Raw genomic sequence first — 55,248 nt, 5'->3', positions numbered from 1 at the left:
ACCACAGTTCGGCGTTCTGGTCGGCGTAGCTCTTGTGCATGATCTTGGAATCGGCCGTCGCCAGCACGCGCGTGATGTCCTCGGCCGCGAGCTCTTCGCTGTCCGTGTGGAAATACGTCGTCAGCGACACCGTGCCGAACGGCACCAGTTCGCGCCGCGCGTGGAAGATGCGGCCGAAGAAGGCGTCCGACATCGACATCAGCGACAGCATGTCGAGCTTGCGCGGCGTGCGGTCGCTGATCCAGATTTTCGAATAGGTGCTGGCGAGCTCGGACTTGGGCGGGCCGATCCGCATCTCGCCCTCGACGAAGCGGAATTCATACTGGTTGGCCCAGGACGCCGCGATCTTCGGGAACGGCATCGTCTCTTCGAACGGCTTTGCATCAGGATATTGCGCCACCCTGTGCTCCCAGGACGGCCGGCGTTCGGCGAATACGGCGGAGGCGAGCGTTGCGACCTCGCCGCCGCCTTGCGACAGTTCGACGCTCCAGTGCTGGCTGGAGCGGTTGGCCTTCACCAGCCGCACGTCCAGATCGAACGACCCCTTCGCGATCGGTGCGCAGTAATTGACGGTGAGCGCCAGCGGTTCGCCGGCGCGTTGCGGATGCTCGATCAGCGCGCGCAGGATCGTCGCGGCCGTGATGCCGCCGAACGGGCCGACAAAGGCCCAGTAATCATCGCTGGTGTGTCCCTGCCAGCTTGAATCGCCGGCGGTGACGCGCGTGGCGTCGTCGAAAGGGTGCGGGAGCTTGGCGTGCATCGTTGGTCCTCGGTGCCGACCCGTCGTCATTGCGAGCGTGGCGAAGCAATCCAGCCCATTTCCGCGGAGGCGGTCTGGATTGCTTCGTCGCTGCGCTTCTCGCAATGACGAGCGGTGCGCTGACGGTCATCATATGACAGTCGGCGCCGTCTTGTTCAATGACGTCGCAGATAATGGAAGTCCGTGCCGCGGAAATTCAGCCCGCGACGTCGCGCAGGGTCGGCAGCAGCGGCGTGGTCGGGTTCACCGGAACGTTCCAGATCTCCTCGGCGTATTCGCGGATGGTGCGGTCGGACGAGAACCATGCCATGCGCGCAACGTTGAGGATCGAGGCACGCGTCCAGGCCGGTGCCACCTGCCAGCGCGCATCGACGCTGCGCTGCGCCTCGTAATAGGAATCGAAATCGGCGCTGACCATGTAATGGTCGAGATAGCGCAGCGCGTGCGCGATGGATTCGAAGCGGCCGGGATCGCCGGGCGAGAACTCGCCGGTGCCGATCGCATTGATGGCGCGCTGGAGCTTCGGTGAATTGCGGATCACGTCCGAGGCGTCCAGCCCCTGCTTCCGCCGGATCATCACGTCGCCGGCCTCCATGCCGAAGATCGCGATGTTCTCCGCGCCAACATGGTCGCGGATCTCGATGTTGGCGCCGTCGAGCGTGCCGATGGTGAGGGCGCCGTTCAGCGACAGCTTCATGTTGCCGGTGCCGGAAGCTTCCATGCCGGCGGTCGAGATCTGCTCGGAGAGGTCGGCCGCGGGAATGATCACTTCGGCGAGGCTGACATTGTAGTCGGGCAGGAACACGACCTTGAGCTTGCCGCCGATGGCGGGATCGTTGTTGACGACTTCCGCAACGTCGTTGATCAGCTTGATGATCAGCTTGGCGTAGCGGTAGCTCGCCGCGGCCTTGCCCGCAAAGATCTTCACCCGCGGCACCCAGTTGCCGTTGGGATCGTCCTTGATCGCCTGGTACAGCGCGACCGTCTCGATGACGTTGAGAAGCTGGCGCTTGTATTCGTGGATGCGCTTGATCTGCACGTCGAACAGCGCGCCCGGATCGACCTTGATGCCGAGCCGCTCGCCGATCAGGCGCGCCAGTGCCGTCTTGTTGTGAAGCTTGACTGCGCGGAACTTCTTCTGGAATTCGACGTCGCTGGCGCGGGCTTCGATCAGGCTGAGCTGCGTCGGATCGTCGAGCACCGCATCGCCGCAGGTCTCGCGCAACAGATCGGTCAGCTTCGGATTCGCCAGCATCAGCCAGCGGCGGAAGGTGATGCCGTTGGTCTTGTTGGTGATGCGGCCGGGGTAGAGATGGTTGAGATCGTGAAACACGGTCTCGCGCATCAGGTCCGAATGCATCGCGGAGACGCCGTTGATGCGGTGCGAGCCGACGAAGGCGAGCTGGCCCATGCGCACGCGCCGCCCGCTCCTCTCGTCGATCAGAGAGACCGAGGCGCGGAAGTCGATGTCGCCGGGGGCGCGCGCCTCTGCGAGCGCGAGATGCTGCACGTTGATGCGGTAGATGATCTCGAGATGGCGCGGCAACAGCCGTTCGAACAGCTCGACCGGCCAGGTCTCCAGCGCCTCGGGCAGCAGGGTGTGGTTGGTGTAGGACAGCGTGGCGACCGTGATCTTCCAGGCCTCGTCCCAGCGGAAATTGTGATCGTCGATCAGAATTCGCATCAGCTCGGTGACGGCCAGGCTCGGATGGGTGTCGTTGAGCTGCACCGCGACCTTGCTCGACAGGCTGCGGAGCTGGCCGTCCGATGCTAGATGCCGCTTGATCAGGTCCTGCAGCGAAGCCGAGACGAAGAAATATTCCTGGCGCAGGCGCAGCTCGCGGCCCGCCGGGCTCTCGTCGTTCGGATAGAGGAATTTGCAGATCGCCTCCGCGCGAGACTGCTCGGCGCTGGCGCTGACATAGTCGCCGGTGTTGAAGGCGTCGAGCTTCAACGGATCGGGCGAGCGCGCCGACCACAGCCGCAGCGCGTTGACGTGCTGGCCGCGCCAGCCGACGATCGGCGTGTCATAGGCCATCGCCTGCACGGTCTCGGACGGATGCCAGATCGCGCGATCGCGGCCCTTGTCTTCGACATGCTCGACACCGCCGCCGAAGCGAATGTCATAGATCACTTCGGGCCGCTGCAATTCCCAGGGGTTGCCGAAGCCGAGCCATTCGTCCGGATATTCCTGCTGCCAGCCCTGATTGATGATCTGGCGGAACAGGCCGTAATCATAACGGATGCCGTAGCCGATCGCGGGGATCGACAGCGTCGCCATGCTTTCCATGAAGCAGGCGGCGAGACGGCCCAGGCCACCATTGCCGAGCGCCGCGTCTGGCTCGCATTTGCGCAGCTCAGGCAAGGAGACGCCGAGATCGCCGAGCGCGACCTCGAAGATCTTCAGCAGCCCCATATTGTTCAGCGCGTCGCTGAAGAGGCGGCCGATCAGGAATTCGAGCGAGAGATAGTAGACGCGCTTGCGTCCTGCATCGTAGCTGTGTTTCTCGGCCGTGAGCCAGCGATGCACGATGCGGTCGCGCAGCGCCAGCGCCGCGGCCTGGTACCAGTCGTGCTTGGTCGCCATGCCGGCATCCTTGCCGATGGCAAGGCGCAGCTTCGCCAGGATCGCGCCCTTGATTTCAGCCAGCGCGAGCTCGTCGATGGGCTGGCCGGGGGCGGAGAAATTGGGCTGGAACGATGAATCTTGCAAAGCCGTCACTTCCTGGTCGCGAGAACACTACTGACCCTACGCATCTTGCCCGTGCACCGGAACCGTCGCTGGTGCGACCGTGCACTGCGCTGGCGTAAAATTATGCAAGGAACGGGCCGATTTGGGAACCCGGACGCATACGGGGAAACGCGGATTTGGTGCTAGAATGGCGGCCAATTCAGCCATCAGTGTGGAGGAGACGTCCCATGAAAGCTCTGATGAGACCTGTGATGCGACGGCTGATCGAAATCGCCGCCGCCACCTTCCTCGTCGTCTGCATCGCGGCTTCCAGCGCCGCCTTCGCCGCCGGCAAGATGGGCCGCAGCGCCGACGGCCTCAGCTGCGGCTTTACCGTCCCGCAAAACGCATCCCCCGCCACCCGCTGCGCCGCCATCAAGCGCCAATGCGGCGGCAAGTTTTACGCGAGCGCGTGCGGGGATAGGTTGATGTCGGCGATGTGAGGCTGGTCGCGCGCTATAAAACGGTGTCGTCCCGGCGAAGGCCGGGACCCATAACCACCGCAGTCAGAGAAGATCAGACAGGTCGCGCCAATCCGGATTTTCTTGTTCGATCAGGCGAATCTTCCAGTCACGTTGCCATTCTTTCAGCGCTTTCTCACGTGCGATTGCTTCGGATGGAGTTGCGTATGTCTCGACATAGACGAGCCGCGTCACGCCGTACTTGCTGACGAACTTCGAACCGCGTCCCGAACGATGTAGGGACAATCGATTGCCGAGGTCGTTGCAGATGCCGATGTATAGCGTGCCGTACCGTCGGCTCGCGAGAATGTAGACGTAGTACGCGGCAGGTGCATTCATTGCGCGGCACCCATTTCCGACATGTCTGATAGCGGTGGCTATGGGTCCCGGCCTTCGCCGGGACGATTATGCGGAGATCAGAACAAATTAAGAACACTTTAGCAAGTCTTTGATATATCATTGTGATTCGGCGCGTTGCCGACACAATATCTAGCGTCAGCCAGACTTCGCGAGGACTACATGTCCACCATTGCCTTCGATCAATTTGCCCTCACCAGGATCGCCGATTTCGCGCGGTCGCTGTCGCGGCTGCATCAGGCGGCGCGGCGCTACGCGGTCGACGACGACCAGTTCGACCGCGAGTTCAACGCGGTGTGCCAGTCGATCTGGGGCTACACCATCGACGACGTCAGCGACGATCTGTTCTCGGCCGAGGACCATCTGTTCCTCGACACGCTGGACGAAGCGCATGCGCGCATCTTCGCCGCCGAGCAGGGGTACGACCTCGTCGACGATCAGGGCATGCTCACCGACTGGTGGGGTTTTTGCTGGATGATCCTGGCCGAAAAACGCGGCCTGCTCACGGCAGACAACCGCGCCGCCGCGCGCGCGGCGATCGAGGAGAAATATCTGGCGGCGCCGAATGTGATCGGCGTGATCATCGGAAGGTGATGGTCTCAACCCTCATCCTGAGGAGCTTGCGCAGCAAGCGTCTCGAAGGATGAAGGCCGAGCCGCAGCAGCCGGGCCTTCATGGTTCGAGACGCGCGTTCCGCGCTCCTCACCATGAGGATTTCAATCCAGCCCCGCCCGCTTCGCCGGCTTCTGAGTCTTCGGCACCGTCACGTCGGGCAGCGTCTCGCGCACGATCTCCGCGGCCGGGCTATCCGCCGCCACCGTCTCGGCGCGCACCGGCGCTACCTTCATCTCGCCGAGCCGCGCGCGGACCTGCGCGGTGAGGCCGGGATAGGAGGCGACCGGGGTGAAGTCCGCGGTCTGGTCGTTGCCGACGCGGATGCCGGTATAGGCGACGAGGCCGTCGCTGGTGGCGATCACGTCGCCGGGCTTCAGCGACGAGTCCAGCGCCAGATCGACCGGAGCGAGGCCGACCGGCTCGCGGCCGTTGCAGGTGCAGTCGGCGCGCAGCGCCTTGCGATAGGCGAACGCGTTCTCGCTATCGGCGTAGCGCTCGCCGGCCTGCGACGCCGCGCCGTCGATCGAGGAGCCGAAATAGATCTTGGTCGCGCTTGCAGGACAGAAGGCCTGACACATCTGCGCGGGCGAGGTGAGGCCGCGCATCAGGGGAAAATATTTGCCGTCGCAGCTGCGCACGCAGAACGCCGGTCCCGAGCCGCCGGCCGCGGCCGCACGTGTCGGCGGCACGTATTGCGGGCTTGCGGCATTCTGCTGGCCGGTGAAGGGGTCGGCGTAGGAGCTCGCCTGTTGCGGCACCTCACGCTGCGGCCGCTGCTGCTGCTGCTGCTGCATTCCGCCGAAGAAGAAGTCGAACAGGCCTTCGGCCGAAACCGGGGCCGGAGCCGCAAGCAGCGGTGCTGCCAATGTGGCGGCTGCGAGTATCGCGCGACGCCACCGGCGCGCATGGGACATGACTGTACGCAAACGCTTACTCCACCCGACGCTACCCAACCGGCCGGGACCCTCAGGTCTCAGCACATGATTCACCATAAGGCGGGATGGTAAATGAGCGGTTGAGGGCCCTTTACCTCGCCCCGCTTGCGGGGAGAGGTCGGATTGCATCGAAGATGAAATTCGGGTGAGGGGGTACAGGCCTCACGGCTATCTCATCTGTGGAGAGAGGTCCCTTACCCCAACCCTCTCAGCGCGAGCGAAGCTCGTCGCGACCCCGTAAGAAGGGGCGAGGGGGAAGAAAGCGCTCAAGCCTTCAAGAACTCCGACGCCTTGTACAGCGAGCGGAATGGCAGGCCGGCCGCGCCAAAGGTGTCGTCGGCGCCTTCCTCGCGGTCGACCATGGTCAGCACCTGCACCACTTCCGCGCCGGTCTCGCGCACCGCTTCCACCGCCTTCATCGCCGAGCCGCCGGTGGTGGTGACATCCTCGACGATCACGACGCGCTTGCCCTCCAGCGTCTCGCCCCTGGGCAGCCCCTCGATCGCGAGCTTCGCGCCGTGCTCCTTCGGCTTCTTGCGCACGAAGAAGGCCGCGATGGGATGGCCCTTGATCCAGGAGATCTGCGCCAGCGCGCCGGCAAGCGGCACCGCGCCCATCTCGAGCCCGCCGATGAAATCGAGCTGGTCGTCCTTCAGCGCCTCATAGGTCAGCTCGGCGAGCAGCGTCGCACCCTCCGGGTCGAGCATGGTCGGCTTGAGGTTGAAGTAGAAGTCGCTCTTGCGGCCCGACGCGAGCGTCACCTCGCCGCGGCCGAAGGAGCGCCGGCGGATGATCTCGAACAGGCGGGCGCGGGAGGCTGATTTAGACACGGCGGGCCCTCGGGAGCGTTTTTGGAGGTGGCGGAATTTATCCGCGACGGCCCCGACATTCCAGAGGGGGCTTCCCCCGTCAACAGGGATCGGCCATCCCGGCCCGCCGGTTGTGGGGGTGCAACCTTCTGGAGTAGGTGGATGCCAGATATCCCCGGGAAGGAAATGCGACAAATGACCATCGAGCTGCACACCTGGAACACGCCGAACGGCCGCAAGATCTCGGTCGCGCTGGAGGAAATGGGGCTGCCCTACAAGGTGATCCCGGTGAATATCAGCAAGGGCGAGCAGATGGCCCCGGATTTCCTGAAGCTCTCGCCCAACAACAAGATTCCCGCGATCCTCGACCCGGATGGCCCGGACGGCAAGCCGGTCAGCATCTTCGAGTCGGGGGCGATCCTGCTTTATCTCGGCGAAAAGACCGGCAAATTCCTGCCGAAATCGCTTTCAGGCCGCATCCCCGTCTATGAATGGCTGATGTGGCAGATGGGCGGCTTCGGGCCGATGCCGGGCCAGGTGCATCATTTCATCGCGCTGGAGAACGAGCAGGACCGCGCCTACGGCCTCAAGCGCTACATGGCGGAGACCCGACGGCTCTACGGCGTGCTCGACCGCCGGCTGGAGGCCCGCGATTTCGTGGCCGGCGAGCTCTCGGTTGCCGATTTTGCCATCCTGGGCTGGGCCTGGCGTCACCCTCGCCACAAGGTTGACCTGGCCGACTTCCCCAACGTCAAGCGCTGGTACGAGGCCTTGATGGCACGCCCGGCGGTAAAGCGGGGCATGGAGGCGAAGCTGGATTAGTCTCTCAGCTCTCTCACCTAGTGCCCCGGACGCAGTGCAGCGCGCAAGCGGTGCACTGCAGAGCCGGGGCCCATGCCTCTGCGATCTCGTTCTTAGCTTTTTGGGTCCCGGCTCTGCGCAGCAGCGCAAGCGCGCCGCGGGGCGTCCGGACACGGACGGGGTGTGGTTCGCGGCGGTCGGCTACACCTTCCGCGCCTCGACCGCCATCCGCACCGCAAGCCCGGCCAGTACCGTGCCCATCAGCCAGCGCTGGACCAGCATCCAGCTTGGCCGGCTTGCGAGAAACAGCGCGATCGATCCTGCCGCGAGCGCGATCATGGCATTGACGCTGACGCTGATCGCGATCTGGATCGCGCCGAGCACCACCGACTGCGTCAGCACGCTGCCGGCGGTGGGATCGATGAACTGCGGCAGCAGCGCGAGATACAGCATCGCGATCTTCGGGTTGAGCAGATTGGTGACGAACCCCATTGCGAACAATTTGCGAGGGCTGTCGATCGCAAGCTGCTTCACCTGGAACGGCGAGCGACCACCCGGCTTCACCGCCTGCCAGGCCAGCCACAACAGATAACCGGCGCCGGCAAAGCGCAGCGCGTCATAGGCGAAGGGAACGGCGAGCAGCAGCGCCGTGATCCCGAACGCTGCACACAGCATGTAGAACACGAAGCCGAGCGCCACGCCGCCGAGCGAGACGATGCCCGCCGCCGGCCCTTGCGTGATCGAACGCGAGATCAGGTAGATCATGTTCGGCCCGGGCGTGAGCACGAGGCCGAGGCAGACGAGGGCGAAGCCGAGCAGGGCGGAGGTGTGGGGCATGGCTGAACCGGTGCGGGAGACGGCACGGTTCTAATATGCGAGGCCGCGCCGGGCCATCGCGCAATTGCTCGGAGGACAATTCAACCCGACTGGCCGGTGGTGAACGCGAACCAGACCGCTATCGCGACCAGCGCCAGGGCGAACAAGCCCCGCACCACGTTGCGGTTATTCGCGACGTCGATGGTCGATTGCAGCGAGCCCGCCAGCGTGACGATCGCCGCATGGATCAGCGTGGCGATCGCCACGTAGATGACGCTGAGCATCAGCGTCTGCCGGACCACGGAGCCGGCATCGGCGCGCACGAACTCCGGCAACACCGCCACGTAGAACATCGCGGCTTTCGGGTTGAGCAGGTTGGTGATCAGGCCGCGCCGGAACGCCGGCCACGGCCGCGCGTCGGCGCCGACCGTCCTGCCGGGCGAGGCGTCCTCCTTGCCCGACCACGCGTCCCAGGCAAGCCACAGCAGATAGGCGACGCCGCCCCATCGCAGCAGGCCATAAAGCCACGGCGAATGGTCGATCGCCGCCGCGAGGCCGAAGGCCGCGATCACGCCATAGGTCATCAGCCCGAGCGCGATGCCGGCCACCGCGGCAAAGCCCGTGCGCATGCCGCGCGAGAGCGACAGCGCGGCCAGATAGGTCATGTTGGGACCGGGCGTGATCTCGATGACGAGCGCCGTCAGCGCGAAGGCGAGCAGCGGGCTGAGATCACTCACGCAGTTCGCCTCTGGACTCGATCACGGTGACGGATCAGTGCGCCTCGTCCCAATTGTTCGCCGCGCGTGCATCGACATGCAGGGGCACCGAGAGCAGCACGGCCGGGAATGGCGCGTCCTGCATCACGTGCTGCACGACGGGGAGCGTCGCCTCGACCTCAGCGTCCGGCACCTCGAAGATCAATTCGTCATGCACCTGCAGCAGCATCTGCGCAGACAGTTTCTTCCGGACCAGGGCATCCTCCATCCGCGTCATGGCGCGGCGGATGATGTCGGCCGCGGTGCCCTGGAGCCGGGCGTTGATCGCGGCGCGCTCGTTGAAGGCGCGCACCGAGGCGTTCGAAGCCTTGATGTCGGGATAGTACATCTTCCGTCCGAACAGCGTGGTGACGTAGCCGTGGCTCCGGCAGAAGTCGCGCGTCTCGTCCATGTAGGCGCGGATGCCGGGGAAGCGCTCGAAGTACTTCTTGATGTAGGCGGAGGCTTCCTCGCGCCCGATGCCGAGCTGGTTGGCGAGGCCGAATGCCGAAATGCCGTAGATGATGCCGAAATTGATCGCCTTGGCGCGGCGCCGGATTTCGCTCGGCATGCCCTTGATGGGCACGCCGAACATTTCCGATGCCGTCATGGCGTGAATGTCGAGACCGTCGCGGAACGCCTGCTGCAGCACGGGAATGTCGGCGATCTCGGCGAGCAGCCGCAGCTCGATCTGCGAATAGTCGGCGGAGACCAGCTTGTGCCCTGGCGTCGCGATGAAGGCGCGCCGGATCTTGCGCCCGTCCTCGGTGCGCACCGGAATGTTCTGCAAGTTCGGCTCGTTTGACGATAGCCGGCCCGTCGTGGTCGCGGCCAGCGCGTAGGTCGTGTGGACGCGGTGGGTCTGGGCATTCACGTAGGTCGGCAGCGCGTCGGTGTAGGTCGATTTGAGCTTCGAGACCTGGCGCCACTCCAGAATCTTCTTCGGGAGATCGTGGCCCTGCTCGGCGAGTTCGTCGAGCACCTGAGCGGTGGTCGACCACGCGCCGGTCTTGGTCTTGGTGCCGCCGGACAGTCCCATCTTGCCGAACAGGATGTCGCCGATCTGCTTCGGGCTGCCGACATTGACGGGCTCGCCCGCGATCTGCTGGATCTCGGCCTCGACGCGGGCCGCAGTCTGGGCGAAGTCGCCGGACAGGCGCGACAGCACCTGGCGGTCGATCGAGATGCCGCGCCGCTCCATGCGCGCGAGCACCGATACCAGGGGCCGTTCCAGCGTCTCGTAGACCGTCGTCATGTGCTCGGCGACGAGGCGCGGCTTCAGCACGCGCCAGACGCGCAGGGTCACGTCGGCACCTTCCGCCGACAGCGCCGCGGCCTTGTCGATCGGCACCTGGTCGAACGTGATCTTGCCCTTGCCGCTGCCGAGCAGCTCGTTCTCTTTGAGCATCGCGTGACCGAACCAGCGCTCGGACAGCTGCTCGATCGCGTGCGAGCCGCGGCCGGCATCGAGCACGTAGGAGATCAGCTGCGCATCGTCGGTGTTGCGCAGCATGATGCCGTGCTGCGCCAGCATCACCGCGGTGAATTTGACGTCGAAGCCGATCTTGAGAATCCCTGGTGATTCCAGTACCGGCCGCAGCGCCTCGATCGCATCAGTATGCTTGACCTGGTCGGGCGCGAGGCCCGCGTCGAACAGGCCGGCGCCGCCGCCGGACTGCTTGTGCGCCAGCGGCACGTAGCAGGCCTCGTTCGGCGCCAGCGCTAGCGCGATGCCGCAAAGATCGGCCTGCATCGGATCGATCGAGTTTGCGCGGATCTCGACCGCGACATGGCCGGCATCGTGGATGCGCGCGATGAACGCGTTCAATTCCGCGAGCGTCTTGACGGCCTGGTACTTGCTGCGGTCGACCGGAAGCTTGCGCAAAGCCTCTTCGCGCGCGGCGGCGAGCGAAATCGGCGCGCCTTTCGGACTCGCGGCCTTGTCCTCCTTGCTCGCCGATGTGTTGCGCTGGCCCGCTGGCGCTTGCGCCGGCGCGCCGGCTCCCGGGGCTGGCACGACGTCCGAAGGCGGCAGCGGCGAGAAAACGCTGGCGCCGCTGGAATAACCGGGATCGGCATCGACGTTGGCCGGATCGATCTGCGAGAACTCGGCGACGCGGCGCGTCAGCGTGGAAAATTCCATCGCCTTCAGGAACGCGATCAGCTTGCGCGCATCGGGTTCGTGGACGGCGAGATCGTCCAGCGGGACTTCGAGGTCGACCTTGTCGTCGAGCAATACGAGCTGCCGCGAGATGCGCGCCTTCTCGGCGTTCTCGATCAGCGCCTCGCGCCGCTTCGGCTGCTTGATTTCGGTGGCGCGGAACAGCAGTTGCTCGAGATCGCCATATTCGACGATCAGCTGCGCCGCGGTCTTGATGCCGATGCCGGGCACGCCAGGAACGTTGTCGGTGGAATCGCCGGCCAGGGCCTGCACTTCCACCACCTTCTCCGGCGGCACGCCAAACTTCTCGATCACCTCGGGGATACCGATGCGGCGGTCCTTCATGGTGTCGTACATGGTGACGCAATCGGTGACGAGCTGCATCAGGTCCTTGTCGGAGGACACGATTGTCGCGCTCGCGCCGCGCTCGCAGGCCTGCCGCACATAGGTCGCAATCAGATCGTCGGCCTCGAAGCCGACCTGTTCCAGGCAAGGCAGGTCGAAGGCGCGTACCGCTTCGCGGATCAGCGCGAATTGCGGGATCAGATCGTCCGGGGCCGGCTGCCGGTGGGCCTTGTATTCGGGATAGATCTTGTTGCGGAAGGTGATCTCCGACTTGTCGAAGATGATCGCCAGATGCGTCGGCCGGTTGTCCTCGGGCATCTCGCGCAACAGCTTCCACAGCATGTTGCAGAAGCCGAGCACGGCATTGACCTGCAAGCCGTCGGACTTGCGGTTCATCGGCGGCAGCGCGTGATAGGCGCGGAAAATGTAGCCGGAACCGTCGACCAGGAAGACATGGTCGCCCTTGCCGGTCGCTCTCGCGGCGACGGGCTTGGCAGCAGCTGTCGCCGCCGCGGGCTTGGTTTCGGCTTTGGCAGTGGTCTTCGGGGATGTCTTGGGCGATGTCTTGGGCATGGCCGCAATGTATGAATTTTTGCGGACTTTGACAGCCTTGGATGTAGGAAATCTGGCCGGAGCCCACACTCAAATGTCGTCCCGGCGAAGGCCGGGACCCATAACCACAGGGAGAAGTTTGGCGAAGACTGGCAGCTAAGCGATCGTGCCGCAGTACGAAGACCGCGATCTATCGATAAATCACGCGGTATGGGTCCCGGCCTTCGCCGGGACGACGATGTGGAGGCAGGATTACTCCGCCGCCTGCAACACCGCGCTCGCCTTCTTCGGCGCGATCCAGAATGCGTCCGGCCGCTCGAACAGGAAATTGCCGCCAAGGCGCAGAGCGATCTGCCAGATCGCGAGCGAGCCGATCACGCCGACGATGGTCACGATCAGCGACACCGCACCGATGTCGGGAATGATGCCCGTGCGCAACAGCAGCGTCCGTGTCGCGGCCATCGGCAGGAAGAAGGCGAGATAGATCACGATCGAATGCTCGCCGCAGAAGCGGAAGACATTCAGCCATTGTGCACGCGCGAGCAGCGTGCCCATCGTGATGATGGCGCAGGCGCCGGCGAGGCCGAGCACGAGCGATACGAATTTCCACTCGCTGGCCCCGAGCATAACCAGACCGCCATTGACCAGCGCCCATGTCGCGAGCGCTGTCAGCGCCCATCCGGGATGATTGCGCGCGCGGTCCGACAGCGCGAACACGTAGGGCGCGAACAGATAGCCCGAATAGAAATAGACGAAGCGCGCGCAGAACTCGTCGATCGCGGTCCAGCCCGTTGCGACACGCGCCGTCTCCAGTGCGGCCGCGATGAGCCAGATCGCGGGCGGCGGGATGCGCCGTGTCAGTTTTGTGACGACGAAGAAGATGGGCAGGAGGTAGATGAACCACAGCGTGCCGAACGGCTCGACGAAGGATTCCAGATAGAGCAAGCCGGCGTCGCGCCAGCTCGTTTCCGCCGCGAATGCGGGAGCCTTGAAGCCGAACTGGATTGTCACCCAGACGACATAGAAATAGGCGAAATGCACCACCTTGCGGTCGAGATAGGTTCGCCAGTCCCGGCCGATCACCAGTGGCAGGAACAGGCCCGAAATCAGGAAGAAATCCGGCATCCGGAACGGCTTTGCGAAAGCCACCAATACATGCATGAAGCCGGTCTCGCCGGCGGCAAGCTCGACCCCCAGCACCGAATGCATCATCACGACCATGACGATGCAGATGCCCTTGGCGTAATCGACCCAATCGACACGCGCAGCAGCCGGGGCCTTGAGTCCCCCGCTCGCGGCGATTGTGTCTGATGGTGCCATTGTGTCTCTTTTCGAGGCGTGTTCCGCCAGGATCTGTGTGAACGCGGAGCAGTTTGGCGCCTTGCGGCTTACGATTTCTTTACCGGTACAATTGCCGTGCCGTTTTTTGTACGCGGGCTGTTCCCTCACCTCAGGAAAATGCTAAACCGCCCTAGAATTGGGGTTTTGTTAACCAAGCAAACAGGATTTTTCATGCGTATCGCGATGATCGGCACGGGCTATGTGGGACTGGTGTCCGGGGCCTGCTTTGCGGATTTCGGTCACGACGTCATTTGCGTCGACAAAGACGAGAAGAAGATCGCGGCGCTTCATCGTGGCGAGATCCCGATCTACGAACCCGGGCTCGACGAACTGGTCGCGACCAACGTCAAGGCCAAGCGGCTGGAGTTCACCACCGATTTGTCCAAGCCGGTCGCGGATGCCGATGCCGTCTTCATCGCGGTCGGCACGCCGTCGCGCCGCGGTGACGGCCACGCCGATCTGTCCTACGTCTATGCCGCCGCGAAAGAGATCGCGCAGTCGCTGTCCGGCTTCACCGTCGTGGTGACCAAGTCGACCGTACCGGTCGGCACTGGCGACGAGGTCGAGCGCATCATCCGCGAGACCAATCCCAAGGCCGACGTGGTCGTCGCCTCGAACCCCGAATTCCTGCGCGAGGGCGCGGCGATCCGCGACTTCAAATTCCCCGACCGCATCGTCGTCGGCACCTCCGACGAGCGCGGCCGCAAGGTGATGAGCGACATCTATCGGCCGCTGTCGCTGAACCAGGCGCCGCTGATGTTCACGGAACGCCGCACCGCCGAGATGATCAAGTACGCGGCGAATGCGTTCCTCGCGACCAAGATCACCTTCATCAACGAGATCGCGGACCTCTCCGAAAAGGTCGGCGCCAACGTGCAGGAGGTCGCGCGCGGCATTGGCCTGGACAACCGCATCGGCACCAAATTCCTACATGCCGGCCCCGGCTTCGGCGGCTCGTGCTTCCCGAAGGACACCAAGGCGCTGATCAAGATCGCGCAGGACTACGACGTGTCCTTGCGCATCGTCGAATCCGTGCTGGCGGTCAACGAGAACCGCAAGCGGGCGATGGCGCGAAAAGTGAGCCAGGCGCTCGGCGGCTCGCTGCGCGGCAAGACCATCGCGGTGCTCGGCCTCACCTTCAAGCCCGACACCGACGACATGCGCGATGCGCCGTCGATCCCGCTGGTGACCGGCCTGATCGACATGGGCGCGAAGGTGAAGGCCTTCGATCCCGTCGGCATGGAGCAGGCGAAGAGCGAGCTGCCCAGCATCACCTATTGCGAGGACGCCTATTCCTGCGCGGAGGGCGCCGATGCGATCGTCATCGTCACCGAGTGGGTGCAGTTCCGGGCGCTCGACCTCGACCGGCTGAAGGCGACCATGACCCAGCCCGTCATCGTCGACTTGCGCAACATCTACCGCCCCGAGGAGATGGCTGCGGCCGGCTTCGTCTATGAGAGCGTCGGGCGGCCTTCGGTGCAAGGCTGATAGCGGCAAATGATTGTCATACCCCGCGAAGGCGGGGTATCCAGTAATCCGCAATCTTCGTAATAGCCGAGATTCGAGTTTACTGGATCACCCGCACCAGTGCGCAAATGCGCACAAGGCGGGTGATGACGAAAGCGAGCTTTTGCCCCGCAGTTTCGACACGCCCCTCCCGATCGATGCCGTGCTCGACGACCTCTCGCGCACGCTGGAGGCGCATAATGCGGCCGTGCTGGTGGCGCCCCCGGGTGCCGGCAAGACCACGCGCGTGCCACTGGCGCTGCTCGATGCCCCCTGGGTCAAGGGCAAGAAGATCATCGTGCTGGAGCCGCGGCGCATCGCGGCGCGCGCCAGCGCCGACCGCATGGCCAAATCACTGGGCGAACGCGCCGGCGAGACCGTCGGCTATCGCGTCCGCTTCGGCTCGAAGATCTCGCGCGCGACCCGCATCGAGGTGGTGACGGAGGGTATCTTCACCCGCCAGATTCTCGACGATCCCGAGCTATCGGGCATCGCCGCAATCCTGTTCGACGAATTCCACGAGCGCTCGCTCGATGCCGACATGGGCCTCGCGCTGGCGCGCGATGCGCAAACCGGCCTGCGCGAGGATTTGCGCATCCTCGTGATGTCGGCAACGCTCGATGGCGCCCGCGTGGCCAAATTGCTCGGCGAAGCGCCCGTTGTCGAAAGCGAAGGCCGCGCCTTTCCAGTCGAGACGCGCTATCTCGGCCGCAAGGCCGATGCGCCGATCGAGCGGCAGATGGCGGATGCGATCGCCTCGGCGCTGCGCGCCGATGCCGGCTCGGTGCTGGCGTTCCTGCCGGGCGCCGCCGAGATCCGCCGCACCCAGAACCTCCTCGGCGAACGCGTGCAGGATTCCAGCATCGAAATCGTGCCGCTGTTCGGCGCGCTCGACGCCGCCGTGCAGGATCGTGCCATCTCGCCGGCGCCCAAGGGCACGCGCAAGGTGGTGCTGGCGACCTCGATCGCGGAAACCTCGCTGACCATCGAGGGCGTGCGCATCGTGGTCGATTCCGGCCTTGCCCGCGTGCCGCGCTACGAGCCCGACATCGGCCTGACCCGGCTCGAGACCGTGCGCGTCTCGCGCGCTGCGGCGGATCAGCGCCGCGGCCGCGCCGGCCGCACCGAGCCCGGTGTCTGCTACCGGCTCTGGGACGAACCTCAGACAGCCTCGCTCGCGCCCTATACCCAGCCCGAGATCCTCAGCGCCGATCTGTCCTCGCTGGTGCTCGATCTCGCGCAATGGGGCGTCGCCGATCCCGCCGCGCTGTCGTTTCTCGATCCGCCGCCGCAGCCGGCCTGGAAGGAAGCAAAAAGCCTGCTCTCCGAGCTCAACGCGCTCGATGGCGATGGCCGCATCACCGCGGAGGGCAAGAGCTTGCGCGCGCTGGCGCTGCCGCCGCGGCTGGCGCGCATGATTGTGGATTCGCATCGTGCCGGCGAGGGCGAAGCCGCCGCCGAGATCGCCGCCATCATCACCGAGCGCGGGCTCGGCGGCGACAGCGTCGATCTCGAGCACCGGCGGGATCAGTTCCGCCGCGACCGTTCCCCGCGCGCCGCAAGCGCGCGCGATCTCGCGCGGCGCTGGGCCTCGCAGGTGGCGGCGTCGGAGAAGGCGGCGACCGGAGAAGGTGACCTCTCGACCGGCCTGATGCTCGCCTACGCCTTCCCGGATCGCGTCGCGCGCAACCGCGGCAATGGCAGCTTCGTGCTCGCCAACGGTCGAGGCGCTGCCGTGGATCAGACCTCGTCGCTCGCGCGCGCGCCCTATATCGCGATCGGCGAGATGACCGGTACGGCGGCGAGCGGGCGCATTCTGCTCGCGGCGCAAATCTCGCAGGACGAGATCGAGCGGCATTTCGCCGAGCATATCCAATCCGCCGACGAGGTATCGTTCGATCGCGGCGCGATGGCGTTGCGGGCGCGGCGCAAGCGCGCGATGCACGCGATCATTCTCTCTGAGGCGACACTTGCCGTGTCACCCTCGGAGGACACCGCGCGCATCTTCGCAGACGGGCTGATCGCCGCCGGCCTCGACCGGATGCCCTGGTCGAAGGCAGCAAGACAATGGCGCGATCGCGTGATGTTCTTGCGCAAGGCCGAGGGCGATAGCTGGCCCGACCTGTCGGACGAGGGGTTGATCGCGCGGCGGGACGACTGGCTGGTGCCGGCGCTCTACGACAAGATCGCGCTGAAGGATATCTCCGCGGGCGATCTCTCCGACGCGCTAATGACATTGTTGCCGTGGGAGATGCGCGCGCGGCTCGACCGCGAGGCGCCGACGCATTTCGAGGCCCCGACCGGCAGCGTGCTCGCGATCGATTATGAAGCCGAGCAGGGGCCGACCATCGCGGTGCGGCTCCAGGAATTGTTCGGCCTCAACACCCATCCCTCGATCGCCGCCGGCAAGGTGCCGCTGGTGCTGGAGCTGCTGTCGCCGGCGCAGCGCCCGGTGCAGGTGACGCGCGATCTCCCCGGTTTCTGGCGCGGCAGCTACAGCGCCGTGCGCTCCGATTTGCGCGGCCGCTACCCGCGCCATCCCTGGCCGGAAGATCCGGCGAATGCGCTGCCCACCCGGCGGGTCAAGCCGCGCGGGACGTGAGCGTTACGAACACCCATTAACCGTCCGCTCATCCTTTTCGTCAAAATAGCACAGCTCTGGCCGCAGCGTCGCTCGCGGACAGGCCTCCCGCGTGGTGAAATCGAGCCTTCCGGCTCGGAAGTGGTGTGATGCGTAACATAATGATCTTCGCGGCGATCATGATCGGCCTCGGCACCTTCATGGCGCAGATGGCGGACAGGATGAGCTCCGCCTCGGCAACGTCGGTGCCGCGCACGGTAGCAGTCGCGTCCGTCGCGCCGGCCGGCGGCCGCAGCCTCAACATCCCCCGCGACGGCCGCGGCCACTTCCAGACTGAAGGCCGGATCGAAGGCCAGCGCATCGGCTTCATGGTCGACACCGGCGCCTCCGTGGTTGCGCTGAACGAAACCTCCGCCGCCCGCTTCGGCCTGCGTCCCTCGCGCAGCGATTACAACGCCAACGTCTCCACCGCCAACGGCACCATCAAGGCCGCGCGGACCCGCATCGCCATGCTCGATGTCGGCGGGCTTATCGTGCGCGACGTCGATGCTATGGTGCTGCCCGACGAGGCGCTGTCCGAGAACCTGCTCGGCCTCTCCTTCCTCTCCCGCCTCAAGCGTTTCGAATACGCCAACGGCCAGATGGTGCTGGAGCAGTAAGGGTCTCCCAAAAGGCCCCGGCGACCGCACAATTCAAGAAAAGCTATTATTTCGACCGCTCTTGCGGTCAGATTCCCCGTTACCAAACTGCCGCAATTATCATCCATAAGCTGCCATTCCCGCCTTCCGCTGCGGCCCGGCATTCGCTAAGGCTGCATCAAATTCTGGCTCTTTTTCACGAGACATTCCCAATGTTCCCCAAGCCGAAATCCGTGTTGCTGCCCAACACCTATGCCTTCGAATCCGAGCCGATGGTGAAGGCCACGGGCTTTCGCGAATACGATGCGCGCTGGCTGTTCCAGAAGGAAATCAACCTGATGGGAATCCAGGCGCTCGGCATGGGGCTGGGCGCGCTGATCGCGGAGCTCGGCGTCAGCCAGGAGATCGTCACCGGTCATGATTTCCGCGGTTATTCGGCCTCGATCAAATATGCGCTGATCTCCGGCCTGATGGCAGCGGGATGCAAGGTGCACGACATCGGGCTCGCGGTGACGCCGATGGCCTATTTCGCGCAGTTCGACCTCGACGTGCCCTGCTGCGCCATGGTCACGGCCTCGCACAACGACAATGGCTGGACCGGCGTGAAGATGGGCGCCAACCGCCCGCTGACCTTCGGCCCCGACGAGATGACGCGGCTGAAGGAGATCGTGCTGGGCGCCGAGTTCAAGAACAAGGCCGGCGGCTCCTATCAATTCCACGAGAATTATCCGTCGCGCTACATCGCCGATCTCACCAACCGTCCGAAGTTGAAGCGCAAGCTGAAGGTCGTCGCGGCCTGCGGCAACGGCACCGCCGGCGCGTTCGCGCCGCAGGTGCTGGAGGCGATCGGCTGCGAGGTGATCCCGCTCGACACCGAGCTCGACCACACCTTCCCGAAATACAATCCGAACCCCGAAGACATGGAGATGCTGCACGCGATCCGCGACGCAGTGCTGCAGCACAAGGCCGATGTGGGTCTCGGCTTCGACGGCGACGGCGATCGCTGCGGCGTCGTCGACAACACCGGCGAGGAGATCTTCGCCGACAAGGTCGGCGTGATGCTGGCGCGCGACATGTCCGCGATCCACAAGGACGCGCAGTTCATCGTCGACGTGAAGTCGACTGGCCTGTTCATCACCGATCCGGTGTTGCAGAAGCAGGGTGCAAAAACCACCTACTGGAAGACCGGCCATTCCTACATGAAGCGCCGCACCCATGAGACGGGTGCGCTCGCCGGCTTCGAGAAGTCCGGTCACTTCTTCTTCAACAAGCCGTATGGACGCGGCTATGACGACGGTCTCGTCTCGGCGCTCGCGATCTGCGACATGCTCGATCGCGCCCCCGGCAAGTCGATGGCCGATCTCAAGAACGCGCTGCCGAAGACCTGGTCGTCGCCGACCATGTCGCCGCATTGCGCCGACGAGGTCAAATACGGCGTGATCGACAAGGTGGTGAAGCACTTCGAGGCCTTGCAGGCCAAGGGCGCCAAGATCGGCGGCCAGTCGATCCGCGATCTCGTCACCGTCAACGGGGTGCGCGTCACGGTCGAGGACGGCAGCTGGGGCCTGGTGCGTGCCTCCTCCAACAAGCCCGAGCTCGTCGTGGTGGTCGAGAGCCCGGTCTCCGAGCAGCGCATGCACGACATGTTCGAGATGGTGAACAGCGTGCTGCGCACCCATCCCGAAGTCGGCGAGTACAATCAGACGATCTGAGGCGCGAGGCTAGCGTCGCTTGCTGTCATGCCCCGGCTTGACCGGGGCATCCAGTGCGCCGCGGCTTATCCGTACCCGATCGTCGTCTCTGGAATACTGGATCGCCCGGTCAAGCCGGGCGATGACAGTTTGCGCGCGGTGAGCCTTAAGCCGCCACCACCGCCGGGATCGGCAGCGCGGTGACCGACTTGATCTTCTCCATCGCGAAGCGCGAGGTCACGTTCTTCAGCGGCACGGCGCTGATCAGTTTCTTGTAGAACACGTCATAGGCCTGCATGTCCGCGACGACGACGCGCAGCATGTAGTCGACGTCGCCGGCCATGCGATAGAACTCCATCACCTCCGGCATGGCGCTGACGGCTTCGGCGAACTTCTTGAGCCAGGCGTCGGAATGGTCGGAGCTCTCGACCGACACGAACACGGAGATGCCGAGCCCGATCTTGTTCTGGTCGACCAGCGCCACGCGCTTGGTGATCACGCCGTCGGCCTCCAGGCGCTGGATGCGCTTCCAGCAGGGGGTCGAGGACAGGCCGACGCGGTCGCCGATCTCAGCGACGGAGAGGGAGGCATCGTCCTGGAGCACCATCAGAATCTTGCGGTCGATGGCGTCGAGGCGGCGGCTGGTCTCGGGGAGCGGGACGGCGAGATCGGTCATCTGAAGAACTTTGTTCCATTTCAAGGGTCGATTTCCCTGATATAGAGAAAATCTTTCTATAGCAAGTCTATAATCTCGGCGCCCGCTCAAGCGTCGCCGCCGGCGACATGCTCAAAAACTCTTCGACTTCAATACGTTGCGGGGCAGCCAGGCCACCGCCGTGGCGGGTGCATTTCAGCGCCGCGGCGGCCGCGGCGAATTGCAGCGCCTGCCGCACGTCGCCGCCTTCGGCGAGGCGAAGCGTGAAGGCGCCATGGAAGACGTCGCCGGCGCCGAGCGTATCGACCGCCTGAACCGGGACCGCCGGCGTCTCCTCCAACTCCCCCGCCTCGTTCAGCCAGATCGTGCCGCGCGGGCCGCGGGTGGCGGCAAGGAAGGCGGGCGTGAGCGCGGCCAGGCGCTTCAGGGCCTCGCCGTCGTCGGCGGTGCCGGCGGTCTCCTGCACCTGTTCGCTGGCGAACAGCAGGTGCGAGGCGGCCGTGAGCAGGCCGTCCTGCAACGACATCGCGCGATCGACGCCGACGATGACGGCAATGCCGCGCCGGCGTGCCTCGGTGCAGAGCGAGGTCGCGAACGCGGCGCAGCGGCTTTCGACGAGAACCGCCCGGCAATCGGCGAGCAGTGCGTCGGCGTCCGGCAGTTGCACTTTCGACAACGCGGGATCGCGATAGATGGTGAGGGTTCGCTCGCCCGAGGGCTCGATCATGATCGCCGAGACCGGCGTCGTGAGCCCCGGCATTCGCACGATGTGTGTGGTCTCGATAGCTTCAGCTTCCATCCGTTCCAGGATGAAGCGGCTCGACGTCTCCCCGGCATCGCCCATGGGGCCCGCGAAGAAGACGCGGCCGCCAAGCCGCGCGATGGCGATCGCGGCATTGAGCGCGTTGCCGCCGCAGATCTCCGCGAGATGGCTGGCATTCGCCTTGCTGCCGCGCGCGGGCACGGTTTCGACACGAAAGATCAGGTCGCGCACGGGAATGCCGATGCAGAGGATGCGCGGCGCGATCACAGAGTGCGCCATCGGCGGTCAGCTCTTGTCGTGCACCCAGCGGCCGAGCAGGTGATGCGCAATCGCAAACGGATGCGGGCCGGCGAGCCCGTCAGGATGGGTCCGCGTCAGCATCAAGGCCGCCTCCTCCCGCGTGAACCAGCGCGCATCCTCCAGCTCGGAATGGTCGACGACGATGTCCTCGCTCACGGCCTGCGCGCTGCAGCCGATCATCAGCGATGACGGATAGGGCCAGGGCTGGGTCATGTAATACTGCACGTCGGTGCAGCGAATTCCGGATTCTTCGAAGATTTCGCGGCGCACCGCGTCCTCGATGGTTTCGGCGGCCTCGACGAAGCCGGCGAGGCACGAATACATCCCCGGCGGAAACTGCTTCTGGCGGCCGAGCAGGCATTTGTCGCCGGAGGCGACGTGCATGATCACGACCGGGTCGGTGCGCGGGAAATGCTCGGCCTTGCAACTCGGGCACTCCCGCTTCCAGCCGCCTTCCTTCATCGCGCTACGCGTGCCGCAATTGGCGCAATAGCCGTGGCGCTGATGCCAGCTCACCATCGACTTCGCCATCGCGATCGCCGACAGCTCCTGCGGCGGCACCGCGCCCTGCATCGCCATGCCGCGCAGCTCGTTGAGGGCGTAGTCTTCGCGCCCGATCAGCTTCTCGGACGCGGCCTGCGACAGGCCCATCCCGAACATCGCGGCGCCGTCGCGTAGACCCAGAAAGATCGTGCCGGGATTGGCGCCGCATTTCAGCGCCTCGTCGATTCCGAGCAGCGCGCGCACTTTTTCGCCCTCGCGCTTCACCAGCAGCGAGTCGCGGTAGACGACATAGGCGCGCGACGAAGGCTTCTGCTCCATCGCGAACAGCTTTTCGTCGTCGCGGCGCAGATGCGCGGCGCGGTCGAGAATGTTGGTGACGAAGGCCGGTTGTCCCAGCGGAAACGAGTCGAATGCTGACATTTCTTGTTCTTTCAACCCAGCCAGATCTTGCGGCGAAGCGCGCTGATGAAATTCTGCACCTCCGTGGCGTCGTGCGCTAAGGGCTGCATCACGCCCCAGACCGGCCGCGGCCAGGCGGCGTCACTGGTGCGGCGCGCGATGATGTGGACGTGAAGCTGCGGCACGAGGTTGCCGAGTGCCGCGATGTTGAGCTTGTCGCATCCGGTGATCTCCTTCAGCGCGCGAGAGACGCGGGAGATCTCCGTCATCAATTGCGCCTGCTGCACCTCGTCGAGATCGATGATCTCGACCGTATCCGCGCGCCGCGGCACCAGCAGCAGCCAGGGATAATGCGCGTCCTTGATGACCAGCACCTTGGACAACGGCAAATCGCCGATGTCGATGGTGTCCTCTTTCAGGCGGGAGTGCAGCGACCAGGCGGGATCAGACATGATGGTTTCCGGATGGCCCGATGGGGGTTGGGCGTGGTTCGCCGGACCATACGATACGGAGTTGGCGAGGGGAAGGATAGGAGCCCGCAGGGGCCGCATGCACCGTTGTCGTCCCGGCCTAGTACGCAATTGCGCACGGGGGGCCGGGACCCATACCGCGAGGTCTATCGTTTGCGGTTGGTGCTAATCCCGAACGACCAATCTTCGCAAAACATCCCCCTGTGGTTATGGGTCCGGCCTTCGCCGGGACGACAGCGAATGTGTGGCGACGTCTCACCCCTCCGCCAGCACCCGCGCATTGCCGCGGACCGAGGCTTCGCTCACACGAATGCCGAGGCCGGGGCCGTCGGGCACCACGACGTGGCCGCCGCGATTTGCGACGCGCTCTTCCAGCACGTCCTCGGTCAGCACATGATGCGGCATGTAGAATTCGCAGCCGAGCGAGATCCCCGGCGTCGCCGCGATCAGCTGCGTTCCGGCGGCGAGCCCGATGCCGCCCTCCCACAGCGTGCCGCCATAGCCGGGCAGGCCGGCAATGTCGGCGATCGCCATGATCGCCTGCGCTTCGAACAGGCCGCCGGCCTTCATCAGCTTGATCGAGACGGCATCTGCCGCCTCGCGGCGCACCACCTCCATCATGTCGCGGCGGTCGAAGCAGCTTTCGTCCGCGAGCACCGGCGTTTCCAGCGCCGCCGTGAGCTGCGCCATCACGTCGAGAAATTTGCGCGGCACCGGCTGCTCGATGAAGGTCGGCGCGAACTGCTCGACATCGCGCAGGATCTTGATGGCGCCGAACGGCGCCAGCGCCTGGTTGTAGTCGACGCGAAGGTCGACCTTGTCGCCGAACTCCTTGCGGATCGCCGCGAGATGATCGAGGTCCTCGCGATGCGGCTTCACGCCGGTCTTGACCTTGTAGATGACATTGCCGTCCGGAACCATCTTCCGCATCCGTTCGAGATCGGCGGCGAAATCCGGATCGGCGATCGAGAACGACAGCGGGATCGTGTCGCGTACGCGGCCGCCGAGCAGGTCGGCGACCGAAAGTCCCGACGACTTGCCGACGATGTCGAGCAGCGCCATTTCGACCGCGACCTTGGCCTCGGCATGTCCGACCAGCGCGCGATCGAGCTCGGCCATCAGCGCGCGGATGCGGCGCACCGACTTGCCGAGCACGACTGGCCTCAAATAGATGTCGAGCGCGGAGAAGGCCGCTTCCGGCGTTCCCGTGAACACTTCCCACGGTGCGGCCTCGCCCCAGCCGATCACGCCGTCGCTCGAAGTGAGCTCGATCAGCACGCGCTTCACCGTGCCCTTGACGTTGCCGACGCCCTGGAGGCGCGCCATCTTGATCGGGCTCTCGATCAGGAACAGCCTGATGCGTTCGACGGTCGCTTCGGTCATGTCAGGCCTCCATTGACGTGCCAGACCTGGCCGGTGACGTAGGATGCTTTCGGCGAGGCCAGGAAGGCGATGATCTCGGCGACTTCCTCCGGCCGCCCGCGGCGGCCCATCGGGATCAGCGCCTCGGTCGCGGCGATCTGCTCGGGTGACAGCCGGCTTTCGCTGGGCTTGTCCTTGACGATCAGGCCCGGCGCGACGGCGTTGACGGTGATGTCCTCCTTGGCGAGCTCGACTGCAGTGAGCCGTACCAGCGCTTCGAGCGCGGAGCGGCTCGCGGCCGTCGCCGCGAAGGGCGCGAACTCCGGCCGGATCGCGTGCGCGACGAACGACGACACCGCCACGATCCGCGAATCTCGCCCTGCACGCAGCAACGGGAGCGCGGCGTCCACCAACCGCGTGAACGCCAGCGCCGATTCGTCCATCGCCTTGCGGAACTGATCCGCCGGCGTGCCGATCGCGCTGCCGCGGCGGGCATGGCCGCCGACCAGGATCAATCCATCGAGCCGGCCGAAGGCGCGTTGCGTAGCGGCGACGGCGTCGGTGACCGCGGCCTCCTCGGCGAGATCGCCGAGGCATTTTGCGACGATCGCGCCTTGCGATTCGGCTTCCGCCGCCGTGGCGTCGAGACCGGCTGCGTTGGAGCGCGTGTGCAGCAGCAGCGCAGTGCCGGGCGCTGCGAGCAGCTTTGCGGTGGCGCGGCCGATGCCGCTGGCGGCACCGGTGACGAGATAGACGCGGTCGATATCAGGCATCAGGATTCTGCGTTGGCCGGCGGCAATGCGCCGGTGCGGTGAAAATGGCTCAGGAAGGCGCGCGTCGCCGCTGCTTGCGGATTGTCGATGACCTGCCGTGCCGGGCCTTCCTCGACCACGACGCCGTCCCGCATGAAGATCAGACGGTCGGCGACTTCGCGGGCAAAGGCGATCTCGTGGGTCACGATCACCATGGTCATGCCCTCCGACGCCAGCTGCTGCATGACGTTCAAGACTTCGCCGACAAGCTCGGGATCGAGCGCGGACGTGACCTCGTCGAACAGCATCACGTCCGGCTCCATCGCGAGCGCCCGCGCAATCGCGACGCGCTGCTTCTGTCCGCCGGAGAGCGTTGCCGGATATTGGTCGGCCTTCTCTGCAAGGCCGACCTTGGCGAGTTGGGCCCGCGCCAGTTTCTCGGCGTCAGCCCTGGCCATGCGCCGCACCGTGACCGGTCCCTCCATCACGTTCTGGAGCGTCGTCATGTGCGGGAACAGATTGAAATGCTGAAATACCATGCCGGTGGTGGTGCGGAATTTGGCCAGCGTCTTCACGTCCGGGAGCTTCGTGCCTTCTCCGAACGAAAAGCGCGTGTCGCCGACGCGGACGCTGCCACCGTCGGGCGTCACCAGGAGGTTGATGCAGCGGAGCAGCGTCGACTTGCCTGAGCCGGACGGGCCGATCAGCGCCACGACGCCGCCCTTGGCGACGTCGAGATTGATGTTCTTCAAGACCTCGTTGCTGCCAAAGCTCTTGCGCAGGGCGCGGATCTCGATTTTCGACGTGTCGCTCATTCGCCGACCGCCAGTCGCTTCTCGCCGCGCCGGACCATGATGGTCAGGGGGATCAGGATCGCCGCATAGGCGATCGCGACGGCGGTGTAGGTTTCCAGCGGACGGTAGCTGTCATGGGCGGCGACCTGGCTCTGATAGACCAGATCAGGCACCGCCAGCACCGAGACCAACGAGGTGTTCTTGAACTGGATGATCGACTGATTCATTAGCGCCGGGATCATGCGCTTGATCGCCTGCGGCAGCACGATGCGCCGCATGCTTTGGCCAGGGGTCATGCCGAGCGCGGCGCCGGCTTCGGACTGGCCGCGGTCGATCGAGATGATGCCGCCGCGGATGATCTCCGAATAAAACGAGCCGCCATAGAGCGAGAGCGCCAGCGCCGAGGCCGTGATCGGCGTCATCTCGACACCGGCCAGGATCGGCAGCGCGTAATAGAACCAGATCAGCTGCACCAGGATCGGCGTGCAGCGGAACGCCTCGATGAAGGTGAGCGCGAGAAGGCGCACCGCGCGAAAGCGCGACAGGGTACCGAACGCGCCGAACAGGCCGAAGACGAGGCCAAGCACCACGATGACCACGGTGAAGCCGACGGTGACGCCGAGCCCGTTGAGAAAGAGCCAGCGATAGCTCCAGAGGATGCCGAAGTCCCACTGATACATGCGTGTTTAACTCGTCGTGGGTGCCGTTTGCACCGTCATTCCGGGGCGATGCGAAGCATCGAACCCGGAATCTCGAGATTCCGGGTTCGCCCTTTGGGCGCCCCGGAATGACAGTGGAAGGCTACAGCGAAACGCCCGGCGGAATGTCCGCCTCCGTCACGCCCACCAGCTCCATGTTGGTGATGATCGCGTTGCGGATGAAGCCGAGGCCCTTGTTGAAGTCGATCCAGGTGTTGACGTAGTCGCGCCAGGTCTTGTCGGTCTCGCGGCGGAAGCCGGCATTCGACGTGGTGGCGAAGATCGGCGTCGGGAGCACGAACTGGCCGAGCGAGGGGTTTTTCTTCAGCACGGTCAGCGACAGCATGGTGATCAGGCACTGCGCGTCGACGCGGCCGGTCTGCAGAGCGGCGGTGGCGTCGTCGGCGGTCTTCAGCCGCGAGATCTGCGCCTTCGGCGTCAGGCGGCTGACGACCTGGTCGTGCGACGAGCCCTGGTCGACCGCGATCTTGACGTCGGCCGAGTTCAGCTCGGCCCAGCTCTTCGGCTTGAAGTCCTTCTTGCAGAGGATGCCGAAGGCGTTGTTGAAGACCGGCACCGAGAAGTCGACCACCAGCGCGCGCTTCGGGGTCGGGTTGAGGCCGAAGAAGATGTCGATCTTGTTGGACTGCAGGTCGAGCACCGAATTGCCCCAAGTGGTCTCGGTGATCTCGAGCTCGGCCTCCATGTCCTCGGCAAGCGCCTTGGCGATGTCGACGTAAAATCCCTTCCACTGGCCGGTCGAAAGATCCTTCATGTAATAGGGCGCGCCGCCGCCGACCGCGCCGATCCGCATCTTCTTGGTGCGGCGGATGCGGGCGAAGGTCGATTCGTTGGTATCGGCCGCCTGGGCGAGGGCCGGAGTGGCCAGCGCGCCCGCCGTCGCCGCGCCAATCGCGCCAAGTCCGACAATCGATGCAACATCACGACGTGTAACCATTGGGATCAATCGCTTTTCTGTTGGAAGGAGTTCCGGCAGCGTTCTTACCAAGGCGCCTCCGGCAGTGAAAGCACAGCCTATCGGCTGTGCAGAGCGGGAATTGCCCGGATGCTGGGCAAGCCACTACGAAGCCCAGCCCGTTCAAGCCGATACCCGCTTGCTTTCCGGTCCTTTTGGCCCCAAATAGGGACCGGGAGATTGGCGGTGGACGAGCCACTCGCCAACCGGGTCAGGTCCGGAAGGAAGCAGCCCTAACGAGGTCCGGATCGGGTCGCTCGTCAGTCTCCTACCTGTTTTTCCGGGCGAATTGCGCCGGCGGCTCGGGTCGCCAGCGCGCTCCTTTCCGCAAAGCCGGCCGAAAGACACTTCATTGCGGATCGACCGATGACCGACGCTGGCGCCCCTCCCAACCCTGACAGCGCCGGCCAGGCCAAAACGCCCTACCGGGTGCTGGCGCGGAAATACCGTCCTTCCTCATTCGACGATCTGATCGGCCAGGAGGCCGTGGTCCGCACCGTCTCCAATGCGTTCGAGACCGGCCGCATTCCGCAGGCCTGGATCCTCACCGGCGTCCGCGGGGTCGGCAAGACCACCACTGCGCGCATCCTTGCCCGCGCGCTCAACTACGAGATGCCGGATGGCTCGGTGAAGGGCCCGACGGTCCAGATGCCGACGCTCGGCGTGCATTGCCAGGCGATCATGGAAAGCCGGCACATGGACGTGCTGGAGATGGACGCGGCCTCGCACACCGGCGTCGACGACGTTCGTCAGATCAATGACAGCGTTCGCTACGCGCCGGCCAGCGCCCGCTACAAGGTCTACATCATCGACGAAGTCCACATGCTGTCGACGGCGGCATTCAACGCCTTCCTGAAGACGCTGGAGGAACCGCCGGAGCACGCCAAATTCGTGTTCGCCACGACAGAGATTCGCAAGGTTCCGGTGACCGTGCTGTCGCGCTGCCAGCGTTTCGACCTGCGCCGCGTCGAGGCCGACGTGCTGATGAAGCATCTCGCCAACATCGCGGCCAAGGAAAACGTCGAGATCGAGCCTGAAGCACTCGGCATCATCGCGCGCGCCGCCGAGGGCTCGGTACGCGATTCGCTCTCGCTGCTCGATCAGGCGATCGCGCATGCGGCAGGCACCGTGAAGGCCGACGCCGTCAGGCAGATGCTGGGGCTCGCCGACCGCACCCGCGTCATCGATCTTTTCGATTCGCTGGCGCGTGGCGACATCGCGTCCGCGTTCAGGGAGTTCCGCGACCAGTACGACGTCGGGGCCGATCCAATCGTCGTGCTCTCGGATCTCGCCGAATTCGTCAATTTCGTCACCCGTGTGAAGATCGTGCCGGCGACCGCCGACAACGTCGCCTATGGCGAGACCGAGCGCGTGCGCGCGCGGGATTTCGCCTCGAAGATCTCGATGCGCGTGCTGTCCCGGATGTGGCAGATGCTGCTCAAGGGCATCACCGAGGTGCAGGCCGCGACGCGGCCCGCGGCAGCCGCCGAGATGGTGCTGGTGCGCATCGCCTATGTCGCCGACCTGCCGACGCCGGACGAAGCGCTCAAGATGCTGGAGCAGAACGGCGGCGGTTCGCCGGTCGTGAACGGCGGCAGTGCCGCGCGCAACGCGCCGGCCGGGCCGGTAGCCTCCGCGGCGCCCGTTCGCATGCCGACATCGTCGCCGTCCTCCTTCGGCGGCGGTGGTGCCCGCCCGCAGATGGCAACGCCCGCGCCGGATCCGCAAGCTGCCGCGCCCGTGTTGCGCGTCACGAGCTTCACTCAGCTCGTCGCGCTCGCCGGGCAGAAGCGCGACCTCCTGACCAAGGGCGCGCTCGAAGGCGACATGCGCCTCGTTCGTTTCGAGGAGGGACGGCTCGAAGTCGCGCTCGAGCCCAATGCCTCCAAAACCATGATTTCCGATCTCGCGCGAAAATTCGAGCTCTGGACCGGGCGCCGCTGGACCGTGATCGTCTCCAACGAGCCGGGCCAGCCGACGCTGCGTTCGGTGAGCCAGGCGGCCAAGCAGGAACATGCGCGCACCGCCGAGGCCGATCCGCGCGTGCGCGAGGTGCTGTCGCGGTTTCCGGGTGCGAAGGTCGTCGAGGTCCGAAGGCTTGCCCCCGAGGCGCCGGAATCCGATATTAACGCCGACTACGGCAGTGACGATCCGCCCGACGGTTCCGACGGCGACGATCTCTAGAGCCAATTTTCCAAGGACAACACCGATGGTCGATATTTTCGGCATGATGAAGCAGGCGCAGCAGCTGCAATCCAAGATGCAGGAGATGCAGGACCAGCTCGCCAACGTCGAGGTCGAGGGCATCTCAGGCGGCGGTCTCGTCGCCGTGCGGATGACCGCGAAGATGGACGTCAAGGGCGTCAAGATCGATCCTTCGCTGATGAAGGCGGAAGAGCGCGAGGTGCTCGAGGATCTGTTGGTCACCGCGTTCGGCGAGGCGCGCCGCAAGGCGGAAGCCGCGATGCAGGAGAAGATGCAGTCGCTCACCGGCGGGCTCGGTCTGCCGCCAGGGCTGTCGGGGCTGTTCGGCCAGTAGGATGGGCGCTGTTGCGGGTCCTGAAATCGAGCGGCTGGTCCAGCTTCTCGCGCGGCTGCCGGGCCTCGGCCCGCGCTCGGCGCGGCGCGCCGCGCTGCATCTGATCAAGAAGCGCGAAGCGCTGATGATGCCGCTGTCCTCGGCCATGCAGGTCGCGCTCGAGAAGGTCCAGGTCTGCAAGACCTGCGGCAACATCGACACGCAAAGTCCCTGCACGGTCTGCACCGATCCGAGGCGCGATCCCTCGATCATCGTCGTCGTCGCCGACGTTGCCGATCTCTGGGCGCTGGAGCGGGCCAATGCCACTCAAGGACGCTATCACGTGCTGGGCGCGACATTGTCGCCGCTCGACGGCGTCGGCCCGCAGGACCTCACCATCGAGGCGCTGGTGGCGCGCGCGCATGAGGCGCAGGTGCATGAGGTCATCCTGGCGCTCAATGCCACCGTCGACGGCCAGACCACGGCACATTACATCACCGACCTGCTTCAGGACGCCAACGTAAAAGTAACCCGGCTCGCCCATGGTGTGCCGGTCGGCGGCGAGCTTGATTATCTCGATGAAGGTACGCTATCGGCCGCGATGCGGCAGCGCACCCTGTTCTAGCCATCCAGACTTACGGAACGGACGACATGACGAAACTTTTCGCCACACGATGGGCTTTGGTCGCGACGCTGACGATGCTGGCAACGCCGGCGATCTCCGCGCAGCAGGACGACGGTGCTCCGCCGCCGTCGAAGCCCGGCAAGCCGATCAATGCCGGCGAGGTGCTGTCGGGCGAGCTGAACACGATGAAAGTGCGCGACGTCAAGAACGTCGGCAAGCGGGTTGCGACCTACCAGATCACCTCCGAGCCGCGCCGGCTGCCGCCGCCGAACGGACTGTGCAATCTCGAGACCGGGCCCGAAACCTTCCAGCTCGTTCCCAGCGGCGACGCGCAGGCCGCACAGCTGAAGACGTTCGCCGGCAAGGAGATCTCGGTCAAGGTCGACGAGATCGCCTGCGCCAGCGATCCCGGCCAGATGAGCGAGGCTGTGATCACGAAGTGGAGCCTGATCAAGAAGCAGTAGGGGCGCGGGGCGCTCTGCTCTCCGTCGTCATTGCGAGGAGCTCTTGCGACGAAGCAATCCAGACTGTCGCCGCGGCGGCAGTCTGGATTGCTTCGCTTCGCTCGCAATGACGAGGAGGGGGAGCGTTAAACCCTCACCGGCCCCAGCGCATCGAAATGCCCGCGCTTCTGCAGCCAGGCCAGCAGCACCAGGCTCGGGATCGCCACCAGCATGCAGATCACGAAGAACAGCGGCCAGCCGGTGGTATCCGCCACGAAGCCGGCGCCTGACGAGAGATAGGTCCGCCCCACCGCGGCAAGCGCGGTGAGCAGCGCATACTGCGTCGCCGTGTGCAGCGGGTTCTTGCAGAGCGCCGAAAGATAGGCGACGAAGATCACCGTGCCGATGGCGCTGGTGAAGTTCTCGCAGGTGATGGCGAAAGCGAGCGCCCATTGGCTGGTGCCGATGAAGGCCAGCCAGGAGAAGGAGAGGTTCGCGAGTGCCTGCACCACGCCGCCGATCCAGAGGCTGGTCGCAAGCGAATAGCGCCGCGCGACGAAGCCGCCGGCAAAGCCGCCGATCAGCGTCGCAGCGAGGCCCACGCCCTTGACGATCGCCGCATAGTCGTTGCGGGAGAAGCCAAGGTCGATCACGAACGGCGCGGTCATCGTGCCGGAGAAGGCGTCGGTGAACTTGAACAGGACGACGAAGGCGAGCGCGGCGAGCGCGTCCTTGCGCGTCAGGAATTCCGAAAACGCGCCGATTGCCGCGTGCAGCACGCGCGCGAACGTGGTCTGCGTCTGCGTCGCGGCTTCCGCCCGCACCGACTGCTCGGGCTCGGTCGCGACCAGCGCCGTGATCGTCCCGATCAGCACCATCCCAGCCATCACCACATAGCCCCACATCCAGGCGGACGTGCGGGTGATGCCGGTGCTCTCGAAGCCCGAGACGATGAACAGCGCGCCGGCGGTCGAGACCAGCATGCCGATGCGATAGGCCGCGACATAGGACGCCATGCCGGCGGCCTGCTCGCTCTCCGGCAGGCTCTCGACGCGGAAGGCGTCGACCACGATGTCCTGCGTCGACGAGGCCGTCGCCACCAGCAATGCGCCGAGTGCGACGTAGAACGGCGAGCGCGCGGGATCGGTCAGCGCCAGCAGCAGGATCGCTGCGATCAGCAGCAATTGCGAGAACAGCAGCCAGCCGCGGCGCCGCCCGAACGCGCGCGTGAACAGCGGCACATGCATCGCATCCACCAGCGGCGCCCACAGGAATTTCAGCGTGTAGGGCGTGCCGACCAGCGCAAACAGCCCGATGGTCTTGAGATCGACGCCGGATTCCCGCATCCACACCAGCAGCGTCGAGCCCGACAACGCCAGCGGCAGCCCGGACGAGAAGCCGAGGAACAGCACGATCAGCACCCGCGGTTGCAGGTACACGGCAAGGCTGTCACGCCAGGAGGTGGGAGCCGTGCCGGAGCCGGCAGGGGAGGTCGCGTCGGGTGCGGTCATGGCAGGGTGTTAGCAGATTCTGGGGGCTGCAAGGGAGGTGTCGCTCCTGCCGGGCGACGACAGCGAAGTTGTGGCGGCAGCGTACCGGATCTCAGGAGAGTATCACTCCCCCGCCTGGAGCTTCCTCGGGAACAGTTCGGCAGCGCCGGTCGCTACCAGATGCGGGGCTTCCGGTGCATCAGTCTTGCTGAAATCGAGCTCTTCGATGCGGCCGGCGCGTTTCTCGATCTTGTCGGCGGAGATCAGCACCTGCCGCACGTCCTCGTTGGCGTCGGCAAAATGTTTCTGCAGCTTCAGCACGCGGTCGCGCAGGCGGCCGAGGTCGTCGCCGAGCTTGATCACCTCGGTGCGGATCTGGTCGGCGGCGTCGCGCATGCGCGCGTCCTTCATGATCTGCTGCATCACCTGGATCGCCAGCATCAGCAGCGAAGGCGACACCAGCACGACGCGGGCGCGATACGCCTTCTGAATCACGTCGTCGAAACCGTCGTGGATTTCGGCGTAGACCGATTCCGACGGCACGAACATCAGCGCCATGTCCTGGGTCTCGCCGGCGACGAGATATTTTTCCGCGATGTCGCTGACATGCTTCATCACGTCGCCGCGCAGCCGTTGCGTGGCGATGCGCTTCTCCTCGTCGCTGCGTGCGTCGTGCAGCGCGGTCATCGCTTCCAGCGGAAATTTCGCGTCGATGCAGAGCGGCCGCTGGTCGGGCAGGAACACCACGCAATCGGGCCGCTTGCCGGTCGAAAGCGTGAACTGGAACTCGTAGGCGCCCTTCGGCAGACCGTCCTGGACGATCGCCTCCATCCGCGCCTGTCCAAAGGCGCCGCGCGACTGCTTGTTGGCGAGCACGTCGCGCAGGGTCGTCACCTGCGTCGTGAGGTCGGTGAGGTTCTTGTGCGCGCTGTCGATGATGCCGAGCCGCTCGTGCAGCGCGTGCAGGCTCTCCATGGTGTTGCGGGTCGAGTGCTCCATGGACTGGCCGACGCGGTGGGTCACCGAATCCAGCCGCTCGTTCACCGCGCGCGCCATGTCGGCCTGGCGGCCGGCGAGCGTCTGCGTCATGGCGTCGACCCGGCCCGAAGCCTCGCTCTGGGCGTGCAGCATCTGGCTGATGCGCTCCTCGAGTTCGTCGGCGCGGATGGCGTTGGCCATCGCGAGTTCCGCCCCGCGCCGTCCGGAGCGCGCGATCACGACGGCGATCACCACCATCAGGATGAGGACCAGGGCGCCGAAGCCGATCAGCGCGTCCACGGTGCGCACCGGCCAGTCGCCGAGCATGAAAATGATCTCGTTCATGCCCCTGCTTCTAGCCGATTCGCTCCGCGACACGAACGAATAGCGAACATTTATGGTAAATGGCGCGTTAATTTTTATGGTTAACGAAAGGCGAAGTTTTATGGTTAGCGGAGGGTTAACGAGGTTCCCGGGCGCATTGACCGCATCGGGCGCGCGGATTAAATCGCGGCCATGGCCCTCAGAGAAATCATCATCCTGCCCGACAAGCAGCTGCGTCTGGTCTCCAAGCCGATCGAGAAGGTCACGCCGGAGATCCGCAAGCTTGCCGACGACATGTTCGAGACCATGTACGACGCGCCCGGCATCGGGCTCGCGGCGATCCAGGTCGCGCAGCCGTTGCGGCTGATCACCATGGACCTCGCCAAGCCCGACCAGGACGGCGAGACCAAGCCCGAGCCGCGCGTCTTCATCAACCCGGAAATCATCGCCTCCTCCGAGGACCTGTCGGTCTACGAGGAAGGCTGCCTGTCGATCCCCGAATATTACGAGGAGGTCGAGCGTCCCGCAAAGGTGCGGGTGCGCTACATCGATCTGGACGGCAAGGTGCACGAGGAGGACGCCGAAGGCCTCTACGCCACCTGCATCCAGCACGAGATCGACCATCTCAACGGCGTGCTGTTCGTCGACTATCTGTCGAAGCTCAAGCGCGACCGCGTGCTGAAGAAGTTCGAGAAAGCCGCCAAGCGCGCGGAGTAGGGTATCTGTCATTCCGGGGCGATGCACAGCATCGAACCCGGAATCTCGAGGTTCCGGGTTCGGCTCTTCGAGCCGCCCCGGAATGACCGCCAGTGGATCGCGTTTCTCGCAGGTTTCTCACGATGCCCCTCCGCCTCATCTTCATGGGCACGCCCGATTTCTCCGTGCCGACGCTGCTCGAGCTCGTCGCGCATGGCCACGAGATCGTGGCCGTGTATACGCGCGCGCCGAAGCCTGGCGGCCGGCGTGGCCTGCAATTGCAGCCGACCCCGGTGGAAGAGGCCGCGCGAAAACTCGGCGTGCCCGTGCTGACGCCGAAGACTTTGAAAACGCCGGAGGCGCTGGAAGAATTTCGTGCCTTCGACGCCGATTCCGCTGTCGTCGTCGCCTATGGCATGATCCTGCCGCAGGCGATACTCGATGCGCCAAAACTCGGCTGCTACAATCTGCACGCTTCGCTGCTGCCACGCTGGCGCGGTGCTGCTCCCATCAACCGCGCGATCATGGCCGGCGATGCCGAGAGCGGTGTGATGGTGATGAAGATGGATATCGGGCTGGACACCGGCGACGTCGCCATGGCGGAACGGCTCGCGATCACGGACACCATGACCGCGCTCGATCTGCACGATCGTCTGTCGCGCCTCGGTGCCGATCTGATGGTGCGCGCGATGGCCGCGCTCGATCGCGGCGGGCTTCAGCTCAAGAAGCAGAGCGGGGACGGCGTCACCTATGCCGCCAAGATCGACAAGGCCGAAGCGCGGATCGACTGGACCAGGCCCGCGCGCGAGGTGCTGCGCCATATCCACGGCCTGTCGCCGTTTCCCGGCGCCTGGGCCGAGCTTGAGAATGCGCGGGTAAAGATCCTGCGCTGCGAGCTGGCGAAAGGCACGGGCACACCCGGCGAGGTGCTCGACGATCACCTCACCATCGCCTGCGGGGAGGGCGCGATCCGCCTGATCGAGCTCCAGCGCGAAGGCAAGGCACGCATGCAGGCCGCGGACTTCCTGCGCGGCGTGCCGTTGAAGACCGGCGCCAAATTCACCTGACGCTGTCATACCCCGCGAAGGCGGGGTATCCAGTACGCCGAGGCTTCTCGGTCGAACGGATAGGCTGCGGAGTACTGGATCGCCCGGTCGAGCCGGGCGATGACAGCGAAACTGGACAAGATGCCCCGCTACAAGCTCATCATCGAATATGACGGCGCGCCGTTCTTCGGCTGGCAGGTGCAGGAGACGCTGCCCTCGGTGCAGGGTGCACTGGAGGCGGCGGTGAAAGCGATGACCGGCGCGGATTTGCGGGTGCATGGCGCCGGCCGCACCGATGCCGGCGTGCATGCGCGCGGCCAGGTCGCGCATGTCGATATCGCCAAGCAATTTCCGCCGGGCCGTTTTCGCGACGGCTTGAATGCGCATTTGCGCCCGCATCCGGTGGCGGTGCTCGAGGCGGACATCGTGCCCGAGACGTTCGAGGCGCGCTTCTCGGCCGTGAAGCGCCACTACCGCTACCGCATCGTCAACACCCGCGCCAATCTCGCGCTCGATGCCGGCCACGCCTGGCGCGTGCCGCGCCGGCTCGATGCGGACGCGATGCATGCGGCGGCACAACGCCTGCTCGGCAAGCACGATTTCACCACCTTCCGCGACACCGAGTGCCAGGCCAGGTCGCCGGAGAAGACGCTCGATCAGCTCGACGTGCTGCGGGACGGGCGCGAGATTACGATTCTCACCTCGGCGCGCTCATTCCTGCACAGCCAGGTGCGCTCGATGGTGGGGTCGCTGATGTGGGTCGGCGAAGGCCGCTGGACCGCCGACGATCTCTCCGCAGCGCTCGCCGCGCGCAACCGCGCCGCCTGCGGCATCGTCGCCCCGCCGGACGGGCTGTATCTGATGCAGGTGGATTATTGATGGGGGTGAGGGCGCGCGCGCTCGCTACATCCGCCACTGTCATGCCCCGGCTTGACCGGGGCATCCAGTACGCCGCGGCCTCTCGGCTCAGTCACTGCCGTCTCGGGAATACTGGATCGCCCGATCAAGTCGGGCGATGACAGCGGAGTTTGGGCAGGCAGTCGCGCCTACCCAAAATACCTTGCCAAAATCCCGCGATACACCTTGGTCAGCTGCTCCAGATCCGCGACCGGCACGCGCTCGTCGACCTGGTGCATGGTCTGGCCGACCAGGCCGAATTCGATCACCGGGCAATAGCTGGAGATGAAGCGCGCATCCGAGGTGCCGCCTGAGGTCGACAGCTCCGGCTTGCGGCCCGTCACCTCCTCGATCGCGGACACCGCGAGTTCGGTGAACGGGCCGGGCTTGGTCACGAACACGTTCGAGTTCGAGGGCTCCCAGACGATGCGGGCGCGGATGCGGTTGCCGCAGGCTTTGGTCAGCCGCGTCTCGACCAGCTCGCGCAGGCTCGCCTGGGTGTGGTTGTCGTTGTAGCGGATGTTGAATTTTGCGCGGGCTTGTCCCGGGATGACGTTGTTGGCGGTGTTGCCGACGTCGACCGAGGTGAATTCGAGATTGGAGGCCTGGAACTGCGCGCTGCCATGGTCGAGCGGCTCGTCGGAGATCGCCACGATCAGCCGCGAGATATCCGGCACCGGATTGGCGGCGCGGTGCGGATAGGCGACGTGGCCCTGCACGCCGTCGACATACAGCGTGCCGGATTGCGAGCCGCGGCGGCCGACCTTGATGGTGTCGCCGAGCGTCTCGACATTCGAGGGCTCGCCGAGCACGCAATGGTCGAATTTCTCGCCGCGCTCCGCCGCCCACTTCAACAGCTTGATGGTGCCGTTGATGGAGACGTCTTCCTCGTCACCGGTGATCAGGAATGAGATCGAACCCTTTCCGTCGCTGCGCGGCTTGCCGTCGTTGGCGGCGAGATGCTCCAGCACCGCGGCAACCGAACAGGCGATGCCGCCCTTCATATCGACCGCGCCTCGGCCGTGCAGGAAGCCGTCCTTCACCTCGCCGGAGAATGCGCCGACGCTCCAGGCGCTCTCGTCGCCCGGCGGTACCACGTCGGTGTGGCCGGCAAACGTGATGTGCGGCCCGTCAGTGCCGATTCGTGCGTAGAGATTGTCGACGTCGGCGGTGCCGGGCTCGCTGAAGGTCACGCGGTGGCACGTGAAGCCTGCCACGGTGAGGGCTTGTTCGAGCACGCCGAGCGCGCCGGCATCGGCCGGGGTTACCGAGGGGCAGCGGATGAGATCGCGGGCAATCGAGAGGGCATCGGTCATGCGCCCCGCTTAACATGCATGCCGCCGGGTGGGCTAGCACTGGGCGGGACAAATTCGATCTCGCTCTGCTGGTTCCAGTTTTTCGTCGCAGGCGAGGCGGGCGCGGAGCCGCTCTCCACCTCGGCCAACGGATCAGGGCCGAACCGGTTGTCGCCCAAGGTGCCCGGTACAATGAACATTTCCACGAGGCCCCAAAACCACGGAATGTGCATGGCCCAGGCGAGGGCAAGAACCCAGTTTGATTCGGTGGGCAGCAGGTCCGAGAACTGGTCGAACAACGCGGGCACGACGAAGAACGGAACCAGCCACCAGCCGCTCCGGTCGCGATCGTGCAGCCGCTTGGTCGCGGTTGCGAGGTAGATCCACAAGAAGAGCGAGCTGCCGAGCACCTTGAGAATGAGGGTCGGACGATCAGCGGTTGCCAGCAGACGGTAGGCCCTGGGATCGACCACGTTGAAGATGTCGTCGACACCGAAATCGAAGTCGACCTTGAAGTTGAAGGCGAAAGTTGCGGCCCCGTTCAGCACCTTGATGGCCTGGTCGATCATCCCGAGCATGCAAGCCAGCACCATGACGATCAGCAGCGCCTGCCACAGCAGCGCGCGGTTGATGCGGCCGTCGAAGCGGAAGAGATACCAGATCCAGTCCATGCCAAAGGCTCCGGGCGGGAGAGGTCGCCCGGATGTTGGTCGCGATGGGGGGAGGGTGGGTTCGATGACTCTTCGGTGTCGTCCCGGCGAAGGCCGGGACCCATACCGCGGAATCCATCGGTCGTGGATGGTCGGCGTACCCAACCGCAAGTCTTCGCCAAACCACTGCCTGTGGTTATGGGTCCCGGCCTTCGCCGGGACGACGATCGAAAGGCAGCTGGTGGCGCGGATCAATCCCGGAGCAGCTCGTTGATGCTGGTCTTGGAGCGCGTGCGCTCATCGACGCGCTTGACGATGACGGCGCAGGCGGTGCTCGGGCCGATCTGGCCGTTCTTCATGGGCTTGCCGGGCAGCGCGCCGGGAACGACGACCGAATATTCCGGCACTTCGCCGATGAAGATCTCGCCGGTCTCGCGGTCGACAATCTTGGTCGACGCCCCCAGGAACACGCCCATCGACAGCACCGCGCCCTTGCGCACGATCACGCCTTCGGCGACCTCGGAGCGCGCGCCGATGAAGCAATCGTCCTCGATGATCACGGGCTCGGCCTGCAGCGGCTCGAGCACGCCGCCGATGCCGACGCCGCCGGAGATGTGCACGCGCTTGCCGATCTGCGCGCAGGAGCCGACCGTCGACCAGGTGTCGATCATGGTGGATTCATCGACATAGGCGCCGAGGTTGACGAAGGACGGCATCAGCACGACGTTGCGGGCGATGAAGGCCGAGCGGCGTACGATGGAGCCGGGGACGGCGCGGAAACCGGCGTCACGAAAGCGGTTCTCGCCCCAGCCCTCGAACTTCGAGGGCACCTTGTCCCACCAGGCCGCCTTGCCGGGGCCGCCGGGAATGGCGCCCATGTCGTTGAGGCGGAACGAGAGCAGCACCGCCTTCTTCAGCCATTGATTGACCTTCCACTTGCCGTCGGCGCCGCGCTCGGCAACGCGGGCCTCACCCTTGTCCAGAATCTCCAGCGCGTGATCCACGGCCTCGCGGACCTCGCCCCTGGTCGAGGTCGAGACGCCGTCGCGCGCGTCGAACGCGCCGTTGATGGTGGATTCGAGGGCTTGGAGCGACATCGGGATTTCCTCACAGGCAGGCGGGAATTTGCGGTGATTTGGAGCGCTTTTTCGGGATTTGGGGGGACGGAGTCAAGCTTGGTTCGGTGTCATCACCCGCCTTGCGCGCAATTGCGCGCTGGAGCGGGTGATCCAGTACGCCGCGGCGGTCGTGATGACTCGAGACGGCGGCGATTACTGGATATCCCGCCTTCGCGGGGTATGACGGCTACCTTGGGTGGGACAGCCCCGCCAAAAACCCCGCCAGATCATCCGTGACGTGGTCGACATGGGCGGCGCCCCGGCCTTCCAGCTCCCAGTCCTCGCGTACGACCTCTTTCGTCCCATCCGGTATCACCAGCACGGTGGTCATGCCGAGCTCGTGCGGGACGGTGAGGTTGCGGGCGAGGTCCTCGAACATGGCCGACCGCGTCGGATCGACCGAATGGTCGGCGAGAAATTTCCGGTAGGTCTGCGGCGCCGGCTTCGGTTCGAAGTCGGCGGCGATGATGTCGAACACGCCGTCGAAATGCGTAGCAAAGCCGAGCCGGGCCAGCACTGCATCGACATGATCGACCGAGCCGTTGGTCAGGATCAGCTTTCGTCCCGGCAGTTTCGCGATCGCTGCGCCCAGCGCCGGGTTCGGCTCCAGCGGGGAGTGGTCGATCTTGTGGACGTAGGCGAGATAGTCGTCGGCGTGCACGCCATGCAGGGTCATCATGCCGCGCATGGTTGTGCCGAAGCGCTGGTAATAATCCTTCTGGATCTTGCGCGCTTCCACCGGTGTCAGATTCAGCCAGTTGCAAACGAACTCGGTGATCCGCGCATCGACCTGCTGCCACAGATTGACGTGATGCGGATAGAGCGTGTTGTCGAGGTCGAACACCCAGGTGTCGATGTGGGCGAAGGCGCGGGGAGCGGTCATGTCAGCTCTCTATTCGTTATCGGAGAGGGCCCCCAACTTTCCGCAGTCGTCCCAGCGCAGGCCCGGACCCATACCGCGTGATCTATCAATGGGGCGCCCTGGTCGTCGTTCTTCGTCAAACCCAATCCTGGGGTTATGGGTCCCGGCTTTCGCCGGGACGACGATGGTGTTTGTTGCGCCATCACAAAAGCCGTCACGGCATCGCAAAGCGCAGCGTCTTGCCGCCGCTCGACATGTCCACCGCGCCAAAGCCCGTGGCCGCGAAACCGCGCGCGCCGCAGTCGGTCTGCTCGTTGGTCTCGAACTTGGTCTCGCGCGTGCAAAGCTGCTTGTCGCCGCCCCAGTTCAGTGGCTTGTCCTTCAGCTTGACGATTCGGTTGTCGGCGTCGATGGCTTCCGCGAAGCTGAAGATCTGCTTCGGCTGGCCGCTCACGTCAGGGTGCAGGCAGGTCTTGGGGTCGATGCGATACCAGCCGCGGCTCGTCACCGCCTTGCCGTCGTCGGTGGCGACCGCCGCCATCACCTTGTGCGTGGTGTCGTTGCACCAGGTGAGGCCGGTCGCAGACGGCGTCTGCACGGCATCGACCATGGTCTTGAAGAAGTTCGGCGACGACAGGATGTCGGACGACAATCCGCGGCTCTTCAGGAAAGCGGCCAGCGCGCCTTGCGTCTTCGGCCCGTCGACGCCGTCGATCGGCGCGGCGTCGTAGCCTGCGATCACCAAGAGCCGCTGGATGCCGGCGAGGCGGGCCTGCTCGTCGTCATATTCGGAGTCCTCGGCGAGATAGGCGACGAAATTGCCGTCCGCGCCTTGCGTCGGCGTGATCTGGGTGAAGGCGGCCTGGGTCTGGCCGGTGCGGCACTGCCGCGCGGCCGCGATGACGAAATTGTCCTGCGCGACGCACAGCGTGTCGCTGCCGTTCTGCGGGATCGGCGATGCGCCGTAGACGCCGAGCGCGCGGGCGTTGAGCAGGATGCGGTCGGCGGAGAGCGTGCCCTGCACCACCACGCGGCAGGTGGCGGGATCGATCCTGAACCAGCCGCGCGTCGCTGTCGCCGCCTTGTCGTCGATGCCGATCGCGGCCTCGACGACATAGGACATGCGATTGCAGATCTTGAGGTCGGCGACAGCCGGCGCGGAGGAGAAGACAAACGAGACGATGGCCGCTGGCAGCGCCATCAGCAGGCGCGTCAAGGTCGAGCGGCGCTGCGGCCCGGCCATGACGGCTTTCTTTGGCCCGCTCTTCATCACTTGTGGATCAGCGTTCCCGTGCCCGTGTTGGTGAAGAGCTCGAGCAGCACCGCGTGCTGCATCTTGCCGTCGATGATGACGACACCCTCGACGCCCTGTTCGAGCGCGTAGATGCAGGTCTCGACCTTCGGGATCATGCCGCCGGAAATGGTGCCGTCCGCGATCAGCTTTCGCGCGTCCTTGACCGAGAGCTGCGGGATCAGCTTCTTGGACTTGTCGAGCACGCCCGGCACGTCGGTGAGCAGCAGCAGCCGCTTTGCCTTCAGCGCCCCGGCCACGGCACCTGCGAAAGTGTCGGCGTTGACGTTCAGCGTCTGGCCCTCTTTCGAGGTCGCGAGCGGCGCGAGCACGGGGATAAGCTCGTAGCCGATTAGCTGGTTGAGCAGCGTGAGGTCGACTTTCTCGGGATCGCCGACGAAGCCGAGATCGACCGCCTTCTCGATGTGCGAGTCCGGATCCATGATGGTGCGCGTCGTCTTCGACGCCTTCACCATGTTGGCGTCCTTGCCGGATAGCCCCACCGCCTTGCCGCCGGCCTCGTTGATGTAGCCGACGATCTGCTTGTTGACGGAGCCGGCGAGCACCATCTCGACGATCTCGATGGTCGCGGCGTCGGTGATGCGCAGGCCGGCGGCGAATTCCGAGACGATGCCGAGGCGCTTGAGCATGGTCGCGATCTGCGGGCCGCCGCCATGCACCACCACCGGATTGATCGCGGTCTGCTCGAGCAGCACGATGTCGCGGGCGAAATTCTTTGCGGTCTCCTCGTCGCCCATGGCATGGCCGCCATACTTGATGACGATGGTTTCCTCGTCATACTGCTGCATGTGCGGCAGCGCTTCGGACAGGATGCGGGCCTGGTCGAGCGGGGAGATTTCGGTCATGAGGCGGATCTCGCTGGCGGGATACTCGGGCCGCGTTCTATCCGATTGGCGGGCAGGGCGCAAAGCGTGGCTGGCATGCCGCTCTCGTGTCCCGGACGCGGTGCGGCGCGCAGTGCCGCGCCGCTGAGCCGGGATCCAGAAGCGGCATGGGCCCCGGCTCAGCAGCGCACCGCTGAAGCGCTGCGCTGCGTCCGGGGCACGAGACTTATTTCCTCACCACCACCGCCGCGAGCGTCACCGCCAGCCAGCTCAAGATCATCACCGATCCACCGGTCGGCGCCGCATAGGGAAACAGCGAATGGCCGGCATATTGCCGCAAGGTCAGGTCGCCCGCGAACAGCGCGGCGCCGGCTGCGAAGCCGGACGCGGCGATGATGCCAATTCCGCCGTGCAGAAGGCCGCGTCCGAGCAGGGCGACGGCGGCAAGCACGGCCGTTGCATGAAACAGCAGCATGGCGCTTGCGGCAGCGAGCCGGCTCGCATCGCCGCCATGCGCGGAGGCGGCGGCCAGCGCGACGCCGGCCGCGCCCATCACACCGGCAAGTCCGATCAGCAGGCGGAATGCCGCCATCACGAGGTCCGCTCTTCCAGCAGCTTTGCGATCGCGGCGCGCAGCTCGGCCATGCCGGTCGCGCTCCGCGACGAGGTCGCGAGCACGTTCGGGAACGCGGCCGGACGCTTGGCCAGCGCGGCCTCGGTCTCGACGATGCGCGATTGAAGCTCGGCGGCCTTGATCTGGTCGGCCTTGGTCAGCACGAGCTGGTAGCTGACCGCGGAGCGATCGAGTGTCTTCAGGACTTCGAGATCGACGTCCTTGAGGCCGTGCCGCGCGTCGACCAGCACGTAGACGCGCGCGAGGCTGGCGCGTCCGAGCAGGAATTTGTGGATCAGCTCGGTCCAGGACGCGACCTGGCTCTTCGGCGCCTTGGCATAGCCATAGCCGGGCATGTCCACGAGACGCAGCTCGCCTTTGCCTGGGACCTCGAAGAAGATCAGCTCCTGGGTGCGGCCCGGCGTATGCGAGGTGCGCGCGAGCGCGTTGCGGCCGGTCAGCGCGTTGATCAGGCTGGACTTGCCGACATTGGAGCGCCCGGCAAAGGCGATCTCCAGCCCCGCCATCGGCGGCAGCGTTTCAGTAGAGGGCGAGGCCCAGATGAACTGCCAGTCGCGCGTGAACAGCTTTCGCCCGACCTCGATCAGCTTCGCATCTTTGTCGTCGGTCATGCGAAGGCTTTCTGTTTGTCCGCGTCATTGCGAGCGAAGCGAAGCAATCCAGAAATGCATCCGCGGAGGGACTCTGGATTGCTTCGTCGCTTCGCTCCTCGCAATGACGACCGCTACGTCGCCTTCTTCGCGAACGTCGCCTTGAGATTGTCGAACAGCTCCACCTTCACGCCGTTGCGGCGCATGATGAAGCTCTGCTGGAGCACCGAGAGCGTGTTGTTCCAGGCCCAGTAGATCACCAGGCCCGCCGGGAAGCCCGCCAGCATGAAGGTGAAGATCAGCGGCATCCAGTTGAAGATCATCTGCTGCGTCGGATCCGGCGGCGTCGGGTTCAGCTTCATCTGGAACCACATCGTGATGCCCATGATGATCGGCCAGATGCCGAGCGCGAGGTAGTGGCCGAACACGGGAATGGTGGTCGGATCGAACGGGATCAACCCGAACAGGTTGAACAGATTGGTCGGATCCGGCGCCGAGAGATCCTTGATCCAGCCGAAGAACGGCGCCTGCCGCATCTCGATGGTGACGAACAGCACCTTGTAGAGCGAGAAGAACACCGGGATCTGGATCACCACGGGAAGACAGCCGGCGACCGGATTGATCTTCTCCTTGCGGTAGATCTCCATCATCTCCTGCTGCTGCTTCACCTTGTCGTCGGGGAAGCGCTCCTTCAGCGCCTGGAGCTGCGGCTGGACCGACTTCATCTTCGCCATCGAGGCGTAGGACTTGTTCGCCAGCGGGAAGAACAACAGTTTCACGATCACGGTCACGAGCAGGATCGAGATGCCGAAATTGCCGAAGAAGCGGTAGAAGAAGTCGAGGCCGAGGAACATCGGCTTGGTGATGAAGTAGAACCAGCCCCAGTCGATCAACAGATCGAAATGGTTGAGGCCGAGCTCCTTGTTGTAGCCGCCATGGCCGGCGAGCGGGAAGTTGATGCCGACCACGCCGGCTTCCTTGGCGCCGGCGAACAGCCGCGCGTTCGCGGTCGCACTGCCGCCGATCGCGACGGTGACGGGATCGAGCAGATAATCGGTCTGGTAGGTGTGGACGTTGCCGCTCGGGTTGGACGAGAAGCGCGCCTGCAGCGGCGCACTGGTGTCCGGCAGCAGCGCCGAGGCCCAGTACTTGTCGGTCATGCCGAGCCAGCCATTGGTGGCCTTGAAGTTCACCGTCCTGGCTTCGTCGATCTTCTTGTAGGCGTATTCCTGCAAGCCATCGAGATAGCCGATCAGGCCTTCATGCAGGATGTAATAGCCGGAGACCTGCGGCGTGCCGTGGCGTGAGATCAGCGCGAACGGATAGAGCGTGACCGGCGCGTTGCCGACATTGCTCACCTCGTCCTTGATGGTGAAGAGATAGTGGTCGTCGACCGCGATGGTGCGGCGGAAGCTGAGGCCTTCGCCATTGTCCCATTTCAGCACCGCCGGCGTCGTCGGCGTCAGGTTGCCGCTACCGTCCTGCTGCCAGACTGTCTGCGCGTCGGGCAGTTTCGCCGTCACGCCCGTGGCCGGCACCCAGCCGAATTCGGCGTAATAGGGCTCCGCCGTGCCCGAGGGCGAATACAGAATGATCGGCGGCGACTTCGGATCGACCGTTTCGCGATGCTGCACCAGGGCGACATCGTCGATGCGGCCGCCCTTCAGCGAGATGCTGCCGGCGATCCGCGGCGTCTCGATCTTCACGCGCGGGCTGGCTGCAATCGCGCTGTCACGGCTCTGGACCGGCTGGGCTTGCTGGTTCGCGCTGGGCGTCGACGGCTGGGCGGTGCTGCCGGCCTGCGGCGTGGCGCCCGGCGTCGCGGAAGCCGTCGGCTGAGGCGTGGTCTTCTGCAGCTCGGCCTGCGCCTGTTGCTGGGCGCGCTGCTTCTCCATCGCCGGCATGTTGTAGAAATACTGCCAGGCGATCAGCACGAAGCCCGACAGGATGACGGCGAGGATGGTATTGCGGTTGTCGGTCATCATTCTCTCGTCATCAATCCGGTTTGCGGCTGGTCGCAGGAGCGGGGCCGGGCTTTGAGCCGTCGGTTCTTTGGCCGTCGGTTTTTGGGCCAGTTCTTCGGCCATGTCCCTTGTGCGTATGCCGCGCGGGCTTCGCGAACGCCATGCGCAGATCGTCGAGCATGGTGGCGAAGCCGCGCGAGAGCGCGTCCCTTCGGCCGACCAGCACATAATCATGATGGGGCTGCATCGACACCGGATCGAGCCGCTTCACCAGTTCGCGAAGCCGGCGCCGGATGCGATTGCGCTCGGGGGCGTTGCCGTTCTTTTTGGTGACGGTGAAGCCGATCCGTATCGGGCCGCTGTCGTCTCGGCCAAGGTCTTGGCGGTCAAGGCTTTTGCGGTCAAGGCTTTGCAGGACGAACGCGGGACTATTCACCCGCGCGCCATTGGCAACGGCGAGGAAATCCGCTCGCTGCCTCAGCCGATCCATGATGAAATCCCAAAAAGGGGGTCCGGCTCAGGCGCTCAGACGCTTGCGGCCGCGGGCGCGGCGGGCGGCGAGCACCTTGCGGCCGCCGGCCGTGGCGAGACGGGCACGGAAGCCGTGACGGCGCTTGCGCACCAGTTTGCTGGGTTGATAAGTCCGCTTCACGGGTTTTTCTCCGCTGACCGGGCAATTTGCCTGTAGAATTGATGATAAAGTCCGGAAGATGCTGCCCAAAACGGGCCTTTTTCGGCCCCAAGAGAGCCGCTCCCGGCGGTCACACCGGGTCATCGCGGACAATTGGCCGGCTTATAAGCGAGCGCCTTCTTTTCGTCAACGCCGCACAAGCGCTCAATTCCGGCGAATATCACTGTGCGTGCGGGGTTTTTAACCCTTGTGGTAGCGACTCGCCAAATCTGCGCTTACATCCGACCTTGGCAGATTGACGATCTGTAATTTGACCGCGCTGGGGGCGGGCCGCATCTTGATACGCGCCAAACCCTTCACCCGGCGACATCTTTAATCCGGTAAAGGCAGCGAGGGCGAATTTCGTGGCAGCGACAGACCTCCAGCCGATCCAGGATGCGGATCAGCGGGACCCGCCGGCGGCGCTGCCGCGGGGGACGCGCGGGCTTGGGCTGTCCGGCAAGCTGCTGCTGCTCACTGTTCCCCTGGTGATGATCGCGGCCATCCTGCTCTACGTGCCCGCCATCGCCAATTTCTGGGTCAACCGGCTCAACGACCGCGTCGCCGCGGCCAACACGGCGGCGCTGGTGCTCGATGCCGCGCCGCTCGGCATGGTCCCCGATTCGCTGTCGCGCCAGATCCTGAAAAGCATCAATGCGCGCGCGGTCGCCATCAAGATGGGCCAGCAGCGCCGTCTGCTCGCCAGCGACAATCTGCCCGCCGCCATCGAGCATGACATCGACCTGCGCGACATGACGGCGTGGGAGGCGATCACCGGCTCGTTCCGGATGATGCTGGAGACCGGCAACCAGGCCATCCGGATCGTCGGGCCGGGCGTCGGCAACGCCCAGTTCATGGAGATCGTCACCGACGAGCTGCCGCTGCGGCAGTCGATGTACCGCTTCTCCCGCAACGTCGTCGTGGTCGCGCTGATCATCGCGGTGCTGACCGCGGGCCTCGTCTATCTCGCCATGCATTATCTGTTCGTGCGCCCGATGCGGCGGCTGACCGCAAGCCTGGTCGGCTTCCACGAAAACCCCGAGAGTTCGGCGGGGATCATCGTGCCGAGCCAGCGCAGCGACGAGATCGGCGTCGCCGAGCGCGAATTGTCGGACATGCAGCGCGACCTGATGTCGATGCTGCATCAGAAGAGCCGGCTCGCCGCCCTCGGCCTCGCCGTCTCCAAGATCAATCACGATCTGCGCAATCTGCTGGCCTCGGCGCAACTCCTGTCGGACCAGCTCGCCAGTGTGCCGGATCCGCGGGTGCAGCGCTTTGCGCCGAAGCTGGTGCGGTCGCTCGAGCGTGCCATCGCCTTCTGCCAGTCGACGCTGTCCTATGGCCGCGCCCAGGAAGCCGCGCCCGACCGGCGCATGATCCTGATCGAGCCGGTGGTGCTGGAAGTGCGCGAGACCGCTGGCCTTGCTTCCGATGCTGCGATCGTCTGGGTCGCCGCGATCGAGCGCGGGCTCGCGGTCGATGCCGATCCCGACCAGCTCTTCCGCGTGCTGCTCAACCTCGTCCGCAACGCCGCCCAGGCGCTGGAAAGCCATGCGTCGGCCGAGGGCGGCGCGCAGCAGATCCGGATCACGGGAAAACGCGAGGGCGCGGTCGCCATTCTCGAGGTCTCCGACACCGGCCCCGGCGTGCCCAAGAGGACCCGAGAACATCTGTTCGAGGCGTTCCAGACCTCCGGCCGCCCCGGCGGCAGCGGCCTCGGCCTAGCCATCGCCGCCGAGCTGGTCCGCGCCCATGGCGGCGACATCCATCTGGTCGAAGGCACCATCGGCGCCACCTTCCGGATCGTCATCCCCGACCGTCCCGTGGAACTGCTCTCCGTCCGCAACGAGCGGGCGCGGGCATAGGTTGGCCGGCGGCCGCGTTGCCCGTCATTCCGGGGCGACGCTGTGCGCCGAACCCGGAATCCGGAGGTTTCGGCGCGAGATTCCGGGTTCTCGCTTCGCGAGCTCCGGAATGACGGGGATAGACCGTCATTTCCCTACCAAATCTCCGCAATCCGGACCTTGCCAATTGGGGCAAGAGCGGTTAGTCAGAGCGCTCTTTCGCACCCCTCCGGCGTCGCCGGGGGCTGCCTGCGGGCCACGCCCGCGCTGTTTGCGAAAAACGCGCCCGTAGCTCAGCTGGATAGAGCATCAGACTACGAATCTGAGGGTCGGACGTTCGAATCGTTCCGGGCGCGCCATTTCCGAATACGCGATCGACGCCGATTTCCCGCATCCATTCGTTTTCGTCCGCAGGCGACGCACCCGTTCCCGGCGCGCCCGCGATGACAATCAGTTGCGCCGCGTACGGCCGGCAAAGCCCGCGCTAGCGCCGGCCTGCTTCCTGCGCCACCGGATCCGAACCAAGCCCCTTGCTCGTCAGCAAACGGTTGAACTGATCGGCGGAAAAAAGCTGCCCGTCCGGAGCCGTTATCGACACCGCAAAACCATTCACCGCGTGCTTGCGGGCCAGGATCACCGCAACGATCGCGCTGTCACGGAAATCCACGGTGCGGCAGTCGTCTTTTATAGCTTCGATGATAAATGTCATTTGGCCCACGACCACCGTTGGCACGCGCCAATTGCGCGCCCGGCAATTCAACCCCGTTTCGGTGAAAATGATATTGCCGACAAGCCTGCTATTGACCCGATGAAACCGCGACCATACCCATATTGGGGTAAACAGCAGACCGGGCGGGCACTGGTGATGGTTGGTACGACTGAAGGCGAGGACATCGCGTCGGATTTGATCCGAACCGTCTCGCGCCACTCGTTGGCCTACATGCTGTGCGCAGCCAGCGAAATGTTTCGCCACTACGATTTCGATCCGCTGGACTTGATGATCATTCATGCGGTCTTGAACGCCAACGTTCTCAAGATCATGAAGAACCCCGAACTGGACCGGCAATTTGGCAGTATCCAGGCGGTCGAGCCGGACAAGATCAAGCAGGGTGTTTCCCGTGCCGCCCTGTCCCGCTTTTTCGGTCTGCCGATCGAAACCGTCCGACGGCGCGCCGATCGCTTGAAGAAGCAAGGCATTTTCCGCGAGACCGACCAGGGACTGATCGTAACCGAAGCCAACCAGTTCAAGTTCGGCAATAACCACGAGCTGCAGAGAACCAACATGCTCCTGGTGCGGAAATTTCTCCGTGACCTGACGGAAGCGGGCGTTGAGCTTCCCGGCGGGATTTGATGGGCCGATCCAGCGTTTGTTTGCCCGCGGCATCCATGGCGCCAAGGCAAGCACGCGAGATCACCTGTAATCTGCTTCACACGCAAACGTGCCCAATGACGCTAGATGGAATAGGTCGCGCCTCCGCGCGGCCGGTTCGGAGCTGGCGATGATGGCTGCACTGGCAAAGGCGATATCCCGCGCGACGAGAACCAACGTTGGTGTCGAAACTCTGAAAGTCCTCGTGATCTTTTCGGGCGCAGGTTTGCTGCTCTCTCTCATGGCCGCAATGATTTACGGACAGGCTGTCGGCGCCGCTTTGTTGTGAGAGCGCGCTTCGCCAAGTCGGCCGTTTGCGTCACCGCCACCCGAGCGCGGGCGCCACATGCGTCAGGATCGCCTCGATCGCGTGCGCACAATAGTCGACACCAAGCTGGTTCGGGATGGTCAGCAGCAACGTGTCAGCCTCGGCGATCGCCTCGTCCGCTCGGAGCTGCTCGATCAGCACATCCGGCTCCGCCGCATAGGAGCGGCCGAAGATCGCGCGGGTGCGCGGGTCGATGAAGCCGACCTGGTCCTCGCCGCCGCGTTCGCCGCCGAAATAGGCGCGGTCGCGATCATTCATCAGCGCGAAGATGCTGCGGCTGACGGAGACGCGGGGCTCGCGGGGGTGGCCGGCCTCTTTCCAAGCCGCGCGATAGGTGCGGATCTGCGCGGCCTGCTGCACATGGAAGGCTTCGCCGGTCTCGTCGTTCTTCAGCGTCGAGCTCTGCAGATTCATGCCGTGCTTGGCGGCCCAGACCGCCGTCGCGTTCGAGCCGGCGCCCCACCAGATCCGTTCGCGCAGGCCTTCCGCATGCGGCTCGAGCCGCAGGAGGCCCGGCGGATTTGGGAACATCGGCTGCGGGTTGGGTTTTGCAAAACCTTCGCCGCGCAAGATGTCGAGAAAGACCTCGGCATGACGCCGGCCCATGTCGGCGTCGCTCTCGCCGTCGGCCGGCTGGAAACCGAAATAGCGCCAGCCATCGATCACCTGCTCGGGCGAGCCGCGGCTGATGCCGAGCTGCAGCCGCCCGCCGGCGATGAGATCGGCGGAGCCTGCGTCCTCCGCCATGTAGAGCGGATTCTCGTAGCGCATGTCGATCACCGCCGTGCCGATCTCGATCTTGCTGGTCCTCGCGCCGACCGCGGCGAGCAGCGGAAAGGGCGAGGCGAGCTGTCGCGCGAAATGGTGCACACGGAAATAGGCGCCGTCGGCGCCGAGCTCTTCCGCCGCAACCGCAAGCTCGATGGATTGCAGCAGCGTGTCCGCGGCCGAGCGGGTCTGCGATTGCGGCGAGGGCGTCCAGTGCCCGAAGGAGAGGAATCCGATCTTTTTCATGGGCGTCATTTAATGATGGCAGGGATGGCGTCAACCGCCGGCGCTGGCGGTACGGGTATGCGACGCGGCTGGCGCGAAGTGCTCGGCGCGTTCGACCAGGAGATTCAGGAAGCTTCGCGCGCGCAGCGACATCCACTGCGTCTCCGGATAGACCGCATGCAGTGGCAGTGCGGCGATGGCGTAGTCCGGAAGCAGATGCTCGAGCTCGCCGCTGCGAAGACCGTCCGCCGCGTTCCACTCGGGCAGGATGGCGATGCCGAGATGATGCATCGTTGCCTCCTGCATCGCGTCGGCATCGTCGACATGGATGGGGCCGCTGATGGATGCGACGTGACGGCCATGTTCGGATTCGAAGGCCCATTGCTGCGCCGGCGTCATGCGCGAATAGACGATGCACTGGTGTGAGCCGAGATCATCCGGCGTCCGCGGCATCGGACGGCCATGCAGATAGGTGGGCGTCGCAACCAGGTAGCGCTGCACGGTGCCGAGCCGGCGGGCGACAAGCGTGCTCGCCTCCAGATTTCCGATCCTCAGCGCGAGCTCGATGCCTTCTTCCACCAGATTGACGAAGCGCTCGCTGAAGCGGATGTCGACCCGAACCTCCGGATAATTCCGGACATACTCGGCGATGACCGGCATCATGTAGCGTCGTCCGAATGACGACGGCACGCCGATCCGGAGCGTGCCGGCGGGGCGCGGCGCCGCCTGTTCGACACTCGATTGCGCCATGTCGAAACTGTCGAGGATCTGCCGCGCGAGGTCGTAGATGCGGTGCGCCTCGGCCGTCGGCTTCAGCGTGCGCGTCGTGCGCAAAAAAAGCTGCGTGCCGAATTCGCCTTCCAGCATCGCGATGCGCTTGCTGATGGCGGGCTGGCCGATCCCGAGCTCCTTGGCCGCAGCCGAAAAGCTTCCGCTCTCGAGCGTGCGAACGAAAGCGCGCAGGCAATCGATTCGGTCCATGATTCATTCCGATCCGGAATAAATTATATCCCATTTATTCCGTGGTGTGCAACACAGCGGGCGGCTAGGCTTCCTCGAAACGAACAATCACAGGGGAGGACACGACGGTGGCACGCAACATCGGAATCGTCGGCGCCGGAATCGCCGGACTGCATCTCGCGCTCTACCTGCAGAAGCATGGCGTGGACGCCACTGTCATCACCGACCGGCCGCCCGAGGATTACCGCAATATCCGGCTGCTCAACACCGTCGCGCATCATCACGTGACGATCGCGCGCGAGGACTATCTCGGCGTCAATCACTGGACCGATCCGAAGGATCATTATTACTACCACGATCACGTCTTCAATTTTCCGCAGCCGCTGAGCTTTCGCGGTGACTTCTCGAAGCCGAGCCGCGCCGTCGACTATCGGATCTATCTTCCGGCGTTGATGAAGGACTTCGTCAGCCGCGGCGGCAGGATCGAATACCGCCGCATCGAAGATCGCGACATCCGTCCGCTGGTCGCCCGTTTCGATCTGCTGGTCGTCTCGACCGGCAAGGGACCGTTGGGCCAGCTCTTCACCTACCGTCCGGAGCACACGCCCTATTCGCAGCCGCAACGGCGACTGTGCGTGGGGCTCTACACCGGCGTGCGGCAGCCCGACCCCATGAATGTCACGCTCTCGGTGTCACCCGGGCACGGCGAGATGATCGTGATCCCGACCATGACCTTCGGGGGCATCGCCAACGCGCTGCTGATGGAAAACGTGCCGGGCGGCGACATGGAAGAGCTGGCGACGCTCAGTTACGACGACAACCCGAAGCACTTCCTGAAGGTGCTGCTGGGCAAGCTGGAGAAGCATCACCCGACCACCTACGACCGCATCGACACGGCGCGCTTCGATCTGGCGCAGCCGCAGGACCTGCTGCAAGGCGGTGTGGTGCCGACGGTGCGCAACACGGTGGTCGAGTTCGATGACGGCAAATGCGCGATCGCGCTCGGCGACGTCCATGCCATTGTCGATCCCATGATGGGCCAAGGCGCCAATATCGCCTCCTATGCCGCCTTCGTGCTCGGCGAGGAAATCGTCCATTCCGACGCGCTCGATGCGCGTCTTTGCGAGAAGATCGATCTGAGGCGGCAGGATCGCGTGCTGGCGGCGTCGCGCTGGACCAACGTGATGCTGCAGCCGCCGACCGAGGCGCTCGGCATGCTGATCGGCGCGATGAGCCAGAATCCCGCGCTGGCAAACGAGTTCACCGAGAATTTCAACTTCCCGGACCGTCAATGGGACCGCATCTCCACGCCGCAGCGCATCCAGGCATGGATCGAACGCATGTCGGCGCCATCAGAGCCCGTCAGAGCCATTGCGTGACGATCGATGGCGCGACGCTCTTCCACCTCACGAGCGGAGACTGAGATGCAGCGCGTCAGTCCCGCGTCGTTCCGCGAAGCGGCATCGCGCTTTGCGACCGGGGTCGCGGTGCTGACTGCACTGGACGAGCACGGCCATGTCTGCGGCATGACCGCGAACAGCTTTGTCACCGTCAGCCTGGCGCCGCCGACCGTGCTGGTCTCCATCATGCCCGGCCGGATGCACCGGGCGATCTCGGCGACCGGACGCTATTGCGTCAACGTCCTGCCTGACCATGGCCGCGACCTGTCGCGGCATTTTGCGAGCCAGCCGAACACCGGCGCCAGTCCGGACTACGAGCTCGTCGATGGCCTGCCGCGCCTTCAGGGATGCATCGCCTGGTTCGCCTGCGAGGTGACCCGGCACGTCGATGTCAGCGACCACACGCTGATCATCGCTGAAGTCTCGACCTGCGACCATCGCGACGCCACGCCACTGGTGTTCTTTTCCAGCCGGTATCATCGAGGGGCGGGAGCGCCGGTGGAGAGGTGAGGGGTGGGTCTGTCGGCCCCCATACAGGCTGCGCGTAGGCGAAGTCCGGGTATTCTACTATGTTTCCCGCACGACCGTCGAAGTTCTGGCGATCGTCGCCAAATCGGCGGCGGAGTCATTGTTCGCACAGTTCGGAAATCCGGAGTGAAAGAGGTCCCGCTCTCCGAGGTCAAGGATGATCTGTCTCGCTACCTTCGTGAGGCCGAGACGCAGGAGATCGTCATCACACGTCACGGCGGCTGGCGTGTTGATCGGATTCGAATCCGAGAACGATTGGTTTGAGTATCGTTTGGAGCATGACCCCGCTTCCTGCAACGCGTTGAACAGGCACGGAATAGCCTGCGCGCGGACCCGGTGTGAAGCTCGAGGATATCGATACGGAGTAGCGGTTGGGGCTGCCCACCCCATGATCCCGATGATGCCATCCTGCTCCTGTTTTGCCCGACGGGTCAAGAACGCGTCTTCAAAATCCGCGAGTCGTCACGCCGCCTTTTTACGGCTCGGTCGGATCAGAACGTCTGCGGAAATTCCAAGACGTTCATGGAGGCGGCGGATCATCGTGATCGACAGCCCGCGCTTTCGGTTTAGAACCTCGGCGATGCGGGTGCGTGTCCCAATGATCTCTTCCAGGTCCCGCCGGGTCAGCCCTTGCTGCTCCATGCGAAACTTGATGGCCTCGATAGGATCGGGTGGATCCATCGGATCATGCTCGGCCTCGTAAGCATCGATCAGCGTCGCGAGCACATCCAGACGGTCACCTTCGGGTGTGCCGGACTTCGCGCCCCAGAGGCGCTCCACCTCCTTGAGTGCGCCATCATAGTCTCGCTTCGTCCGAATTGGCCTAATCTCAGTCGCCGCCATGCCGAACCTCTCTTACATCGACCTTGTCGTAGTCCCGGTGCGTGCCGATCCATTTGATCCACACGATGCTCTTCTCGTAATCGACCGCAACGATCAGCCGGTAGTCGTTGCCCTTGACGTTAAACACGACGCGGTCCGCCGAGATGATGCTGGCGGTCGCGTAGCTGCGTTTGATGTCTGCTGCGCTCGACCATCGCGCTTTTTTGACTTCATCGAACCACGCATCGAGGGCTGCCTTCAGTGCGCCGTGGTCCTTGTATCCGCGCCGCGCCTCGACGAACTCCCGCAATGTCCGACGAGCTATGATCCGCATGAGGCAATGCTATCATGCGCCCAAAATGGGCGCAATCCGGAACGTTCGCGACGAATTCCCGTAGCTGTTGTGCCGCCGTGTTCTGGTCGACGGATCAATGCTTCGCAAGCCGCCTAAGTCATTGATCCCGCTCATGCCGGCTACTGTGCATGGGGTTGTTTTCGAGGTTTTGTTTTGAGGGCGCGACAATGCGAGGCTGAGCCGGA

The 55,248-nt window shown here is 64.9% G+C and carries 56 protein-coding genes, 1 tRNA gene and 1 other RNA gene (1 of these 58 only partly in view); 22 read left to right on the top strand and 36 right to left on the bottom strand.

Going from position 1 to position 55,248, the window contains the following annotated elements; genetic code table 11:
* Both C7G41_RS03415 and C7G41_RS03410 read right to left on the bottom strand, forming a co-directional pair.
* Positions 1–760, bottom strand: partial view of an acyl-CoA thioesterase II gene (locus C7G41_RS03415; RefSeq protein WP_106941219.1) — the 5' portion only. Its footprint begins 56 nt before the window's first position; only the first 760 of its 816 coding nucleotides appear in the window; its start codon is at positions 758–760; its stop codon lies off the left edge, out of view.
* Positions 761–956: 196 nt separating this feature from the next.
* The gene (locus C7G41_RS03410) at positions 957–3,473 is read right to left on the bottom strand and encodes a glycogen/starch/alpha-glucan phosphorylase (RefSeq protein ID WP_199198105.1); all 2,517 of its coding nucleotides are present in this window, start codon (positions 3,471–3,473) and stop codon (positions 957–959) included.
* A 230-nt stretch (positions 3,474–3,703) separates the two neighbouring features.
* Here C7G41_RS03410 and C7G41_RS03405 point away from each other — a divergent pair, with 230 nt between their 5' ends.
* On the top strand, positions 3,704–3,934 hold the full coding sequence (locus C7G41_RS03405; RefSeq protein ID WP_245446442.1) for a hypothetical protein: 231 nt from the start codon (positions 3,704–3,706) through the stop codon (positions 3,932–3,934).
* Positions 3,935–3,997: 63 nt separating this feature from the next.
* On the opposite strand, the gene C7G41_RS03400 is transcribed toward C7G41_RS03405, so the two are convergent.
* Positions 3,998–4,291 (bottom strand): GIY-YIG nuclease family protein, encoded by a 294-nt coding sequence (locus C7G41_RS03400; RefSeq protein WP_106941216.1) that lies wholly within the window; start codon positions 4,289–4,291, stop codon positions 3,998–4,000.
* 180 nt (positions 4,292–4,471) lie between these two features.
* On the opposite strand from C7G41_RS03400, the gene C7G41_RS03395 reads away from it, so the two are divergent.
* Complete coding sequence (locus C7G41_RS03395; protein WP_027514353.1) at positions 4,472–4,903, top strand: hypothetical protein; 432 nt, start codon at positions 4,472–4,474, stop codon at positions 4,901–4,903.
* Between the two features lie 122 nt (positions 4,904–5,025).
* Here C7G41_RS03395 and C7G41_RS03390 read toward each other — a convergent pair whose 3' ends face one another.
* Together C7G41_RS03390 and pyrE are read right to left on the bottom strand one after the other, a co-directional pair.
* Positions 5,026–5,838 carry a DUF2865 domain-containing protein gene (locus tag C7G41_RS03390; RefSeq protein WP_106941215.1) on the bottom strand — a complete coding sequence of 271 codons (813 nt, stop codon included), beginning with the start codon at positions 5,836–5,838 and terminating at the stop codon, positions 5,026–5,028.
* Positions 5,839–6,125: 287 nt separating this feature from the next.
* A complete protein-coding gene (pyrE, locus tag C7G41_RS03385) occupies positions 6,126–6,689 on the bottom strand; it encodes an orotate phosphoribosyltransferase (protein WP_106941214.1) in 564 nt (187 codons plus the stop codon).
* A gap of 174 nt (positions 6,690–6,863) precedes the next feature.
* Between pyrE and C7G41_RS03380 the strand changes: the two genes are divergently transcribed.
* Positions 6,864–7,490 (top strand): glutathione S-transferase family protein, encoded by a 627-nt coding sequence (locus tag C7G41_RS03380; protein ID WP_106941213.1) that lies wholly within the window; start codon positions 6,864–6,866, stop codon positions 7,488–7,490.
* A 180-nt stretch (positions 7,491–7,670) separates the two neighbouring features.
* Here the strand turns inward: C7G41_RS03380 and C7G41_RS03375 are convergent, their stop codons facing one another.
* From C7G41_RS03375 to C7G41_RS03360, 4 genes are all read right to left on the bottom strand, one after another.
* Entirely contained in the window at positions 7,671–8,306 is a 636-nt protein-coding gene (locus C7G41_RS03375) for a LysE family translocator (RefSeq protein WP_106941212.1), read from the bottom strand.
* A gap of 80 nt (positions 8,307–8,386) precedes the next feature.
* Positions 8,387–9,022 (bottom strand): LysE family translocator, encoded by a 636-nt coding sequence (locus C7G41_RS03370; protein ID WP_106941211.1) that lies wholly within the window; start codon positions 9,020–9,022, stop codon positions 8,387–8,389.
* 34 nt (positions 9,023–9,056) lie between these two features.
* Positions 9,057–12,119 carry a DNA polymerase I gene (gene polA, locus C7G41_RS03365; RefSeq protein WP_106941210.1) on the bottom strand — a complete coding sequence of 1,021 codons (3,063 nt, stop codon included), beginning with the start codon at positions 12,117–12,119 and terminating at the stop codon, positions 9,057–9,059.
* A 231-nt stretch (positions 12,120–12,350) separates the two neighbouring features.
* Positions 12,351–13,418, bottom strand: a complete 1,068-nt coding sequence (locus C7G41_RS03360) for an acyltransferase family protein (protein WP_106941209.1) — start codon at positions 13,416–13,418, stop codon at positions 12,351–12,353.
* Between the two features lie 192 nt (positions 13,419–13,610).
* On the opposite strand from C7G41_RS03360, the gene C7G41_RS03355 reads away from it, so the two are divergent.
* The 4 genes from C7G41_RS03355 (at position 13,611) to C7G41_RS03340 (ending at position 19,876) form a co-directional block, all read left to right on the top strand.
* A complete protein-coding gene (locus tag C7G41_RS03355; protein ID WP_106941208.1) occupies positions 13,611–14,927 on the top strand; it encodes a UDP-glucose/GDP-mannose dehydrogenase family protein in 1,317 nt (438 codons plus the stop codon).
* Between the two features lie 142 nt (positions 14,928–15,069).
* Entirely contained in the window at positions 15,070–17,547 is a 2,478-nt protein-coding gene (gene hrpB / locus C7G41_RS03350; protein ID WP_199198104.1) for an ATP-dependent helicase HrpB, read from the top strand.
* Between the two features lie 128 nt (positions 17,548–17,675).
* Positions 17,676–18,185 (top strand): TIGR02281 family clan AA aspartic protease, encoded by a 510-nt coding sequence (locus tag C7G41_RS03345; protein ID WP_199198103.1) that lies wholly within the window; start codon positions 17,676–17,678, stop codon positions 18,183–18,185.
* Between the two features lie 191 nt (positions 18,186–18,376).
* A complete protein-coding gene (locus C7G41_RS03340; protein ID WP_106941206.1) occupies positions 18,377–19,876 on the top strand; it encodes a phosphomannomutase/phosphoglucomutase in 1,500 nt (499 codons plus the stop codon).
* Positions 19,877–20,021: 145 nt separating this feature from the next.
* Here the strand turns inward: C7G41_RS03340 and C7G41_RS03335 are convergent, their stop codons facing one another.
* From C7G41_RS03335 to C7G41_RS03295, 9 genes are all read right to left on the bottom strand, one after another.
* A complete protein-coding gene (locus C7G41_RS03335) occupies positions 20,022–20,531 on the bottom strand; it encodes an Lrp/AsnC family transcriptional regulator (protein WP_007604670.1) in 510 nt (169 codons plus the stop codon).
* A 67-nt stretch (positions 20,532–20,598) separates the two neighbouring features.
* Complete coding sequence (locus tag C7G41_RS03330) at positions 20,599–21,552, bottom strand: sugar kinase (RefSeq protein ID WP_106941205.1); 954 nt, start codon at positions 21,550–21,552, stop codon at positions 20,599–20,601.
* A 6-nt stretch (positions 21,553–21,558) separates the two neighbouring features.
* A complete protein-coding gene (gene nudC, locus C7G41_RS03325; protein ID WP_106941204.1) occupies positions 21,559–22,497 on the bottom strand; it encodes an NAD(+) diphosphatase in 939 nt (312 codons plus the stop codon).
* Positions 22,498–22,508: 11 nt separating this feature from the next.
* Positions 22,509–22,928, bottom strand: coding sequence for an HIT domain-containing protein (locus C7G41_RS03320; protein WP_106941203.1), 420 nt, complete (start codon positions 22,926–22,928; stop codon positions 22,509–22,511).
* 273 nt (positions 22,929–23,201) lie between these two features.
* Complete coding sequence (locus C7G41_RS03315; RefSeq protein WP_106941202.1) at positions 23,202–24,329, bottom strand: muconate cycloisomerase family protein; 1,128 nt, start codon at positions 24,327–24,329, stop codon at positions 23,202–23,204.
* A complete protein-coding gene (locus tag C7G41_RS03310) occupies positions 24,326–25,081 on the bottom strand; it encodes an SDR family NAD(P)-dependent oxidoreductase (RefSeq protein ID WP_106941201.1) in 756 nt (251 codons plus the stop codon). The genes C7G41_RS03315 and C7G41_RS03310 overlap by 4 nt, the downstream gene beginning before the upstream one ends.
* Positions 25,081–25,875, bottom strand: a complete 795-nt coding sequence (locus C7G41_RS03305; protein WP_106941200.1) for an amino acid ABC transporter ATP-binding protein — start codon at positions 25,873–25,875, stop codon at positions 25,081–25,083. Before C7G41_RS03305 ends, C7G41_RS03310 begins: the two co-directional genes overlap by 1 nt.
* Positions 25,872–26,534 (bottom strand): amino acid ABC transporter permease, encoded by a 663-nt coding sequence (locus C7G41_RS03300; protein WP_106941199.1) that lies wholly within the window; start codon positions 26,532–26,534, stop codon positions 25,872–25,874. The genes C7G41_RS03305 and C7G41_RS03300 overlap by 4 nt, the downstream gene beginning before the upstream one ends.
* A 121-nt stretch (positions 26,535–26,655) precedes the next feature.
* Positions 26,656–27,510, bottom strand: coding sequence for a transporter substrate-binding domain-containing protein (locus C7G41_RS03295; protein ID WP_106941198.1), 855 nt, complete (start codon positions 27,508–27,510; stop codon positions 26,656–26,658).
* Between the two features lie 193 nt (positions 27,511–27,703).
* On the opposite strand from C7G41_RS03295, the gene ffs reads away from it, so the two are divergent.
* The 5 genes from ffs (at position 27,704) to C7G41_RS03270 (ending at position 31,135) form a co-directional block, all read left to right on the top strand.
* Positions 27,704–27,800, top strand: an RNA gene (gene ffs, locus C7G41_RS03290) — signal recognition particle sRNA small type.
* 94 nt (positions 27,801–27,894) lie between these two features.
* On the top strand, positions 27,895–29,712 hold the full coding sequence (locus C7G41_RS03285) for a DNA polymerase III subunit gamma/tau (RefSeq protein WP_106941197.1): 1,818 nt from the start codon (positions 27,895–27,897) through the stop codon (positions 29,710–29,712).
* A gap of 25 nt (positions 29,713–29,737) precedes the next feature.
* Positions 29,738–30,067 (top strand): YbaB/EbfC family nucleoid-associated protein, encoded by a 330-nt coding sequence (locus C7G41_RS03280; protein WP_007597704.1) that lies wholly within the window; start codon positions 29,738–29,740, stop codon positions 30,065–30,067.
* A gap of 1 nt (position 30,068) precedes the next feature.
* Complete coding sequence (recR, locus tag C7G41_RS03275) at positions 30,069–30,671, top strand: recombination mediator RecR (protein ID WP_007604678.1); 603 nt, start codon at positions 30,069–30,071, stop codon at positions 30,669–30,671.
* A 26-nt stretch (positions 30,672–30,697) separates the two neighbouring features.
* Entirely contained in the window at positions 30,698–31,135 is a 438-nt protein-coding gene (locus C7G41_RS03270) for a hypothetical protein (RefSeq protein WP_106941196.1), read from the top strand.
* 125 nt (positions 31,136–31,260) lie between these two features.
* Here the strand turns inward: C7G41_RS03270 and C7G41_RS03265 are convergent, their stop codons facing one another.
* Together C7G41_RS03265 and C7G41_RS03260 are read right to left on the bottom strand one after the other, a co-directional pair.
* The gene (locus C7G41_RS03265) at positions 31,261–32,625 is read right to left on the bottom strand and encodes an MFS transporter (RefSeq protein ID WP_106941195.1); all 1,365 of its coding nucleotides are present in this window, start codon (positions 32,623–32,625) and stop codon (positions 31,261–31,263) included.
* 102 nt (positions 32,626–32,727) lie between these two features.
* Positions 32,728–33,927, bottom strand: coding sequence for a DNA recombination protein RmuC (locus C7G41_RS03260; RefSeq protein WP_199198102.1), 1,200 nt, complete (start codon positions 33,925–33,927; stop codon positions 32,728–32,730).
* A 171-nt stretch (positions 33,928–34,098) separates the two neighbouring features.
* Here C7G41_RS03260 and def point away from each other — a divergent pair, with 171 nt between their 5' ends.
* The 3 genes from def (at position 34,099) to truA (ending at position 36,527) form a co-directional block, all read left to right on the top strand.
* Positions 34,099–34,623, top strand: coding sequence for a peptide deformylase (gene def, locus C7G41_RS03255; protein ID WP_106941193.1), 525 nt, complete (start codon positions 34,099–34,101; stop codon positions 34,621–34,623).
* 122 nt (positions 34,624–34,745) lie between these two features.
* Complete coding sequence (gene fmt / locus C7G41_RS03250; protein ID WP_106941192.1) at positions 34,746–35,669, top strand: methionyl-tRNA formyltransferase; 924 nt, start codon at positions 34,746–34,748, stop codon at positions 35,667–35,669.
* A gap of 120 nt (positions 35,670–35,789) precedes the next feature.
* Positions 35,790–36,527 (top strand): tRNA pseudouridine(38-40) synthase TruA, encoded by a 738-nt coding sequence (gene truA / locus C7G41_RS03245; protein WP_199198160.1) that lies wholly within the window; start codon positions 35,790–35,792, stop codon positions 36,525–36,527.
* 167 nt (positions 36,528–36,694) lie between these two features.
* On the opposite strand, the gene dapE is transcribed toward truA, so the two are convergent.
* The 11 genes from dapE to rpmH all read right to left on the bottom strand — a co-directional run bounded on the left by dapE (position 36,695) and on the right by rpmH (position 46,446).
* Positions 36,695–37,861 carry a succinyl-diaminopimelate desuccinylase gene (gene dapE, locus C7G41_RS03240; protein ID WP_106941190.1) on the bottom strand — a complete coding sequence of 389 codons (1,167 nt, stop codon included), beginning with the start codon at positions 37,859–37,861 and terminating at the stop codon, positions 36,695–36,697.
* Positions 37,858–38,511, bottom strand: coding sequence for a DUF805 domain-containing protein (locus tag C7G41_RS03235; protein ID WP_106941189.1), 654 nt, complete (start codon positions 38,509–38,511; stop codon positions 37,858–37,860). Before C7G41_RS03235 ends, dapE begins: the two co-directional genes overlap by 4 nt.
* A gap of 230 nt (positions 38,512–38,741) precedes the next feature.
* Positions 38,742–39,587, bottom strand: coding sequence for a 2,3,4,5-tetrahydropyridine-2,6-dicarboxylate N-succinyltransferase (dapD, locus tag C7G41_RS03230; protein ID WP_106941188.1), 846 nt, complete (start codon positions 39,585–39,587; stop codon positions 38,742–38,744).
* 208 nt (positions 39,588–39,795) lie between these two features.
* Positions 39,796–40,491, bottom strand: a complete 696-nt coding sequence (locus tag C7G41_RS03225; RefSeq protein ID WP_106941187.1) for a pyrimidine 5'-nucleotidase — start codon at positions 40,489–40,491, stop codon at positions 39,796–39,798.
* Between the two features lie 193 nt (positions 40,492–40,684).
* Positions 40,685–41,671, bottom strand: coding sequence for a DUF1036 domain-containing protein (locus C7G41_RS03220; protein WP_106941481.1), 987 nt, complete (start codon positions 41,669–41,671; stop codon positions 40,685–40,687).
* A gap of 68 nt (positions 41,672–41,739) precedes the next feature.
* Positions 41,740–42,627: an acetylglutamate kinase gene (argB, locus tag C7G41_RS03215; protein WP_007597683.1), complete on the bottom strand. Its 888-nt coding sequence runs from the start codon at positions 42,625–42,627 to the stop codon at positions 41,740–41,742.
* Between the two features lie 205 nt (positions 42,628–42,832).
* Positions 42,833–43,198: a DUF423 domain-containing protein gene (locus C7G41_RS03210; protein ID WP_199198101.1), complete on the bottom strand. Its 366-nt coding sequence runs from the start codon at positions 43,196–43,198 to the stop codon at positions 42,833–42,835.
* Positions 43,198–43,851, bottom strand: coding sequence for a ribosome biogenesis GTP-binding protein YihA/YsxC (gene yihA, locus C7G41_RS03205; RefSeq protein WP_027514321.1), 654 nt, complete (start codon positions 43,849–43,851; stop codon positions 43,198–43,200). The genes C7G41_RS03210 and yihA overlap by 1 nt, the downstream gene beginning before the upstream one ends.
* Positions 43,852–43,964: 113 nt before the next feature.
* A complete protein-coding gene (yidC, locus tag C7G41_RS03200; RefSeq protein ID WP_199198158.1) occupies positions 43,965–45,812 on the bottom strand; it encodes a membrane protein insertase YidC in 1,848 nt (615 codons plus the stop codon).
* Between the two features lie 13 nt (positions 45,813–45,825).
* Positions 45,826–46,284: a ribonuclease P protein component gene (gene rnpA / locus C7G41_RS03195; RefSeq protein WP_106941184.1), complete on the bottom strand. Its 459-nt coding sequence runs from the start codon at positions 46,282–46,284 to the stop codon at positions 45,826–45,828.
* A gap of 27 nt (positions 46,285–46,311) precedes the next feature.
* Positions 46,312–46,446, bottom strand: a complete 135-nt coding sequence (gene rpmH, locus C7G41_RS03190) for a 50S ribosomal protein L34 (RefSeq protein ID WP_008542748.1) — start codon at positions 46,444–46,446, stop codon at positions 46,312–46,314.
* A 383-nt stretch (positions 46,447–46,829) separates the two neighbouring features.
* On the opposite strand from rpmH, the gene C7G41_RS03185 reads away from it, so the two are divergent.
* Both C7G41_RS03185 and C7G41_RS03180 read left to right on the top strand, forming a co-directional pair.
* Positions 46,830–48,329, top strand: coding sequence for a HAMP domain-containing sensor histidine kinase (locus tag C7G41_RS03185; protein ID WP_106941183.1), 1,500 nt, complete (start codon positions 46,830–46,832; stop codon positions 48,327–48,329).
* A 261-nt stretch (positions 48,330–48,590) separates the two neighbouring features.
* A tRNA-Arg gene (locus C7G41_RS03180) sits at positions 48,591–48,667 on the top strand.
* Positions 48,668–48,792: 125 nt separating this feature from the next.
* Here C7G41_RS03180 and C7G41_RS03175 read toward each other — a convergent pair.
* Complete coding sequence (locus C7G41_RS03175) at positions 48,793–49,017, bottom strand: hypothetical protein (protein ID WP_245446440.1); 225 nt, start codon at positions 49,015–49,017, stop codon at positions 48,793–48,795.
* Between C7G41_RS03175 and C7G41_RS03170 the strand changes: the two genes are divergently transcribed.
* Both C7G41_RS03170 and C7G41_RS37655 read left to right on the top strand, forming a co-directional pair.
* Positions 49,018–49,659, top strand: coding sequence for a hypothetical protein (locus tag C7G41_RS03170; RefSeq protein WP_245446439.1), 642 nt, complete (start codon positions 49,018–49,020; stop codon positions 49,657–49,659). It abuts the gene before it with no gap.
* Between the two features lie 148 nt (positions 49,660–49,807).
* Complete coding sequence (locus tag C7G41_RS37655) at positions 49,808–49,966, top strand: hypothetical protein (RefSeq protein WP_199198100.1); 159 nt, start codon at positions 49,808–49,810, stop codon at positions 49,964–49,966.
* Positions 49,967–49,996: 30 nt separating this feature from the next.
* On the opposite strand, the gene C7G41_RS03160 is transcribed toward C7G41_RS37655, so the two are convergent.
* Positions 49,997–51,019, bottom strand: coding sequence for an LLM class flavin-dependent oxidoreductase (locus tag C7G41_RS03160; protein WP_106941180.1), 1,023 nt, complete (start codon positions 51,017–51,019; stop codon positions 49,997–49,999).
* Positions 51,020–51,049: 30 nt separating this feature from the next.
* Positions 51,050–51,979, bottom strand: a complete 930-nt coding sequence (locus tag C7G41_RS03155) for a LysR family transcriptional regulator (protein ID WP_106941179.1) — start codon at positions 51,977–51,979, stop codon at positions 51,050–51,052.
* Positions 51,980–52,086: 107 nt separating this feature from the next.
* Between C7G41_RS03155 and styA the strand changes: the two genes are divergently transcribed.
* The 3 genes from styA to C7G41_RS38980 are packed head-to-tail and all read left to right on the top strand — an operon-like array spanning position 52,087 to position 54,150.
* On the top strand, positions 52,087–53,337 hold the full coding sequence (styA, locus tag C7G41_RS03150; protein WP_106941178.1) for a styrene monooxygenase subunit StyA: 1,251 nt from the start codon (positions 52,087–52,089) through the stop codon (positions 53,335–53,337).
* A 45-nt stretch (positions 53,338–53,382) separates the two neighbouring features.
* Positions 53,383–53,868 carry a styrene monooxygenase NADH-dependent flavin reductase subunit StyB gene (styB, locus tag C7G41_RS03145; protein ID WP_106941177.1) on the top strand — a complete coding sequence of 162 codons (486 nt, stop codon included), beginning with the start codon at positions 53,383–53,385 and terminating at the stop codon, positions 53,866–53,868.
* A 3-nt stretch (positions 53,869–53,871) separates the two neighbouring features.
* Positions 53,872–54,150, top strand: a complete 279-nt coding sequence (locus tag C7G41_RS38980; RefSeq protein ID WP_373681096.1) for a type II toxin-antitoxin system prevent-host-death family antitoxin — start codon at positions 53,872–53,874, stop codon at positions 54,148–54,150.
* A 198-nt stretch (positions 54,151–54,348) separates the two neighbouring features.
* Here the strand turns inward: C7G41_RS38980 and C7G41_RS03135 are convergent, their stop codons facing one another.
* Both C7G41_RS03135 and C7G41_RS03130 read right to left on the bottom strand, forming a co-directional pair.
* A complete protein-coding gene (locus tag C7G41_RS03135; protein WP_106941176.1) occupies positions 54,349–54,729 on the bottom strand; it encodes a type II toxin-antitoxin system HigA family antitoxin in 381 nt (126 codons plus the stop codon).
* Positions 54,716–55,042, bottom strand: coding sequence for a type II toxin-antitoxin system HigB family toxin (locus C7G41_RS03130; protein ID WP_106941175.1), 327 nt, complete (start codon positions 55,040–55,042; stop codon positions 54,716–54,718). The genes C7G41_RS03135 and C7G41_RS03130 overlap by 14 nt, the downstream gene beginning before the upstream one ends.
* Between the last annotated feature and the right edge of the window lie 206 nt (positions 55,043–55,248).

Origin of the sequence: Bradyrhizobium sp. MOS002, from assembly GCF_003020115.1 — a bacterium.
In the GTDB taxonomy this organism is placed as follows: domain Bacteria; phylum Pseudomonadota; class Alphaproteobacteria; order Rhizobiales; family Xanthobacteraceae; genus Bradyrhizobium.
This window is presented reverse-complemented; position numbering and strand designations above follow the sequence as displayed.

What these genes read in the sequence shown, in the direction of transcription:
- C7G41_RS03160 (WP_106941180.1), bottom strand. Translation starts at nt 51,019, where the DNA reads ATGAAAAAGATCGGATTCCTCTCCTTCGGGCACTGGACGCCCTCGCCG.
- C7G41_RS03315 (WP_106941202.1), bottom strand. Translation starts at nt 24,329, where the DNA reads ATGACCGAAGCGACCGTCGAACGCATCAGGCTGTTCCTGATCGAGAGC.
- C7G41_RS03285 (WP_106941197.1), top strand. Translation starts at nt 27,895, where the DNA reads ATGACCGACGCTGGCGCCCCTCCCAACCCTGACAGCGCCGGCCAGGCC.
- C7G41_RS03280 (WP_007597704.1), top strand. Translation starts at nt 29,738, where the DNA reads ATGGTCGATATTTTCGGCATGATGAAGCAGGCGCAGCAGCTGCAATCC.
- C7G41_RS03335 (WP_007604670.1), bottom strand. Translation starts at nt 20,531, where the DNA reads ATGACCGATCTCGCCGTCCCGCTCCCCGAGACCAGCCGCCGCCTCGAC.
- C7G41_RS03330 (WP_106941205.1), bottom strand. Translation starts at nt 21,552, where the DNA reads ATGGCGCACTCTGTGATCGCGCCGCGCATCCTCTGCATCGGCATTCCC.
- C7G41_RS03225 (WP_106941187.1), bottom strand. Translation starts at nt 40,491, where the DNA reads ATGACCGCTCCCCGCGCCTTCGCCCACATCGACACCTGGGTGTTCGAC.
- C7G41_RS03295 (WP_106941198.1), bottom strand. Translation starts at nt 27,510, where the DNA reads ATGGTTACACGTCGTGATGTTGCATCGATTGTCGGACTTGGCGCGATT.
- C7G41_RS03155 (WP_106941179.1), bottom strand. Translation starts at nt 51,979, where the DNA reads ATGGACCGAATCGATTGCCTGCGCGCTTTCGTTCGCACGCTCGAGAGC.
- C7G41_RS03210 (WP_199198101.1), bottom strand. Translation starts at nt 43,198, where the DNA reads ATGGCGGCATTCCGCCTGCTGATCGGACTTGCCGGTGTGATGGGCGCG.
- C7G41_RS03305 (WP_106941200.1), bottom strand. Translation starts at nt 25,875, where the DNA reads ATGAGCGACACGTCGAAAATCGAGATCCGCGCCCTGCGCAAGAGCTTT.
- styB (WP_106941177.1), top strand. Translation starts at nt 53,383, where the DNA reads ATGCAGCGCGTCAGTCCCGCGTCGTTCCGCGAAGCGGCATCGCGCTTT.
- C7G41_RS03320 (WP_106941203.1), bottom strand. Translation starts at nt 22,928, where the DNA reads ATGTCTGATCCCGCCTGGTCGCTGCACTCCCGCCTGAAAGAGGACACC.
- dapD (WP_106941188.1), bottom strand. Translation starts at nt 39,587, where the DNA reads ATGTCGCTCCAAGCCCTCGAATCCACCATCAACGGCGCGTTCGACGCG.
- C7G41_RS03265 (WP_106941195.1), bottom strand. Translation starts at nt 32,625, where the DNA reads ATGACCGCACCCGACGCGACCTCCCCTGCCGGCTCCGGCACGGCTCCC.
- C7G41_RS03300 (WP_106941199.1), bottom strand. Translation starts at nt 26,534, where the DNA reads ATGTATCAGTGGGACTTCGGCATCCTCTGGAGCTATCGCTGGCTCTTT.
- argB (WP_007597683.1), bottom strand. Translation starts at nt 42,627, where the DNA reads ATGACCGAAATCTCCCCGCTCGACCAGGCCCGCATCCTGTCCGAAGCG.
- polA (WP_106941210.1), bottom strand. Translation starts at nt 12,119, where the DNA reads ATGCCCAAGACATCGCCCAAGACATCCCCGAAGACCACTGCCAAAGCC.
- C7G41_RS03175 (WP_245446440.1), bottom strand. Translation starts at nt 49,017, where the DNA reads ATGACATTTATCATCGAAGCTATAAAAGACGACTGCCGCACCGTGGAT.
- yihA (WP_027514321.1), bottom strand. Translation starts at nt 43,851, where the DNA reads ATGACCGACGACAAAGATGCGAAGCTGATCGAGGTCGGGCGAAAGCTG.
- truA (WP_199198160.1), top strand. Translation starts at nt 35,790, where the DNA reads ATGCCCCGCTACAAGCTCATCATCGAATATGACGGCGCGCCGTTCTTC.
- nudC (WP_106941204.1), bottom strand. Translation starts at nt 22,497, where the DNA reads ATGTCAGCATTCGACTCGTTTCCGCTGGGACAACCGGCCTTCGTCACC.
- C7G41_RS03310 (WP_106941201.1), bottom strand. Translation starts at nt 25,081, where the DNA reads ATGCCTGATATCGACCGCGTCTATCTCGTCACCGGTGCCGCCAGCGGC.
- def (WP_106941193.1), top strand. Translation starts at nt 34,099, where the DNA reads ATGGCCCTCAGAGAAATCATCATCCTGCCCGACAAGCAGCTGCGTCTG.
- C7G41_RS03260 (WP_199198102.1), bottom strand. Translation starts at nt 33,927, where the DNA reads ATGAACGAGATCATTTTCATGCTCGGCGACTGGCCGGTGCGCACCGTG.
- C7G41_RS37655 (WP_199198100.1), top strand. Translation starts at nt 49,808, where the DNA reads ATGATGGCTGCACTGGCAAAGGCGATATCCCGCGCGACGAGAACCAAC.
- C7G41_RS03400 (WP_106941216.1), bottom strand. Translation starts at nt 4,291, where the DNA reads ATGAATGCACCTGCCGCGTACTACGTCTACATTCTCGCGAGCCGACGG.
- C7G41_RS03380 (WP_106941213.1), top strand. Translation starts at nt 6,864, where the DNA reads ATGACCATCGAGCTGCACACCTGGAACACGCCGAACGGCCGCAAGATC.
- C7G41_RS03395 (WP_027514353.1), top strand. Translation starts at nt 4,472, where the DNA reads ATGTCCACCATTGCCTTCGATCAATTTGCCCTCACCAGGATCGCCGAT.
- C7G41_RS03235 (WP_106941189.1), bottom strand. Translation starts at nt 38,511, where the DNA reads ATGGACTGGATCTGGTATCTCTTCCGCTTCGACGGCCGCATCAACCGC.
- C7G41_RS03390 (WP_106941215.1), bottom strand. Translation starts at nt 5,838, where the DNA reads ATGTCCCATGCGCGCCGGTGGCGTCGCGCGATACTCGCAGCCGCCACA.
- C7G41_RS03135 (WP_106941176.1), bottom strand. Translation starts at nt 54,729, where the DNA reads ATGGCGGCGACTGAGATTAGGCCAATTCGGACGAAGCGAGACTATGAT.
- C7G41_RS03340 (WP_106941206.1), top strand. Translation starts at nt 18,377, where the DNA reads ATGTTCCCCAAGCCGAAATCCGTGTTGCTGCCCAACACCTATGCCTTC.
- yidC (WP_199198158.1), bottom strand. Translation starts at nt 45,812, where the DNA reads ATGACCGACAACCGCAATACCATCCTCGCCGTCATCCTGTCGGGCTTC.
- fmt (WP_106941192.1), top strand. Translation starts at nt 34,746, where the DNA reads ATGCCCCTCCGCCTCATCTTCATGGGCACGCCCGATTTCTCCGTGCCG.
- C7G41_RS03345 (WP_199198103.1), top strand. Translation starts at nt 17,676, where the DNA reads ATGCGTAACATAATGATCTTCGCGGCGATCATGATCGGCCTCGGCACC.
- C7G41_RS03355 (WP_106941208.1), top strand. Translation starts at nt 13,611, where the DNA reads ATGCGTATCGCGATGATCGGCACGGGCTATGTGGGACTGGTGTCCGGG.
- C7G41_RS03270 (WP_106941196.1), top strand. Translation starts at nt 30,698, where the DNA reads ATGACGAAACTTTTCGCCACACGATGGGCTTTGGTCGCGACGCTGACG.
- C7G41_RS03375 (WP_106941212.1), bottom strand. Translation starts at nt 8,306, where the DNA reads ATGCCCCACACCTCCGCCCTGCTCGGCTTCGCCCTCGTCTGCCTCGGC.
- C7G41_RS03405 (WP_245446442.1), top strand. Translation starts at nt 3,704, where the DNA reads ATGCGACGGCTGATCGAAATCGCCGCCGCCACCTTCCTCGTCGTCTGC.
- C7G41_RS03220 (WP_106941481.1), bottom strand. Translation starts at nt 41,671, where the DNA reads ATGGCGCTGCCAGCGGCCATCGTCTCGTTTGTCTTCTCCTCCGCGCCG.
- dapE (WP_106941190.1), bottom strand. Translation starts at nt 37,861, where the DNA reads ATGACCGATGCCCTCTCGATTGCCCGCGATCTCATCCGCTGCCCCTCG.
- recR (WP_007604678.1), top strand. Translation starts at nt 30,069, where the DNA reads ATGGGCGCTGTTGCGGGTCCTGAAATCGAGCGGCTGGTCCAGCTTCTC.
- rnpA (WP_106941184.1), bottom strand. Translation starts at nt 46,284, where the DNA reads ATGGATCGGCTGAGGCAGCGAGCGGATTTCCTCGCCGTTGCCAATGGC.
- C7G41_RS03130 (WP_106941175.1), bottom strand. Translation starts at nt 55,042, where the DNA reads ATGCGGATCATAGCTCGTCGGACATTGCGGGAGTTCGTCGAGGCGCGG.
- C7G41_RS03360 (WP_106941209.1), bottom strand. Translation starts at nt 13,418, where the DNA reads ATGGCACCATCAGACACAATCGCCGCGAGCGGGGGACTCAAGGCCCCG.